At 72.2% G+C, this 56,410-nt stretch carries 48 protein-coding genes and 1 tRNA gene (1 of these 49 cut by a window edge); 35 read left to right on the top strand and 14 right to left on the bottom strand.

Annotation, left to right across the window (positions count from 1 at the left end; genetic code table 11):
• Together N1F89_RS07920 and N1F89_RS07915 are read right to left on the bottom strand one after the other, a co-directional pair.
• Window positions 1-457: the 5' portion of a DUF998 domain-containing protein gene (locus N1F89_RS07920; RefSeq protein WP_290083143.1), read on the bottom strand. It extends 182 nt beyond the left edge of the window; the window shows 457 of its 639 coding nt (coding positions 1-457); its start codon is at window positions 455-457; the stop codon falls past the left edge of the window.
• Between the two features lie 127 nt (window positions 458-584).
• Window positions 585-2,393 carry a DUF87 domain-containing protein gene (locus N1F89_RS07915; RefSeq protein WP_290083141.1) on the bottom strand — a complete coding sequence of 603 codons (1,809 nt, stop codon included), beginning with the start codon at window positions 2,391-2,393 and terminating at the stop codon, window positions 585-587.
• Between the two features lie 171 nt (window positions 2,394-2,564).
• On the opposite strand from N1F89_RS07915, the gene sugE reads away from it, so the two are divergent.
• From sugE to ilvN, 3 genes are all read left to right on the top strand, one after another.
• The gene (gene sugE / locus N1F89_RS07910) at window positions 2,565-2,885 is read left to right on the top strand and encodes a quaternary ammonium compound efflux SMR transporter SugE (protein ID WP_290083140.1); all 321 of its coding nucleotides are present in this window, start codon (window positions 2,565-2,567) and stop codon (window positions 2,883-2,885) included.
• Between the two features lie 322 nt (window positions 2,886-3,207).
• Entirely contained in the window at window positions 3,208-5,010 is a 1,803-nt protein-coding gene (locus N1F89_RS07905) for an acetolactate synthase 3 large subunit (RefSeq protein WP_290083138.1), read from the top strand.
• Window positions 5,011-5,158: 148 nt separating this feature from the next.
• The gene (ilvN, locus tag N1F89_RS07900) at window positions 5,159-5,731 is read left to right on the top strand and encodes an acetolactate synthase small subunit (protein WP_290083136.1); all 573 of its coding nucleotides are present in this window, start codon (window positions 5,159-5,161) and stop codon (window positions 5,729-5,731) included.
• A 16-nt stretch (window positions 5,732-5,747) separates the two neighbouring features.
• Here the strand turns inward: ilvN and N1F89_RS07895 are convergent, their stop codons facing one another.
• Complete coding sequence (locus tag N1F89_RS07895; protein WP_290083134.1) at window positions 5,748-7,634, bottom strand: glycoside hydrolase family 9 protein; 1,887 nt, start codon at window positions 7,632-7,634, stop codon at window positions 5,748-5,750.
• Between the two features lie 331 nt (window positions 7,635-7,965).
• Between N1F89_RS07895 and N1F89_RS07890 the strand changes: the two genes are divergently transcribed.
• On the top strand, window positions 7,966-8,457 hold the full coding sequence (locus N1F89_RS07890) for a hypothetical protein (protein WP_290083132.1): 492 nt from the start codon (window positions 7,966-7,968) through the stop codon (window positions 8,455-8,457).
• Between the two features lie 67 nt (window positions 8,458-8,524).
• Complete coding sequence (locus N1F89_RS07885) at window positions 8,525-9,652, top strand: ATP-dependent RecD-like DNA helicase (RefSeq protein WP_290083130.1); 1,128 nt, start codon at window positions 8,525-8,527, stop codon at window positions 9,650-9,652.
• Between the two features lie 16 nt (window positions 9,653-9,668).
• On the opposite strand, the gene N1F89_RS07880 is transcribed toward N1F89_RS07885, so the two are convergent.
• Complete coding sequence (locus tag N1F89_RS07880) at window positions 9,669-10,073, bottom strand: STAS/SEC14 domain-containing protein (protein ID WP_290083128.1); 405 nt, start codon at window positions 10,071-10,073, stop codon at window positions 9,669-9,671.
• A 118-nt stretch (window positions 10,074-10,191) separates the two neighbouring features.
• On the opposite strand from N1F89_RS07880, the gene N1F89_RS07875 reads away from it, so the two are divergent.
• The 5 genes from N1F89_RS07875 to N1F89_RS07855 all read left to right on the top strand — a co-directional run bounded on the left by N1F89_RS07875 (window position 10,192) and on the right by N1F89_RS07855 (window position 13,883).
• Window positions 10,192-10,977 (top strand): pyridoxine 5'-phosphate synthase, encoded by a 786-nt coding sequence (locus tag N1F89_RS07875; protein ID WP_290083127.1) that lies wholly within the window; start codon window positions 10,192-10,194, stop codon window positions 10,975-10,977.
• Window positions 10,978-11,037: 60 nt separating this feature from the next.
• Window positions 11,038-11,472 (top strand): MarR family winged helix-turn-helix transcriptional regulator, encoded by a 435-nt coding sequence (locus N1F89_RS07870; protein WP_290083125.1) that lies wholly within the window; start codon window positions 11,038-11,040, stop codon window positions 11,470-11,472.
• Window positions 11,473-11,746: 274 nt separating this feature from the next.
• A complete protein-coding gene (locus N1F89_RS07865; protein ID WP_290083122.1) occupies window positions 11,747-12,400 on the top strand; it encodes a TetR/AcrR family transcriptional regulator C-terminal domain-containing protein in 654 nt (217 codons plus the stop codon).
• A gap of 30 nt (window positions 12,401-12,430) precedes the next feature.
• Window positions 12,431-13,450 carry a ketol-acid reductoisomerase gene (ilvC, locus tag N1F89_RS07860; RefSeq protein ID WP_290083121.1) on the top strand — a complete coding sequence of 340 codons (1,020 nt, stop codon included), beginning with the start codon at window positions 12,431-12,433 and terminating at the stop codon, window positions 13,448-13,450.
• A gap of 145 nt (window positions 13,451-13,595) precedes the next feature.
• Window positions 13,596-13,883 carry a PilZ domain-containing protein gene (locus N1F89_RS07855; RefSeq protein WP_290083119.1) on the top strand — a complete coding sequence of 96 codons (288 nt, stop codon included), beginning with the start codon at window positions 13,596-13,598 and terminating at the stop codon, window positions 13,881-13,883.
• A 91-nt stretch (window positions 13,884-13,974) separates the two neighbouring features.
• Here N1F89_RS07855 and N1F89_RS07850 read toward each other — a convergent pair whose 3' ends face one another.
• A complete protein-coding gene (locus tag N1F89_RS07850; RefSeq protein WP_290083117.1) occupies window positions 13,975-14,421 on the bottom strand; it encodes a BA14K family protein in 447 nt (148 codons plus the stop codon).
• A 157-nt stretch (window positions 14,422-14,578) separates the two neighbouring features.
• Between N1F89_RS07850 and N1F89_RS07845 the strand changes: the two genes are divergently transcribed.
• From N1F89_RS07845 to N1F89_RS07760, 18 genes are all read left to right on the top strand, one after another.
• Window positions 14,579-15,694, top strand: a complete 1,116-nt coding sequence (locus tag N1F89_RS07845; protein WP_290083115.1) for an endonuclease/exonuclease/phosphatase family protein — start codon at window positions 14,579-14,581, stop codon at window positions 15,692-15,694.
• Window positions 15,691-16,440, top strand: a complete 750-nt coding sequence (locus N1F89_RS07840; RefSeq protein WP_290083113.1) for a hypothetical protein — start codon at window positions 15,691-15,693, stop codon at window positions 16,438-16,440. The genes N1F89_RS07845 and N1F89_RS07840 overlap by 4 nt, the downstream gene beginning before the upstream one ends.
• Window positions 16,441-16,535: 95 nt before the next feature.
• Window positions 16,536-17,456, top strand: a complete 921-nt coding sequence (locus tag N1F89_RS07835) for a PhzF family phenazine biosynthesis protein (RefSeq protein WP_290083111.1) — start codon at window positions 16,536-16,538, stop codon at window positions 17,454-17,456.
• 605 nt (window positions 17,457-18,061) lie between these two features.
• Window positions 18,062-18,137 (top strand) — tRNA-Lys (locus N1F89_RS07830).
• Window positions 18,138-18,377: 240 nt separating this feature from the next.
• Window positions 18,378-19,328, top strand: coding sequence for a LysR family transcriptional regulator (locus tag N1F89_RS07825; protein WP_290083108.1), 951 nt, complete (start codon window positions 18,378-18,380; stop codon window positions 19,326-19,328).
• 340 nt (window positions 19,329-19,668) lie between these two features.
• Entirely contained in the window at window positions 19,669-21,297 is a 1,629-nt protein-coding gene (locus N1F89_RS07820) for an ABC transporter substrate-binding protein (RefSeq protein ID WP_290083106.1), read from the top strand.
• Window positions 21,298-21,539: 242 nt separating this feature from the next.
• Window positions 21,540-22,124, top strand: a complete 585-nt coding sequence (locus tag N1F89_RS07815) for an amino acid synthesis family protein (RefSeq protein WP_290083103.1) — start codon at window positions 21,540-21,542, stop codon at window positions 22,122-22,124.
• 40 nt (window positions 22,125-22,164) lie between these two features.
• Window positions 22,165-23,631 carry an amidase gene (locus N1F89_RS07810; protein WP_290083101.1) on the top strand — a complete coding sequence of 489 codons (1,467 nt, stop codon included), beginning with the start codon at window positions 22,165-22,167 and terminating at the stop codon, window positions 23,629-23,631.
• A complete protein-coding gene (locus tag N1F89_RS07805) occupies window positions 23,615-25,633 on the top strand; it encodes a hydantoinase/oxoprolinase family protein (RefSeq protein ID WP_290083098.1) in 2,019 nt (672 codons plus the stop codon). Before N1F89_RS07810 ends, N1F89_RS07805 begins: the two co-directional genes overlap by 17 nt.
• A complete protein-coding gene (locus N1F89_RS07800; RefSeq protein ID WP_290083096.1) occupies window positions 25,630-27,264 on the top strand; it encodes a hydantoinase B/oxoprolinase family protein in 1,635 nt (544 codons plus the stop codon). Before N1F89_RS07805 ends, N1F89_RS07800 begins: the two co-directional genes overlap by 4 nt.
• 37 nt (window positions 27,265-27,301) lie before the next feature.
• Window positions 27,302-28,261 (top strand): ABC transporter permease, encoded by a 960-nt coding sequence (locus tag N1F89_RS07795; RefSeq protein WP_354670313.1) that lies wholly within the window; start codon window positions 27,302-27,304, stop codon window positions 28,259-28,261.
• A gap of 12 nt (window positions 28,262-28,273) precedes the next feature.
• Window positions 28,274-29,155 (top strand): ABC transporter permease, encoded by an 882-nt coding sequence (locus tag N1F89_RS07790; RefSeq protein WP_290083092.1) that lies wholly within the window; start codon window positions 28,274-28,276, stop codon window positions 29,153-29,155.
• A gap of 1 nt (window position 29,156) precedes the next feature.
• Window positions 29,157-30,140 carry an ABC transporter ATP-binding protein gene (locus N1F89_RS07785; RefSeq protein WP_290083091.1) on the top strand — a complete coding sequence of 328 codons (984 nt, stop codon included), beginning with the start codon at window positions 29,157-29,159 and terminating at the stop codon, window positions 30,138-30,140.
• The gene (locus tag N1F89_RS07780) at window positions 30,137-31,126 is read left to right on the top strand and encodes an oligopeptide/dipeptide ABC transporter ATP-binding protein (RefSeq protein ID WP_290083090.1); all 990 of its coding nucleotides are present in this window, start codon (window positions 30,137-30,139) and stop codon (window positions 31,124-31,126) included. Before N1F89_RS07785 ends, N1F89_RS07780 begins: the two co-directional genes overlap by 4 nt.
• A 118-nt stretch (window positions 31,127-31,244) precedes the next feature.
• Window positions 31,245-31,544 (top strand): hypothetical protein, encoded by a 300-nt coding sequence (locus N1F89_RS07775; RefSeq protein WP_290083089.1) that lies wholly within the window; start codon window positions 31,245-31,247, stop codon window positions 31,542-31,544.
• A 94-nt stretch (window positions 31,545-31,638) separates the two neighbouring features.
• On the top strand, window positions 31,639-32,142 hold the full coding sequence (locus N1F89_RS07770) for a cupredoxin family protein (RefSeq protein ID WP_290083087.1): 504 nt from the start codon (window positions 31,639-31,641) through the stop codon (window positions 32,140-32,142).
• A 180-nt stretch (window positions 32,143-32,322) separates the two neighbouring features.
• Entirely contained in the window at window positions 32,323-33,603 is a 1,281-nt protein-coding gene (gene soxC / locus N1F89_RS07765) for a sulfite dehydrogenase (RefSeq protein ID WP_290083085.1), read from the top strand.
• Window positions 33,581-34,258, top strand: coding sequence for a cytochrome c (locus N1F89_RS07760; RefSeq protein ID WP_290083084.1), 678 nt, complete (start codon window positions 33,581-33,583; stop codon window positions 34,256-34,258). Before soxC ends, N1F89_RS07760 begins: the two co-directional genes overlap by 23 nt.
• A gap of 140 nt (window positions 34,259-34,398) precedes the next feature.
• Here N1F89_RS07760 and N1F89_RS07755 read toward each other — a convergent pair whose 3' ends face one another.
• Entirely contained in the window at window positions 34,399-35,766 is a 1,368-nt protein-coding gene (locus N1F89_RS07755) for an aspartate aminotransferase family protein (protein ID WP_290083082.1), read from the bottom strand.
• A 451-nt stretch (window positions 35,767-36,217) separates the two neighbouring features.
• On the opposite strand from N1F89_RS07755, the gene N1F89_RS07750 reads away from it, so the two are divergent.
• From N1F89_RS07750 to N1F89_RS07740, 3 genes are all read left to right on the top strand, one after another.
• Complete coding sequence (locus N1F89_RS07750; protein ID WP_290083081.1) at window positions 36,218-37,687, top strand: FAD-binding oxidoreductase; 1,470 nt, start codon at window positions 36,218-36,220, stop codon at window positions 37,685-37,687.
• Entirely contained in the window at window positions 37,687-38,397 is a 711-nt protein-coding gene (locus N1F89_RS07745; RefSeq protein ID WP_290083079.1) for an FCD domain-containing protein, read from the top strand. Before N1F89_RS07750 ends, N1F89_RS07745 begins: the two co-directional genes overlap by 1 nt.
• A 99-nt stretch (window positions 38,398-38,496) precedes the next feature.
• On the top strand, window positions 38,497-40,044 hold the full coding sequence (locus tag N1F89_RS07740) for a malonyl-CoA synthase (RefSeq protein ID WP_290083078.1): 1,548 nt from the start codon (window positions 38,497-38,499) through the stop codon (window positions 40,042-40,044).
• Window positions 40,045-40,158: 114 nt separating this feature from the next.
• Here N1F89_RS07740 and N1F89_RS07735 read toward each other — a convergent pair whose 3' ends face one another.
• Window positions 40,159-40,929 (bottom strand): sulfite exporter TauE/SafE family protein, encoded by a 771-nt coding sequence (locus N1F89_RS07735; RefSeq protein ID WP_290083076.1) that lies wholly within the window; start codon window positions 40,927-40,929, stop codon window positions 40,159-40,161.
• A gap of 306 nt (window positions 40,930-41,235) precedes the next feature.
• Between N1F89_RS07735 and cueR the strand changes: the two genes are divergently transcribed.
• Window positions 41,236-41,640, top strand: a complete 405-nt coding sequence (gene cueR / locus N1F89_RS07730; RefSeq protein WP_290083074.1) for a Cu(I)-responsive transcriptional regulator — start codon at window positions 41,236-41,238, stop codon at window positions 41,638-41,640.
• 362 nt (window positions 41,641-42,002) lie between these two features.
• Here the strand turns inward: cueR and N1F89_RS07725 are convergent, their stop codons facing one another.
• Window positions 42,003-42,575, bottom strand: a complete 573-nt coding sequence (locus N1F89_RS07725) for an HPF/RaiA family ribosome-associated protein (RefSeq protein ID WP_290083073.1) — start codon at window positions 42,573-42,575, stop codon at window positions 42,003-42,005.
• 167 nt (window positions 42,576-42,742) lie between these two features.
• On the opposite strand from N1F89_RS07725, the gene N1F89_RS07720 reads away from it, so the two are divergent.
• Together N1F89_RS07720 and N1F89_RS07715 are read left to right on the top strand one after the other, a co-directional pair.
• Window positions 42,743-42,976, top strand: coding sequence for a hypothetical protein (locus N1F89_RS07720; RefSeq protein ID WP_290083072.1), 234 nt, complete (start codon window positions 42,743-42,745; stop codon window positions 42,974-42,976).
• 87 nt (window positions 42,977-43,063) lie between these two features.
• Window positions 43,064-43,264, top strand: coding sequence for a dodecin family protein (locus N1F89_RS07715; RefSeq protein ID WP_290083070.1), 201 nt, complete (start codon window positions 43,064-43,066; stop codon window positions 43,262-43,264).
• 227 nt (window positions 43,265-43,491) lie between these two features.
• On the opposite strand, the gene N1F89_RS07710 is transcribed toward N1F89_RS07715, so the two are convergent.
• The 3 genes from N1F89_RS07710 to N1F89_RS07700 form a co-directional block, all read right to left on the bottom strand.
• The gene (locus N1F89_RS07710) at window positions 43,492-44,616 is read right to left on the bottom strand and encodes a mechanosensitive ion channel family protein (RefSeq protein WP_290083069.1); all 1,125 of its coding nucleotides are present in this window, start codon (window positions 44,614-44,616) and stop codon (window positions 43,492-43,494) included.
• A 165-nt stretch (window positions 44,617-44,781) separates the two neighbouring features.
• A complete protein-coding gene (locus tag N1F89_RS07705; RefSeq protein ID WP_290083067.1) occupies window positions 44,782-49,443 on the bottom strand; it encodes a translocation/assembly module TamB domain-containing protein in 4,662 nt (1,553 codons plus the stop codon).
• Entirely contained in the window at window positions 49,443-51,365 is a 1,923-nt protein-coding gene (locus N1F89_RS07700; protein WP_354670312.1) for an autotransporter assembly complex family protein, read from the bottom strand. Before N1F89_RS07700 ends, N1F89_RS07705 begins: the two co-directional genes overlap by 1 nt.
• A gap of 209 nt (window positions 51,366-51,574) precedes the next feature.
• Here N1F89_RS07700 and N1F89_RS07695 point away from each other — a divergent pair, with 209 nt between their 5' ends.
• The gene (locus N1F89_RS07695; RefSeq protein ID WP_290083066.1) at window positions 51,575-52,624 is read left to right on the top strand and encodes a YihY/virulence factor BrkB family protein; all 1,050 of its coding nucleotides are present in this window, start codon (window positions 51,575-51,577) and stop codon (window positions 52,622-52,624) included.
• A 147-nt stretch (window positions 52,625-52,771) separates the two neighbouring features.
• Here the strand turns inward: N1F89_RS07695 and N1F89_RS07690 are convergent, their stop codons facing one another.
• From N1F89_RS07690 to N1F89_RS07680, 3 genes are all read right to left on the bottom strand, one after another.
• Entirely contained in the window at window positions 52,772-53,287 is a 516-nt protein-coding gene (locus N1F89_RS07690) for a hypothetical protein (protein ID WP_290083064.1), read from the bottom strand.
• Window positions 53,284-53,538, bottom strand: coding sequence for a hypothetical protein (locus N1F89_RS07685; RefSeq protein WP_290083062.1), 255 nt, complete (start codon window positions 53,536-53,538; stop codon window positions 53,284-53,286). The genes N1F89_RS07690 and N1F89_RS07685 overlap by 4 nt, the downstream gene beginning before the upstream one ends.
• 88 nt (window positions 53,539-53,626) lie before the next feature.
• Complete coding sequence (locus N1F89_RS07680; RefSeq protein WP_290083060.1) at window positions 53,627-56,092, bottom strand: vitamin K epoxide reductase family protein; 2,466 nt, start codon at window positions 56,090-56,092, stop codon at window positions 53,627-53,629.
• Window positions 56,093-56,410 lie beyond the last annotated feature (318 nt).

Here is a 56,410-nt window from a genome sequence, read left to right as displayed (position 1 = left end):
GCGCGCCCCATGCGGGTGCGGCGGCAAGCCGCCGGGCGAAGGCCAGGATGGCGAACAGGATGGCCAGCCCCATGGGCACGGCGATGACGATGTGCAGCGTGCCGCGCAGCGAGACGAGCGGCGCGCAGCCGGGATCGCACGGAAAGAACAGCGTCAGCAGCACGCCGAGCGCGCCGGCCAGCGCGAGAAGCGCCGGGCCTTCGCGGTCGCCGCGTGCGCCGGCGACGCTGACGTGCAGGCCGAGCGCGAAGGGAATGAGGAGGCCGTGATAGGCCAGAAGCAGGGCGTCGATGAACGGCTTGTTGGGCGCGCCGGTCTCGACCAGTTCGCTGATCGGCTGGCTGATCATCGAATAGCCGTGCCGCAGCGCCGAACCCGTCAGGTCCGCCGCCACGAACAGCGCGACGACGGCAAGCCCGCAGAGACCGGTGGCGACACGGACGCCGCGCCGCGCCATGCGCTGCTCCGTCCGTTCAGGCGACCGGACGCAAGCCTAGACCATGACGCCGAAGGGAGTGAAGCGGTTTGCTTGCGCGCCGGACCCCTGCGCCTGCGCGGCACACGCGTCGGGTGCGGCGTTGCGGCTACTCCCAGGGCGCGCGCAGCGGGCTGCGGCGCAGCCCCGTCAGCGGCCGCTCCTCCTGGTAGACGGGCACCGGTTCCGGCTCGCTCGTCCGGTCGAAAGCGCTGCCGCGGCCGCTGCCCAAGGGGGCGGTCTCGCGGCGGCCGACATTGCGCAGGCGGTTGACGATCGACACCAGGTCGACCTCGCCGTCGCCGACCGGCGCGCCGGCGCCGTCCTTGGCGCCGGGATTGCCGGCGCCCGGCAGAAGCTCGGCCGGCAGCTCCTCGAACTTCATGCGCATGGTGGTCGCCACCCCTTCGCCGAAGGCGATCGCCTCGCGCTGGCCCATCGCCGACAGGAAGGACAGCGTCGAGGCGGAGGTGTCGGCGATCGCCGAGCGGATGATCGCCTGGTCCTGCTCGTTGGCGAGCCGCATGGCGAAGACGGTCGAGCACTGCGACAGGATGGTCGGGTCGAGCTCGCCGGGCCGCTGCGTGACGACGCCGAGATAGCAGCCGTACTTGCGGCCCTCCTTGGCGATGCGCGACAGCGCGTGGCGCGTCGGCGCGAAACCGAGCCGGCTGTCGGCCGGCATGTAGCGGTGCGCCTCCTCGCACAGCATCAGGAGCCGGAGCCGGCCGTTGCTCCACATGGCGAGATCGAAGGCCAGCCGCGCCAGCACCGAGCACACCGAGTTGACCACCTCCGACGGCAGGCCCGCCATCTGGAAGCAGGTGACGGTGCGGCCTTCGTGCGGCACGCGGAAGATGCGGCCGATGGTCTCGTGGATGGTGTCCTCGATCAGCCGCGAGGCGAACATGAAGCGGTAGCGCGGGTCGCTGAGCGCGGATTCGATGCGCGTGCGCAGCGCGCGGTAGAGCGGCCGCTCGCCCTTGTTCTCCAAGAGGCCCATGCGCTCGTCGATCTCGCGCAGCACGTCGGCCATGCGGTAGGGCACCGGCGTGTCGGCGGTCACCGCGTTGCCGTCGCTGGCGCGGCGCAGCAGCGGGTTGTTGCCGCCGCTGCGATAGGCGTTCTTGGCGTGCGGGATCAGGTCGCGCAGCAGCTCGACCTCCTCCGGCACCGCCTCGCGGCCGCGGAACAGCACCTCGACCAGCTCCTCGAGGCGGAACAGCCAGAACGGCAGGTCGAGCGACGCGGTGTCGATCGCCACGGCGTCGTCGGGCAGCGTGCCGGCGAACTCGTTGTGCGGGTCGAGGATCAGCACACGCAGGTCGGGGCGGGTCGCGATCGCCTTGCGCACGAGCAGCGAGACGGCCGTCGACTTGCCGACGCCGGTGGTGCCGACCACCGCGAAGTGGCGCGTCAGGGTGGAATCGATGGCGATGCAGGCCTCGATCGACTCGTCCTGCGACAGCCGGCCGATCGACACGGACTTGCGGCCGGCCAGGTCGTAGACGGCCTGCAGGTCGCGGGCGCGGATGCGGTGCGAGGGCGCGCCGAGATAGGGGTAGGTGGTGATGCCGCGGTCGAACACCGGGCCGTCGGGGGTGTCGCGCACCTCGCCGATCAGCTCGACGCCGACGGAGATCGCGTTGCCGGCGCTCTCGCTCCAGCGCCGCTCCGGCTGCTCGATGGCATAGACCAGCCCGACGGTGCGCGTGGCGCCCAGGTTGATCGAGATCAGCTTGCCGACGACCCACACGGCGGCCGGCGACAGGTCGTCGCCCTGCGCCTCGGCAGCGATCACCGCGCGCGCGCCGTCGCACTGCACGACGTGTCCGAGCACGCGCGACTGCGGCTGGTGCCGGTCGCGCCGCTCCTGCGGCGTCGTCTCGCCTCGGGTCTCAGTGCGTTCGACAAACATGCAAAGGGCCGTCCTTCTGTCCCACCTCGGCCGAGGCTAGGGGGCGCGCGGTTAAGGCGGCGTGTGGCGGGATGGTTGACACCCGGTTAAGCCGACCGCATCACGACACCGCGCAGCCCGCGGCCGACGGGACGCGGGCTGCGCGGACACGCCAGCGGCAGGGAGCGTCACATGGCCTGGATCCAACTTCTGATCGCCGGCTTGCTCGAGGTCGTCTGGGCCTCGGCGATGAAGCAGTCGGCCGGCTTCACCCGGCCGCTGCCGACGGCGCTCATGCTGGTGGCGATGGTGGCCAGCTTCTGGCTCTTGGCGCTCGCCATGCGCGCGCTGCCGCTCGGCACCGCCTATGCGGTGTGGACGGGCATCGGCGCCGTCGGCGCCTTCATCGTCGGCATCGCCGTGCTCGGCGAGGCGGCGAGCCCGCTCAGGGTGGCGAGCGTGGCGCTGATCGTCGCCGGCATGATCGGCCTCAAGCTGTCCTCGCCCGCCTGAGGCGCCGCATCTAGCCGGTTGACAGGCGGCGCGCGCCGCCCGTATGGTCCGCGCCGATGGCTATGGATCACATCATCGTACTTGGAATGCGGATGGGCAGGGCGGCGTAGCCGCCGGGCGACAGCCACCCATGCGCGATGTCAGGGCTCCTTCGGGGGCCTTTTTTATTGGCCGAAAGGCCGCTAGAGCATGATCCCGAAAGCTGCCGACCGGTTTTCGGCAACAATCGTGCTCAGGGACAGGCAATGGCGCCGGCCCGGCACGCGGTGCGGCGCGCGAGACGAGCAGGATGCCCGGCAGGGCACGAGACGGGACAAGACCAATGAACAAGACAGCGTCCGAGCCGCGCGGAGCGGAACCCGCCAAAGGCGAGATGACCGGCGCGGAGATCGTCGTCCAGGCGCTCCGCGACAACGGCGTCGAGCACGTCTTCGGCTATCCGGGCGGCGCGGTGCTGCCGATCTATGACGAGCTGTTCCAGCAGGAGGATGTGCAGCACGTGCTGGTGCGCCACGAGCAGGGCGCCGGCCACGCGGCCGAGGGCTATGCCCGCTCGACCGGCAAGGCCGGCGTCATGCTGGTCACCTCCGGCCCCGGCGCGACCAATGCCGTGACGGCGCTGCAGGACGCGCTGATGGATTCCATTCCGCTGGTGTGCATCACCGGCCAGGTGCCGACGACGCTGATCGGCTCGGACGCCTTCCAGGAGTGCGACACGGTCGGCATCACGCGGCCGTGCACCAAGCACAACTGGCTGGTCAAGGACGTCGACCAGCTCGCCGCCGTCATGCACGAGGCCTTCCACATCGCCATGACGGGGCGGCCGGGCCCGGTCGTCGTCGACATTCCCAAGGACGTGCAGTTCGCCAAGGGCCGCTACACGCCGCCGCAGACGGCGCCGCGGCCGAGCTACCAGCCGCGCGTGCAGGGCGACCTGGAGCAGATGAAGGCGGCGGTCGCCATGCTGCGCGAGGCGAAGAAGCCGATCATCTACACCGGCGGCGGCGTCATCAATTCCGGCCCGGAGGCGAGCCACCTGCTGCGCGAGCTGGTCGAGCTGACCGGCTTTCCGGTCACCTCGACGCTGATGGGGCTCGGCGCCTATCCCGCCTCGGGCGAGCGCTGGCTCGGCATGCTGGGCATGCACGGCACCTACGAGGCCAACATGGCGATGCACGACTGCGACGTCATGCTGTGCATCGGCGCGCGCTTCGACGACCGCATCACCGGCCGCATCGACGCCTTCTCGCCCAACTCGCGCAAGATCCACGTCGACATCGACCCCTCGTCGATCAACAAGAACGTCCGCGTCGACGTCCCCATCATCGGCGACGTCGGCCGGGTGCTGGAGGACATGGTGCGGCTGTGGCGGGCGACCGCGCACAGCGACAAGAGCGCGCTCGAGCCCTGGTGGCAGCAGATCGACGCCTGGCGGGCGCGCGACTCGCTCGCCTACAAGCCGAACGACGACGTCATCATGCCGCAATACGCCGTGCAGCGGCTCTACGCGCTGACGCGGGACCGCGACCCCTACATCACCACCGAGGTCGGCCAGCATCAGATGTGGGCGGCGCAGCATTTCGGCTTCGAGCGGCCCAACCGCTGGATGACCTCGGGCGGGCTCGGCACCATGGGCTACGGCCTGCCGGCGGCCTTCGGCGTGCAGATCGCGCATCCCGACGCGCTGGTCATCGACATCGCCGGCGACGCCTCGGTGCTGATGACCATGCAGGAGATGTCGTCGGCCATCCAGTACAACGCGCCGATCAAGATCTTCATCCTCAACAACCAGTACATGGGCATGGTGCGGCAGTGGCAGCAGCTCCTGCACGGCAACCGGCTGTCGCACTCCTACATGGAATCGCTGCCCGATTTCGTGCTGCTCGCCCAGGCCTACGGCGCGCACGGCATCCGCTGCGAGAAGCCGGGCGACCTCGACGCGGCGATCACCGAGATGATCAGCATCGACAAGCCGGTGATCTTCGACTGCCGGGTGGCCGCGCTCGCCAACTGCTTCCCGATGATCCCGTCGGGCAAGGCGCACAACGAGATGCTGCTGCCCGACGAGGCGACCGACGAGGCGGTGGCCAATGCCATCGACGCCAGGGGCCGCGAGCTGGTCTGAGCGCAGCCGCCGCGCCGGCACGTCCGCACGGGCGCGCCGGCGCGGCCCGACCGCCCGGTTGCCGGCCGCGCCGATCGGGACTAAACCAGCGGCAAGCCCAATGACGCCAGCGTCTTGGCGGCGTCCGTTGCAACAGAGATTCATCCGCATGAACGCGCAGCTCCAGCCGACCGGCTCGGCCTACTTCATCACCCGCGAAACCGAGAGCCACGAGCGGCGCACGCTCGCCATCCTGGTCGACAACGAGCCGGGCACGCTGGCACGCGTGATCGGGCTGTTCTCCGGCCGCGGCTACAACATCGACAGCCTGACAGTGTCGGAGACCGAGCACGAGCGACACCTGTCGCGCATCACCATCGTCACGCGCGGCACGCCGCACGTTCTCGAGCAGATCAAGCACCAGCTCGAGCGCATCGTGCCGGTGCACCGGGTGGTCGATCTGACCACGGTGGCGGTGGAGCGCGGCCACGACCGGCCGCTCGAGCGCGAGCTGGCGCTGGTCAAGGTGAGCGGGGCGGGCGACGCGCGCGTCGAGGCGCTGCGCCTGGCCGACGCCTTCCGCGCCCAGGTGATCGACGCCAACACCGAGCACTTCATCTTCGAGATCACCGGACGGGTGTCGAAGATCGAGCAGTTCATCGCCATCATGACGCCGCTCGGCCTGGTCGAGGTGTGCCGCACCGGCGTGGCGGCGATGAACCGCGGCGCGGAGGGCATGTAGCCGGCCGCGCCGGCCGCTACTGCTCCGCCAGCCAGGCGGCGAACTGGCCGAGCGCGGCGTTCCAGTTGACCGTCATCTCGTTGGTCGAGAAGCTCTCGATGTGGTCGATGTAGCAGAGCTGCGGCGCGCAGCCGGCCAGCGCCGCATCGGCCACCGCGTCGCCGAGCCAGGAGTTGGGGCCGCCGGCGAGCGTGCCGCGCGGCGGATGCGGCAGCGCCGGGTCGAGCTGGGCGGCGAACCAGCGCGAGTGCTGGTTCTCGGCATGGCGGGCACCGAATCCGGTGACGTAGGACAGGCCGAGGGCGTTGCGGCCGAACAGGTAGTCGGCCGCCTCCAGCGCGGCGCGGCGGAAGCGCGCGTCGCCGCTCAGGTCGTGCGCGCGGGCGAGCACGATGGCGTTCTGCGCGACCAGGTGGCTGGAGCCCCAGGCATAGCGGCCGCTTTCCGGCGCATAGGGCTGGCCGAACGGCTCGCCCTGCTGCAGCGCCAGGTAGCGCTCAGCGGCGTCGACCAGCGAGGCGCGGGCCGCCGCGCGCGCCGCCGGCTCGAGCGTGCTCGGCACGGTGGCGAGCGTCAGCCGGCCGAGCGCGGCGACGTTGGCCCAGTCGAAGCCGTCGCGCCGGAAGGCCGTGCCGCGCCAGTGCGGCGAGGCTTCCAGGTCGGCCAGATAGGCTGGCTCGCCGGTGGTGACGAAGAGCTCCGCCGCCGCCCAGTAGAACTCGTCCGACAGCCGCTCGTCGAAATAGGCGCCGCCGCCGGCCGAGGCATCGCGCGAGGGCAGCAGATCGGGCTCGGCCCGCGCGGCGGCATAGGCGCGCACGGCGGCGGCGCGCAGCCGCTCGGCGAAGGCGGCGTCGTGCGGCCGGTAGAGCCGCGCGCCCTGCGCGGCCGCGGCGGCCAGGTTGAGCGTGGCGGCCGTCGACGGCCGGTGCAGATAGCGCGGCCGCGGGTCCTCGTGCGGCAGCGTCGGCAGGGCGGTCCAGGCGTCGTCGTGCACCTTGTGATGCGCCATGCCGGCCCGCGGCTCGCCCTCCGGCACCTGCATGGAGAGCAGGAATTCGAGCTGCCAGCGCGCCTCGTCGAGGATGTCGGGCACGCCGTTGCCGGCCTCCGGCACGGCCAGCCCGCCGTCGCCGAGCGCCTCGGCGCCGGCGCCGTCGACATGCAGCGTGCGCTCGTAGGCCGACAGGAGCTGGGCGACGGCGATGCCGCCGTTGACGACATACTTGCCCTGGTCGCCGGCGTCGTACCAGCCGCCGGCCACGTCGAGCGTGTAGTCGCAGGTCCAGGCCTCGCCGTACTGCTCGGCCGCCGTCTCCGGCGGCAGGCAGGGCACGGCCCGGTCGCCCTTGTTGGTTGCGCCGTCGCCGGGCGCGGCGGCGTGGCCGGCCGGCCGGGCATAGGCAGTGCCGGCCACCGCGCCGTCGATCGCGACGCCCGAGCGCATCGGATAGAAGAAGGAGAGCGCCGCGCGCGCCGCCGCGTCGTAGAGGCCGGGGCGGATGGCGAAGGGCGGACTGCGGGCGCCGTCCGCGGCGAGCCGGAAGCCGTCGCCCGTCGCCTCGACGGCGCCGAAGTCGATGACGTGGACGTTGCGCCCGGCCGAGGCATCGTCGCCGCGCGGCGTGGTCATGCCTTCGGCGACCGTGCCGCCGGCCGCGTCGAGCAGGCGCCAGGCGAGCGGCTGGCGGCGCGGCGTGGCGAGGGTGGCGCGCTTCGGCCCGTCCGGCAGATAGCCGAGCTGGTTGACGTGCAGCGGCGTCGCCGGCTGCGGCCGCGCCGGGGCCGCGTCGCCGCCGCCGAGCGCGGCGACCGCGAGCCACAGCGCGCCGCCGCCGAGCGCGGCGTAGATCAGCCGGCGTGGCGAGCGTCGCCGGCGTCCGCGTCGCGGGGCCGTCGTCATGGCGCGGCGGGTCCCCATCGCCCGGCTGCGGGCGGCGGGCCGGACGGCGCCGGGCGGCCTTCGGACGGCATCGTGGTCCACCCCATGGATTTTCCTAGAACCGGTCTGCTCCTCACGGCCTCGCAGATCCGCTCCAAGTCATGGTCTCAACGCGTTGCCGAGCGGCGAACGGTGTCCGCTTCGCCTGGCAACGCCATGGCGCTCCGGTGCGGCGGCGGACGACGCGGTCCGACCGCAAGCATGGCATAACCCGGCGGCGCCTTCCGGGCCGTTAACGCGCGGTGCGCGAAAGGCGTGGCGCGCTCTGCGGCGTGCGGCTATTATGGGTTGCATGAGCGCGATCGTCACACCCGTGCGTGTCGTCGTCGCCGCCGTCGCGCTGGTGGCGGTGCTGTTCGCCGTCGGCTGGGCGACGCGCGAGGACCCGGCCGAGCAGCCCTATCTGCAGATCCTCGGCGGCGGCTTCATCTTCAACTACCGCATCGCCGAGATCCGCTACGGCTTCACCGCGCGCGTCGCGCGGCCGCTGGAATCGGGCGCGGTGATCGAGGCGGCCTTCGAGAACCCGGCCGGCGGGCCGCCGCTCGTCGTGCGCGAGCGCGTCAGCACCATGACCGATCGCTACGCGCTGCGCTCGCCGCCGGTGCGCGGGGTCGAGGCCGACCGGCCCTACCGGGTGGCGATCCGCGTGCTCGACCGGCGCGAGGACACCGTGCTGTGGAGCTTCGACAAGACCTACACCAGCCGCATCGCCGACACGGTGGTGCCCGACAGCGCGCTGACCGTGGGCCCCGGCTACCACCGCAACCCCGAGCGCATGTGACGTCGCGCGGCCCGTGGCCCCGTCGTTTCGCCTTGCGCGCGCGGCGAGAATCCGGTCTGAGACGGCCATGCAGTTCTCGCCGCAGCAGGATGCCGCGCTCCAGGCGGTGTCGCGCTGGCTCAAGGAGGGCCGGCCGCAGATCTTCCGCCTGTTCGGCTATGCCGGCACGGGCAAGACGACGCTGGCGCGCCATTTCGCCGAGCATGTCGACGGCGACGTGCAGTTCGCCGCCTTCACCGGCAAGGCGGCGCAGGTGCTGCGCGCGCGCGGCGCGGCCAACGCGCGCACCATCCACTCGCTGATCTACCGGCCGCGCGGCGAGGAGACGGTGGAGGACGAGACGACCGGCCGCACGCTCGTCTCGCCGGCCTTCTCGCTCAACCGGCAGAGCCCGGTGTCGCGCGCCAAGCTGATCATCATCGACGAGTGCTCGATGGTCGACGAGGCGCTCGGCCGCGACCTCCTGTCCTTCGGCACGCCGGTGCTGGTGCTCGGCGATCCCGCGCAGCTGCCGCCGATCTCCGGCGGCGGCTTCTTCACCGAGCACGAGCCGGACTTCCTCCTGACCGAGATCCACCGCCAGGCGCGCGACAACCCGATCGTGCGGCTGGCGCTCGACGTGCGCGAGGGCCGCGAGTTCATGCATGGCGACTACGGCACGGCGCAGGTGATCGGCCGCGCCGACGTCGACAGCGAGCGCGTGCTGGCGGCCGACCAGGTGCTGGTCGGCACCAACCGCACGCGGCGGCGCTACAACCAGCGGCTGCGCGAGCTCAAGGACTTCGACGGCCTGCTGCCGCAGGCCGGCGACAAGATGGTGTGCCTGCGCAACGACCCGGCCAAGGGCCTGCTCAACGGCTCGCTGTGGAAGGTGATGACCGCCTCGCGCGAGACCTCGAAGCCGGGCATCAACCTGCTGGTGTCGCCCGAGGAGGACGACCCCGACCGCGGCGTCGCCAAGATCCGGCTGCTCAAGGCCGCCTTCGAGGCGCCGGGCGAGGAGATCGCCTGGCAGCTCAGGAAGCGCTTCGACGATTTCGACTACGGCTATGCGCTGACCGTGCACAAGGCGCAGGGCTCGCAGTGGGACGACGTGGTGCTGTTCGACGAAAGCCGCGCCTTCCGCGACACGCGCCAGCAGTGGCTCTACACGGCCATCACGCGGGCGGCGGAGCGGCTGACCATCGTGCGCTGAGCCGGCCGCGGCCGGCTCATGCCACCGGGCGCGGCCGGGCGTCGATCCAGGCCCAGGCCTCGTCCGCCTCGTCGGCCGCGAAATGCTTCATCTCGACCGACACGAAGGGCCGGAAGACGGCGATCGCGCCGGCCATCCAGCCCGGGCCGCCGACGACGGCGTATTTGCGGATGTGCTTCAGCGCGTTGGTCTTGCCGAGCATGGTGGCATCGGTGAGGATGGCGTTCCAGTCGAAGCCCTCGTAGTCGTGGATCAGCACGATCAGGTCGATCTTGTCGTGCTGGCGATAGGCCGCCTCGAGCAGGCCGTAGGCGTTCTCCACGTCGGGCGCGGCGATGTGGCCTGTGATCTCGAAGGCATAGGCGTCGGCGCGGTCGGTCTCGATGCGGCGGACCACCGGCGGCGGGCTGTACTCGCTCATGACCTCTTCCCGTGGATTTTCAGCATCTTGTTCAACGAAACAACACCTACAGGCCCTAGGCGTTCCCGGTGCGGCCATTATAGGGTCGCGCCTGCGCTCTGCCAGACAGGTTCCCGCCATGCCCGCCAAGCTCTCGGTCAATCTCAACGCCATCGCCATGCTGCGCAACCGGCGCGACCTGCCGTGGCCGAGCGTCACGCGGCTCGGCCGCATCGCGCTCGAGGCCGGCGCGCACGGCCTGACGGTGCATCCGCGGCCCGACCAGCGCCACATCCGCTTTTCCGACCTGCCGGAGCTGCGCGCGCTGATCGACGACCTGTTCCCGCAGGCCGAGTTCAACATCGAGGGCTATCCGTCGGACGACTTCCTGCGGCTGGTCGAGGAGACCGAGCCGGAGCAGGTGACGCTGGTGCCCGACGACCCGGCGCAGGCGACCTCCGACCACGGCTGGGCCTTCGTCGAGGCGGCGGCGCTGCTGACGCCGGTCGTCGCGCGGCTCAAGCGCGGCGGCTGCCGCGTCTCGCTGTTCGCGAACCCCGATGCGGACCGGGCGGCGCTGGAGGCGGCGAAGGCGACCGGCGCCGACCGGATCGAGCTCTACACCGGGCCCTATGGCGCCTGCCACGACGACTCCGGAAAGGCCGCCAAGGCCCTGGAAACGCTCGGCAAGACGGCCGACATGGCAGCCGCGCTCGGGCTCGGGGTCAACGCCGGGCACGATCTGACGGTCGACAACCTGCCGGCGCTCGCCGCGCGCATCCCGGCGCTTGCCGAGGTGTCGATCGGGCACGGGCTGACCGCCGACGCGCTGGAGCACGGCATGGCGGCGACCGTCGGCCGCTTTCTCGCCGCGCTCGGGCGGGAGGCGACGCCGGACCGCCCCTTTGCACGGAGCCCGGCATAGCCTAGGCTGCGTTGCGGCGCAGCACCACGCGCCGACCCCGCAACCCGTCCGCGTCCAGCCATGGCCTTCCTCGACGATCCCGGAACCGACAACGCCCCGATCGAAGCCTGGTCGCGGCTGCTGCGCGTCTCGCGGCTCCTGTCGGAAACGGCGGAGGAGCGGCTGTCGGCGCACGGCCTGCCGCCGCTCGCCTGGTACGACGTCCTGCACGAGCTCGCCGCCGCCGAGGGCGGCATCGGTCAGGACGCGCTGGCGCGGCGCATGGTCATGGCGGGCGACGATCTCGCCCGCCTGCTCGGCGCGCTCGAGGCGAAGGACCTGGTGCAGCGCGGCGGCGCCGGCGGCCAGGTGATCCACGTCACCGATGCCGGCCGGCGCATGCACCGGCGCATGTGGGGCGTCTACGGCCCGTCGGTCAGCCGGCTGATCGCCGACCGGCTGGCGCCGGAGGAGGTCGCCGCCCTGTCGGCCGCGCTCGACCGGCTGCGCGGCTGAGGCAGCATTCGTCCGCCACGGGCATGCGCCGGGCGACCGTGGTCCGCTCGTGCCGTCGCGGCCCGTCGCGCGGCAGGGCGGGGCGCCGGATCCCGTGTCTTCTGCCTCTTGAACCGAACCGTAACGTACGGTACGGCTGTGCCGCTCGAGCGTGTCCGGGCGGAGCACGGGCCGGTTCGCCGGCCGCAACCGCGGCGGGACGGTGCCTCGGGGCCGCGCCGCGGTTCACGGGCGCGGCAGACCGGCTGCGGGCCGGCAACGGGGACTTGCGCCGATGGTGATCGAGGTGGGCGACGGTGAGGGGCTGAGCGCGCGCCAGCGCCAGGTGCTCGACGCCGCGCTCGCGCTGCTCGTGGCCGAAGGCGACCGGCTGACCATGACCGGCGTGGCGCGGTGCGCCAACTGCTCGAAGGAAACGCTCTACAAGTGGTTCGGCGGCCGCGACGGGCTGCTCACCGCGATCGTGCAGTGGCAGGCCTCCGGCGTGCGCATCGCGCCCGTCGGCACCGGCACCATCGACCGGCCGGCGCTGGCGGCCCGGCTCGAGCGCTTCGCCGCCGACTGGCTCGCCGTCATCACCTCGCCGACCTCCGTCGCGCTCAACCGGCTGGCGGTCGGCCATGCCGGCACCGGCGAGGCCGATCTCGGCCGCACGGTGCTCGCCAACGGTCGCTTCGCGCTCGCCCGCCGGCTGAAGCCGGTGCTGGAGGCGGCGCGGGCGGCCGGCCTCGTCGCCTTCGACGACGCGGAGGAGGCGTTCCGCACCTTCTTCGGCCTGGTCGTGCGCGACGTCCAGATCCGCCTGCTGCTCGGCGACCGCGCGCGCCCCGAGGGGGCCGCGATCGCCGCCGACGCGGCGCGCGCCACCACGCAGTTTCTCGCCCTCTACGGGGTGCGAAGCCGGCCCGCCCGGGCCGGACAGACCTGATCCTGAAACGCTGAAAGGAAGGAAACGACGATGCGTGTCTACTACGATCGCGATGCCGATCTCAATCTCATCAAGGGCAAGAAGGTCGCCGTCATCGGCTACGGCAGCCAGGGCCGGGCGCACGCGCTCAACCTGAAGGAGTCCGGCGTCAAGGAGGTGGCCGTGGCGCTGCGCGCCGGCTCGTCGAGCGCGCGCAAGGCGGAGGCCGACGGCCTCAAGGTGATGACCGTCGCCGAGGCGGCCGGCTGGGCCGACCTGATGATGATGGCCACACCCGACGAGCTGCAGGCCGGCATCTACAGCGCCGAGATCGCGCCCAACATCCGCGACGGCGCGGCGATCGCCTTCGCGCACGGCCTCAATGTGCATTTCGGCCTGATCGAGCCGAAGGGCTCGATCGACGTGCTGATGGTGGCGCCCAAGGGGCCCGGTCACACCGTGCGCGGCGAGTATCAGAAGGGCGGCGGCGTGCCGTGCCTGGTCGCCGTCCATCAGGACGCCTCCGGCAACGCCCTCGATCTCGGCCTGTCCTATGCCTGCGCCATCGGCGGCGGCCGCTCCGGCATCATCGAGACCTCGTTCCGCGAGGAGTGCGAGACCGACCTGTTCGGCGAGCAGGTGGTGCTGTGCGGCGGCATGGTCGAGCTGATCCGCGCCGGGTTCGAGACGCTGGTCGAGGCCGGCTACGCGCCCGAGATGGCCTATTTCGAGTGCCTGCACGAGGTCAAGCTGATCGTCGACCTGATGTATGAGGGCGGCATCGCCAACATGAACTACTCGATCTCCAACACCGCCGAGTGGGGCGAGTACGTGTCGGGGCCGCGCATCATCACCGACGAGACGCGGGCCGAGATGCGGCGCGTGCTGAAGGACATCCAGACCGGCCGCTTCACCTCCGAGTGGATGCAGGAGTGGCATTCCGGCGCGGCCCGCTTCAAGGCGACGCGGCGGCTCAACGACGGCCACCAGATCGAGGCGGTCGGCGAGAAGCTGCGCGGCATGATGCCGTGGATCTCGGCCAACAAGCTGGTCGACAAGGACAAGAACTGAGGCTGGCGCCGCGGCCCCTGGCGGGTCGCGGCCGGCCTTTGCCCGCCGCGCCGGATCGCCTCCGGCGCGGCGTCCCGTTTCGGGACAGAACGGTCTGGCACGGCGTTTGCTCCTTCTGCCGGCATGGCAGAGAAGGAGATCGGCCATGATCCCGATAACCGACAAGTCGATCGGCCTCGACGGCCGTGTCTTCGCCGAGCGGCGCGGCACGCTGCGCCGCCGGGTTCTCAAGGGTGCGCGTCTCGTCTTCGGCAACCGGCAGTGCACGCTGGTCGGCACCGCGCGCGACATGTCGAGCGCCGGCGCGCGCATCCGCTTCGGCGACATCTGCGCCGTGGCCGAACGGTTCGTTCTGGAAATCGACGGCGAGGCGCCGCGCCAGGCCGAGGTGCGCTGGCGCTCGCTCACCGAGGTCGGCGTCGCCTTCGTCTGAGCGGCGCGGCACGGGTCCCGTGGGGACGGGGCGGCTGGGGCGGCCGGCGGCGCAGGGCCGCCGGCCGGTTCCCGGTCACGCCGGCCGCGGCTCAGTAGTAGGGCGAGCGGCAGGCCTTGCGCGGGCCGTGATAGGGCTGGAACGTGTTGTCCCAGGCCCGGTAGGTCTTGTAGCGGCGGTCGCACCAGCGCACATGAGCGGCCGGCAGGCCCGGGCGGGCATAGCCCGGCCGCACGTAGCGGGGCCGCACGTAGCGCGGGCGGACATAGGTGTCCGGCACGCCGAAATACAGGAAGATGCCGCTGCGGCCGCGCGGCCGCCAGTGGTGCCGCGAGCCGTGCCGGCCGCCGCGGCGCCAGTGGCGGCGGTCGCGGTGGCGCACCTCGACGACGTCGGAGGCGGCCTGGCCGCTCGCCGCGCGGGCATCGACGGTCGCGGCGGCCATCGCCGGGGCCGGGCCGGCCGAAGCCGGCAGGCTTGCCGCCGCCGAAAGCGCCAGCGCGCCGGAGACGGCCAGGATCAGGGTTCTCAGTCTCATCGCATGACTCCTCGTTGCCCGGGTGCGCGACGGCAGCGCGCGTCCCGAGCCTGTCGTGTCCCAAACGCCCTGGCGGCACCCTGCCTGCGGCGACCTGAACCGCCGATGAACGCGCGCAATGGTTGCCAAGCCCGGCTTTGTCGCATAGTGGCCGGCCATGTCCGTGCGCGTGGCCACCTTCAACGTCGAGAACCTGATGAACCGGTTCGACTTTTCCGGCTACCGCAACGAGCTGCGGCAGGACCGGGCGCTGGCCCTGTTCGAGGTCGCCGACGAGGAGGAGTACCGCGCGCTCGAGCGGGCCCGCACCATCGCCCACACCGACGACACCCGCCAGCTCACCGCGCTCGCCATCACCGCCACGCGGTCCGACATCCTGTGCCTGCAGGAGGTCGACAACCTGGCCGCGCTCAAGGCGTTCGAATACGGCTACCTGTTCAAGATGGTCGGCGAGGGCTACCGCGAGAAGTACTCCGCCGCCGGCAATGACGGGCGCGGCATCGACGTGGCGGTGATGCTGCGCGAGCGGACGCGGCACGGCCAGCCGATCGACTTCGTGCGCATGACCAGCCACGCGCACGTCACCTTCGCCGATTTCGGCCTGCACAACGCGGCGCTCGACGCGCTCGGCATCGCGCCGCACGAACGCATCTTCCGGCGCGACTGCCTGGAGATCGACGTCACCGTCGGCGGTCGGCCGCTGACGCTGTTCCTGGTGCATTTCAAGTCGATGGGCCCGCCGCGCGACGGGCTGTCGGGGCGCGCGGCCTCGATGCCGGTGCGCCATGCCGAGGCGGCGGCCGTGCGGCGCATCGTCGAGCAGCGCTTCGGCGGTGCCGGGCGCGCGGCGCGCAAGCGCTGGATGATCGTCGGCGACCTCAACGACTACCGCGAGCGGGTGATCGTCGGCGGCGACGCGCATGAGGGCTACACCTTCGACCCGGTGACGGAGCGCGGCTCGTCGATCGACGTGCTGACGGCCGGCGGCTTCTGCGAGAACGTCGTCGAGCGGCGCCCGGCGCTCGACCGCTGGACGCTCTACCACACGCGCGGGCCGGCCGAGCGGCATCTGTGCCAGCTCGACTATCTGCTGCTGTCGCCGGCGCTCGCCCGCCACAACGCGCGTGCCGTGCCCGACATCGTGCGCGGCGGCCAGCCCTGGCGCACGGTGTTTCCGCCCGGCCAGGAGGTCGAGCGCTTCCCGCGCGTCGGCTGGGACCGGCCGAAGGCCTCCGACCACTGCCCGGTGGCCGTCAGCCTCGACATCGCATGACGGCCGCGCCGGCCGGCTTCGCCGTGGCGCCGGGCGCGGTGGCGCCGGTCGACGAGGCGGAGCTGCGCTTCGACCCCGCGCCGCATCCCTTCGAGAGCGCCAACGGGCCGGCCATCACAGCTGCCTGGGCGCGCGCCAAGGCGGCCAATCCGGCGCTCTACGACGGCCGGGTGATGCTGTTCTCGCGGCTCGGCTATGCCGGCGGCCGGCTGGCCGGGCGCTGCCACGCGGTGCGCTTCGCCACCTTCCTGCACTGGCGCGCGCGGCACGGCCATGCGCCGACGCTGCACGCCTATGCCCACGCGGTGATCGCCGGCAGCGACGGCGCGCTGGTCGCCGTGCGCATGGCCGCCCATACCGCCAATGCCGGGCGCGTCTACTTCGCCGCCGGCTCCTTCGAGCCGGCCGACTTGAGCGACGGCCGGCTCGACATCGACGCCAACATGGCGCGCGAGGTGGCCGAGGAGACCGGCCTCGACCTCGGCCGGGCGCGCCGCGAGCCGGCGCTCGGCCTGCACCGCGCGCCGAACGGCACGGTGCTGTTCCGCCGCTACCGCTTCGACGAGCCGGCCGCGCGGCTGGCCGCGCGCATCCGCGCCCATGTCGCGGCCGTCGGCGAGCCGGAGATCGACGGCCCGGTGGTGATCGCCGCGCCGCAGGCCGCGCCGGCGGCGCTGGCGCCGCAGATGCCGGCGCTGCTCGCCTGGCACTTCGCGACGCCTGCGGCAGGGCCGGCCGACCGATGAGGCCAGCCCGCGCGCGGCCTTTCGCCGCCGCCGCCGCGCCCCTATAACCGATGACCGCTGCCGACACACCGCACACGGCATCAGGGAGGGCGACGATGGGCCGAAGGCGCTACCGCATCTACGACGTGTTCGCCGAGACGGCGCTGGCCGGCAATCCGCTCGCCGTGGTCGACGACGCGGACGGCCTCGACGACGCGACGATGCAGGCGATCGCCCGCGAGTTCAACCTGTCGGAGACCGTGTTCCTCTGCCGCCCCGGCAACCCGGTGCACGCGGCGGCCGTGCGCATCTTCACGCCGGCGCACGAGCTGCCCTTCGCCGGCCACCCGACGGTCGGCAGCGCGGTGGCGCTGGCCGAGGACCGGGCCGCGCAGGGCGACGGCGGCGAGACGGCGCTGCTGGTGCTCGAGGAGGGGGTGGGCGCGGTGCGCTGCGCGGTGACGCTGACGGCCGGCGGCCCCGGCTTCGCCGAGTTCGACCTGCCGCGGCTGCCCGCCGCCGTCCCCTTCGAGGCCTCGAACGAGGCGGTCGCCGCCGCGCTCGGCCTCGATCACCACGCGATCGGCTTCGAGAACCACGCCGTCAGCGCCTGGAGCGCGGGCGTGCCCTATGTCTGCGTGCCGGTGGCCGACCTGGAGGCGGCCGGCCGCGCCCGCATCGACGCCCGGCTGTGGGACGCCATCGCGCCGCGCGAGGGGGCGGTGACGGCCGACCCCTATGTCTACTGCCGCGAGACGGTGAACCACGACTGCGCCTTCCATGCGCGCATGTTCGCGCCCGACGCCGGCATCGCCGAGGACCCGGCGACCGGCTCGGCGGCGGCCGCCTTCGTCGGCGCGGTGCTGCGCTTCGACGCGCCGGTCGACGGCGCCCACCGACTGTGGATCGAGCAGGGCATCGAGATGGGCCGGCCCTCGCGCATCCGCGTCGAGATCGACGTGGCCGGCGGCAAGCTGGCCGGCGGGCGCATCGGAGGCCAGGCCGTGCGCATCGCCGAGGGCACGCTGTTCGTGTGAGGGCCGGGGCCGCTCTGCCCTTCACGGTCCGCAGATCGGCTCCAGATTATTGCCTTGCCGCGTTTGCCGACGGCGAACCCTCTCCACGTCGCCTGGAAGCGCTCTGGGGCAGGAGAGCAGCGGGCCCCGCGACCGCCTCGGGCGGGCAGCAGCAGTCCGCCCGGCGGGCTTGCGGGCCCGACCGCGGCCGGTCGCGGGTGGCGATGCGCCGGCCGCGCGCCCGGAGCCCCATGGTGGACCTGCCGTCTCTTCCCGATGCGCCGGCCCTTGCACGATCACGCACCGCCACCATCCTGTTAGAGCCGATCTGCTATGCACGGAATCGCAGATCGGCTCCGAGTATTGTCTTGCCGCGTTTGCGAACGGCGAACCCTCTCCACGTCGCCTGGAAGCGCTCTGGCACGCGGGCGGCAGGGGCGGGGACGGCGCCGTCCCGCCGGCGCGCCACGGGGGGCGGGAAGGGCGCTTCGGCCCGCTTGCGCGGCAGGCCGCCCGGCGTGACGGCAAGGCCTTGCATGGCCGCGCGAAACGGGTTAATGAGCCGCCACGCAACGCGCCCCGCCCGTCACGGCGGCCGGGGTCGCCGCGCCGCCGCAAGGCCGGTCGGGTGATTAGCTCAGTTGGTAGAGCAGCTGACTCTTAATCAGCGGGTCGTAGGTTCGATCCCTACATCACCCACCAATTTCAAACATTTGGCGCAATCGATAGCGATCGGCTTTTGAGGGGTCGCTACTGCTTTGTGCGAGCGCTGCTTGCCACCACATCCGCCCGCCGGCGCGTGCGGGCTTGCATCGGCGTGCGCTCTGGGCTTGGCTTGTCGGCATCCGCGCCGGACGAGCTTGCGGTGCGGGCGCGCGGCGGCCGGCGGCGGCCGCGGCGGCGGGCGAGAGGCAGCGTGCGGGCGGAGGCGTTTTCAGGGCGATGCAGTGGAGCCTCCGTCACCTGCGCTATCTGCTGGCCGCCGCCGAGCAGGGCAGCATCGCGCGCGCCGCCGGCCAGCTCGGCGTCTCGCAAGCGGCCGTCGGCGCGGCGATCAACAATCTCGAGGATGCCTTCCGCGTGCGCGTCTTCGTGCGCCAGCCCGGCCGCGGCCTGTCGCTGACGCCGCTCGGCCGGGACCTGGTCCTGCGCGCCAAGGCGCTGGTCCACGAGGCCGAGACCTTCGAGGCGCATGCCGCGCAGCTCAGCCAGCACCTGTCCGGCCCGATCAACGTCGCCTGCTTCTTTCCGGCCGCCTCCTTCGTCATGCCGCGGCTGATCGCCACCATGGCGGCGCAGTATCCGGCGATCTCCATCTCGCTGTTCGAGGGCGACGTCTACGAGGTGTTCCAGAAGCTCAGCGACGGCTCGGCCGACATCGGCCTGACCTACGACCTGCTGGTCAACGAGCGCGTCGTCTTCGAGCCGCTCCTGTCGGTGCCGCTCTACGTGCTGCTGCCGGCCGACAGCCCGCTCGCCCAGGCCGGCGACGTCAGCCTGTTCGACCTCGCCCGGCAACCCTACATCATGCTCGACCTGCCGGGCTCGCGCGAATGGTTCCTGCAGGTGTTCCGCCGCTACGGGCTGGAGCCGCGCATCCGCTTCCGCACGCGCTCGACCGACATGGTGCGCAGCCTGGTGGCCAACGGCCAGGGCTTCTCGCTGCTCGGCTTCCGGGCGCCGGCGGAGCGTTCGCACGAGGGCGTCGAGCTGCGCTACCTGCCGATCCGCGAGGACCTGCCGACGGCGCGCTTCGGGCTGGCCTATGCCGACCAGTCACGCAAGACGCGCGCCGTGGAGGCCTTCGCCGGGCTGGCGCGCGCGCTGCTCGGCGTGCTGCGCCGCGAGCTCGAGCAGGCCGCCGGCCAGCCGCCGCCGGCAGGCCGCTCCTAGAGCCTTTCTGCGTTTCACGCAGACCGGTGGCAGCGCGTTGCTTCGACGCGCTTGCGGACGGCGAACCGGTTTCCACGTCGCCTGGAAACGCGCCAGGCCGGCCGCAGCGCGGCCTCGCCGGCGCATGCGCCGACCATTTTATCGACCTTTTTCAAGGGTTTCGTGCGTCAGCTGGCGGCCGTGCGCCCGGCCGCGCGGCGTTGCGGCCGTCTCATCAGATTTTCTGATGAAGTTCCTCGCGACGGCCTTCTTTGTGCCGCCGGACGATTGCCCCGGAGCCGCGTTCAGGTAGCGTCGGTGCAACAACAACGGAAAACCGGAGCAAATGGGAGACCGCACGATGAGAACGCTCACGACGACATTGACCGCGACGCGCCGCGCGCTCCTGCTCGGCAGCGCGCTCACCCTGGCCGCCGTGCTGGCGCCGGGTGCCGGGCTGCTGGCGCAGGAGGAGACGCCGAAGAGGGGCGGCACGCTGGTCGTCGGCCACGATTCCTTCCGCCATCTCAACTCGGCCATCCAGACCGGCAACTCGACCGGCGTGCCGGCCGCGCAGATCTTCGCCGGCCTGGTGCGCATCGATGCGGATTTCGAGCCGCAGCCCTATCTCGCCGAGAGCTGGGAGATCGCCGAGGACGGCCTGTCGGCGACCTTCCGGCTGGTCGAGGGGGCGACCTTCCACGACGGCGAGCCGATCACCGCCGGGGACGTCCGCTTCTCGATCGAGACGGTGAAGGCCAACTCCGCCGTCGGGCCGACCATGTACCGCGCGGTCAGCGCCATCGAGACGCCGGACCCGCGCACCGTCGTCATCCGCATGTCCGACCCCATCCCCTTCCTGTTGCAGGCGCTGGCGCCGGCGCTCACGCCGATCATTCCCGAGCACGTGTTCGGCGGCGAGGGCGACATCAAGACCCATCCGGCCAACGCCGCGCCGGTCGGCTCGGGGCCGTTCAAGTTCGTCGAGTGGCAGCGCGGCCAGCACGTCGTGCTGGAGCGCAACGACGACTACTTCCGCGACGGGCTGCCCTATCTCGACCGCATCATCTTCCTGACCTTCGACGATCCGACCAAGCGCCGGCTGGCGATCACCAACGGGACGACGCACTACACGGCGTTCTCCGGCATCAAGTTCGCCGACATCAAGAAGCTCGCGGAGGACCCCGACCTGGTGGTCACCTCGCGCGGCTACGAGGCGCTGGGGCCGACCAACTTCCTCGAGTTCAACCTGCGCAAGGCGCCGCTCGACGATCCCCGGGTGCGCCAGGCGATCGCCCATGCGATCGACCGCGAGTTCATCACCGAGGAGCTGCATCACGGCGTCTCGCGGCCGCTGCGCGGGCCCTTCCACCACGGCAACCCGTTCGCCGCGCCCGACAGCCTGGTGACCTACGAGCACGACCTCGACAAGGCGCGCGCGCTGCTCGACGAGGCGGGGCTGGCGCCCGACGAGGACGGCATCCGCGCCAGCTTCACGCTCGACGTGCCGACCTTCCACCCCGACAGCATGCGCACGGTGGCCGAGTATCTGCGCCCGCAGCTTCGCAAGATCGGCCTCGACGTCGCGGTGCGCATCAGCCCGGACTACGCCACTTGGGCGAGCCGGGTGGGAAGCTGGGAGCACGACATGACGATGAGCGGGACCTGGAACAATCCCGACCCGGTCATCGGCGTCAACCGCAGCTTCCTGTGCGACTCGCCGCGCAAGGGCGTCGTGTTCTCCAACACCGGCGGCTACTGCAACGAGGAGGTCGACAAGCTGCTCGATGCCGCCGCCGTGGAGACCGACATGGCCGAGCGCCAGGCGATCTATGCCGAGGTGCAGAAGATCGTCACCGGCGATCTGCCGCTCGTGTGGACCAACGAGGAGCCCTACACGACGATCTACACCAAGGCCGTCAAGAACCCGCCGAACAGCGTGTGGGGCGCGATGAGCCCGATGGACGAGGTGTGGCTCGCCGAGGACTGAAGCGTTTCCAGGCGAAGCGGACACCGGTTCGCCGTCCGCAAACGCGTCGAAACAGTACCTGGAGCCGATCTGCACGTCGGTGACAAGCAGATCGGCTCCAGCCCCCGGCCGGCGGGGTCCGGTTCCCGGACCGGCGGTCGACACCGCAGCAGAAAGAAAGGCACGGCCGCGCAGCGGACCGAAGCGGCCGGCGCCCCGCGAGGCGCCGGAGCGGAAGGTTCGTGCCGGCGCGAGAGGCATCGATGGACGAGATCGCCCCCAGGATCCAGCGCACGATCGTCGAGACCGTTCACCACGAGGGCGGTCCGCCCGCGCGGCCGCCGCTGCGCCGCGCCGCCGTCCTGACGGTGATCCGCAACCCCTTCGCCGGGCGCTACGTCGCCGACATCGAGGGCTTCATGGAGACGCTGAAGCCGCTCGGCCGGTCGATGGCCGAAACCCTGCTTGCTGCGCTCGGCGTGGCGCCGCAGGCGGTCGAGGGCTTCGGCAAGGGTGCCATCGTCGGCGCCGACGGCGAGCTCGAGCACGGCGCGCTGTGGCATGCGCCCGGCGGCTACGCCATGCGCGCGGTGCTGGACGGGGCGAAGGCGATCGTGCCGTCGACCAAGAAGGTCGCCGCGCCCGGCGCGACGCTCGACGTGCCGATCACCCATGTCAACGCCTCCTACGTGCGCAGCCATTTCGACACGATGGAGATCGCCCAGCCGGGCGCGCCGCGCCGCGACGAGCTGCTCGTCGCGCTCGTCATGACGACCGGGGGCAGGGTGCATGCCCGGGTCGGCGGCCTGAAGGCCAGCGAAATCAGCGGCGCGGACGGCTTGCGCTAGCCGGTCCGCCCGAATCGTCCCCCGGCGTCCAGAGGAACCCATGCCCGAAGAGACCATCGTGCAGCTCAGTGCGACCGAGATGGCCGCGAAAATCCGCGACGGCACGCTGTCGCCCGTCGAGGTGATGCAGTGCCATCTCGCGCGGGTGGAGCGGCTCAATCCGGCCATCAACGCGATCGTCGCCGTCAACGAGAGCGCGATGGAGGAGGCATGCGCGGCCGAGCGCGCGGTGCGCGAGGGCGCCGCGCTCGGGCCGCTGCACGGCCTGCCGGTCACCGTCAAGGACTGCATCGACGTCGCCGGGCTGCCCTCGACGCGCGGCTCCAGGGTGTTCGCCGACCATGTGCCCGATACCGACGCCAGCACCGTGGCGCGGCTCAAGCAGGCCGGGGCGATCGTGCTCGGCAAGACCAACGCGGCCGAGTTCGGGCTGTGGTGGGAGACCGACAACCTGGTCTACGGGCGCACCGTCAATCCGTGGAACCCGGACTGCATCGTCGGCGGCTCCAGCGGCGGCGACGCGGCGGCGGTCGCCGCCGGGCTGACGCCGCTCGGGCTCGGCAGCGATCTCGCCGGATCGGTGCGCGTACCGTCGCATTTTTGCGGCACGGCCGGGCTGAAGGCCACGCATGGCGTCATCTCCACGCATGGCCACTGGCCGCTGCACGCGCCGCGCTACTGGCATGTCGGGCCGCTGGCCCGCCAGGTCGACGACCTGGCGCTCGCCTTCGAGGTGCTCGCCGCCAGCGATCCGAACGATCCCTACACGCTGGCCATGCCGCCGGCCGGCCCGGCGACGCCGGTTTCGGGCCTGCGCGTCGGCTGGATCGGCGACGGCGGCGCCGCACCGGTCGCCGGCGAGGTCCGGGCCGCCGTCGGCCAGGCCGCGCAGGCCTTCGCGGCGATGGGCTGCGGCGTGGAGGAGGTCGCCATCCCCGGCCTGACGGCGCAGAACTGGAACGAGCTGTCGCGCGTGCTGATGGGCATCGAGGGCTCGGTGGTCGTCGGCCGGCTGGTGGCCGGCCAGGAGGACGTGCTGCACCCCTTCATCCGGCGCCGGCTCGCCGTCTCCGAGGTGCCGCTGGTCGACTACATCGACGCGCTCGAGGTGGCCGAGGCGCTGCGCCGCCAGATGGCGGCGTTCTTCCTGCGCTTCGACGTGCTGCTTACCCCGGTCTGCGCCACCGTCGCCTTCGAGCACGGCCGCAGCGAGGTGTCGATCGACGGCGCGGCGATGGACGCGCGGCACGTGCTGCGCGCCACCGTGCCGTGGAACATCACCGGCCATCCGGCGCTGGCTGTGCCCTATGCGACGGGTGCGGGCGGCATGCCGATCGGCGTCCAGCTCATCGGCCGCAAGCTCGACGAGCGGCTGCTGCTTGCCGCCGGTGCGGCGCTGCAGGCGCAGTGCCCGGCGGCCGGCATGCATCCATCCTGCGCCTGGGCCGTGCCCGGCGCGGGCGTGCGCGATCAGGCGGAGCGGGGGAACCATGCGGATAGGCGTTGAGGTCGGCGGGACCTTCACCGACCTGGTGCAGTACGACGGCACCGGGGTCTCGATCTCCAAGGTGCCGAGCGTGCCGCAGCGCCCGGACGAGGGCGTGTTCGCGGCCCTTCAGGCGGCCGGCGCCGAGGTCGGCGCCCTCGAGGAGCTGACGCATGGCTCGACCGTGGCGGTCAACGCCATCCTGGAGCGCAAGGGCGCGCGCCTCGGCTTCATCGTCACGCGCGGCTTCCGCGACATCCTGCTGCTGCAGCGGCACGACCGGCTGCGCATCTTCGACCTGTTCTACCGCAAGCCCGAACCGGTCGTCTCGCGCGTCGACACGCTGGAGGTCGACGAGCGCATCCTGGCCGACGGCGCGGTCGAGCGCGCCCTGGTGCTCGACGAGACGCGCGCCGCGCTCGCCGCCTTCGTCGAGAACGGCGGATACGACGCCGTCGCCATCTGCCTGCTCAACGCCTATCGCAACCCGACGCACGAATTCATGCTGCGCGACGCGCTGCGGGCGCTCAGGCCGGACCTCTACGTGACCTGCTCGGCCGAGGTGGGGCGCGAGTTCCGCGAGTACGAGCGCGCCTCGACGACGACGCTCGCCGCCTATGTGCAGCCGACCGTCGACCGCTATCTCGGCCGGCTGGAAAAGCGCCTGGCGGCCGACGGCTTCGACGGCCGGCTCAGCATCATGCAGTCGAACGGTGGCCGGCTGCCGGTCGACGGCATCCGCGACAACGCGCTGGTCACGCTGTTCTCAGGCCCGTCGGCCGGCGTCGTCGGCGCCATCCGCCAGGTGGCGTCCGAGCGCCACAACAACCTGATCACGCTCGACGTCGGCGGCACCAGCGCCGATGTCTGCCTGGTCACCGACGGTCGTCCCGACATGATCAACGAGACGTCGATCGACGGCCTGCCGGTGCATGTGCCGGTCATCGACATCGTCACCGTGGGCGCCGGCGGCGGCAGCATCCTGTGGGCCGACGAGGGCGGCATGCTGCGCGTCGGGCCGGACAGCGCCGGCGCCGATCCCGGCCCGGTGTGCTACGGCCGCGGCGGCGAACGGCCGACGCTGACCGACGCGCAGCTCATGCGCGGCGCGCTGCCGCAGGACGCGCTGCTGGCCGGTCGCATGCCGCTCGCCGTGGCGGCGGCGCGCGGCCGCGTCGAGGCGCTGGCCGGGCGCTTCGCGATGAGCGCGGAGGCGCTCGGCGAGAGCGCCGTGCGCATCGCCAACGCCAACATGATCTCGGCCATCAAGGCGGTGTCGACCGAACGCGGCAAGGACCCGCGCGACTATGCGCTGGTCGCCTTCGGCGGCGCCGGCCCGCTGCATGCGACGGAGCTCGCCGACGAGCTCGGCATCGGCACGGTCATCGTGCCGCCCTATCCGGGCGTGCTGTCGGCCTACGGCCTGCTCGCGTCCGATGTCCATGTCAGCGACGCGCGCACGCTGATCACGCCGGTCGACGCGGAGGCGGGCGGCACGGTGCGCGCGGTGCTGGCGGAGCTGACGGAGCAGGCCGCCGGGCGCCTCGCCGCGCTCGGAATTGCCGGCGACATCGAGCGCGCCTTCTCGCTCGACATGCGCTTCGTCGGCCAGGCCTTCGAGATCCGCGTGCCGCTCGACCCGGCGCAACTGCCGGACCTGAGCGCGGCGGCGCTGCGCGCGCTGTTCCACGACGCGCACCACCGGCTCTACCAGCACGGCCGCGAGGACCGCGGCAAGGCGATCGAGATCGTCGCCTACCGGCTGGAGACGCGCCGGCCGCAGACGCACGCGCCGCATCTCAGCCTGCCGGCCGGCAGCGACGCCGCGCCGCGCGCCGGCCGCGTCTTCAGTGCCGATGCCTGGCACGACTGCACCATCGTGCCGCGCGAGAGCCTGGCCGGGCAACCGGGCCTGCGCGGCGTGTGCATCGTCGAGGACCCGACGTCGACGACGCTCGTCGGGGCCGGCTGGCAGGTGAGCGTCGACGACCGCGACAACATGATCCTGAGAAAAGACGCATGAGCAGCATCGATCCCGTCTGTATCGCCATCATCGGCCAGTCGCTGATGGCCGCCGCCCGCGAGATGGGCACCAAGCTGTGCCGCTCGGCCTATTCGAGCATCGTGCGCGAGGTGAAGGACGCGTCGGCCGGCATTCTCGACGCGCGCGGCCGGGCGGTGGCGCAGAGCGACCACCTGACGCCGATGCTGGTCGGCGCCCTGTCGCACACGCTGCAGGCCTGCATCGACCGCTATCCGGTCGAGGAGCTCGGCGAAGGCGACTTCTACATCAACAACCACCCCTATGCCGGCGGCCACCACGCGAACGACATCTTCATCTTCATGCCGATCTTCGTCGACGGCACGCTGGTCGGCTTCAGCGCCTCGGTCGCCCATCACGTCGACATCGGCGGCGGGGCGGTCGGTATCAACCATTCCGCGACCGACTACTATCAGGAGGGGCTGGTGATCCCGCCGTCGCGCTACAGCATCGCGCGCGACTGGGACGGCGGGCCGCTCGAGGACCTGATCCGGGCGAATGTGCGGGTGCCCGAGCAGACGCTCGGCGACCTCAACGCGCAGTTCGCGGCCAATCGCGTCGGCATCCTGCGGGTGCGCGAACTGTGCGAGAAATACGGCGCGGACGGCGTGGCGGCGGCGATGGACGCCTTCATCGACTACTCCGAGCGGCGCATGCGCGCGGCGATCGCCGCCATTCCCGACGGCGTCTATCGCGGCGAGGACAAGGTCGACGACGACGGCCGCGGCGACGCGCCGCTGGTCGTCAAGGTGGCGCTGACGGTGTCCGGCTCGTCGCTCGCGGTCGACTACGCCGGCACCTGCCCGCAGGTGGTGAGCAATCTCAACGCGCCGCTGTGCTCGACGCTATCGGCGACGCTGGCCTGCCTGAAGACCGTGCTGACCGGCTCCGACATTCCCTTCAACCAGGGCGCGATGAACCCGGTGACGGTGACGGCGCCGCTCGGCAGCCTGCTCAACCCACGGCCGCCGGCGCCGGTGCGTGCGCGCATGGAGGCGGTCTACCGCGCCTATGACGCGATCCTGAAGGCGCTCGCGCCGGTCATCCCCGAGCGCGTCGGCGCCTGCGGCTTCGACACCTCGTTCTCCTTCGCGCTCGCCTGCCAGCGCGACGGCCGCTACCAGGTCCATCAGGAGGTCTATTACGGCGGCTATGGCGGCTCGATGCACGGCGACGGCTGCGATTCGGTCGCCTCGCCGCTGTCGAACTGCACCAACGTGCCGGTCGAGGCGCTCGACGTGATGTACGACTTCTTCCGCGTCACGGAGTACACGCTGCGCCCGGATTCGGGCGGCGACGGAGAATACCGCGGCGGGCTCGGCTTCCGCCGCGTCTACGAGATCCGGGCCGACGACGTGCGCCTGTCGATCTATGCCGACCGCTTCCGCTACGCCGCGCCGGGCATGGCCGGCGGCGGCGACGCGGCCACCGCGTCGTGCCGCGTGTTGCGCGACGGCGAGGAGATCGCGCTGGCGTCGAAGGACGCCGTGGTGCTGCGCACCGGCGACGTGGTGGTTGTCGAAACCGGCGGTGGCGGCGGCTATGGTGAGCCGTCGCGGCGCAGTCCGGCGGCCCGGGCGAACGACCGGGCGCTCGGCTACGTGACGGCGTAGCGGCGGAAAGGGACGAGGTGGCCGCGTGATGCATGCGATGAGCGTCCTGGGCGGACGGCTGGCCTCGGCAGCCACGCTGCTGCTGTGCGTGATCGTGCTCAACTTCCTGATGATCCACGTCGCGCCGGGCGACCCGGCGGCGGTGATCGCCGGCGAGATGGGCGGCGTCAGCGAGGAGATCCTGGCCGAGATCCGCCGCGGCTACGGCCTCGACCAGCCGCTGCACGTGCAGCTCCTGCGCTATCTGGGCAAGGTCGCAACCGGCGACCTCGGCTATTCCTACTATTACAACGTGCCGGTGATCGATCTCATCCTCGAGCGGCTCGGCCCGACCCTGCTGCTGCTGTTCACCGGGCTGACCTTCGCCATCGTCGTCGGCGTCCTGCTCGGCGTGATGTCGGCGCTCAAGCCCGACGGCCTGCTCAGCCACGCGATCACCGTCATCTCGCTGGTCGGCTATTCGGCGCCGGTGTTCTGGACCGGCATGATGCTGATCATCGTGTTCGGCGCCGTGCTGCCGATCTTTCCGATCTCCAACATGCGCGACATCACCGTGTTCGGCGGGCCGCTGGTGCGCGCGCTCGACGTCGCGCACCATCTGGTGCTGCCCGCCTTCACGCTGGGCGTCATCTACATGGCGCAGTATTCGCGGCTGTGCCGGGCCAGCATGCTGGAGGTGCTGAAGTCGGACTATGTGCGCACCGCCCGCGCCAAGGGGCTGAGCGACCGGGTCATCATCGGCAAGCATGCGCTGCGCAACGCCATCCTGCCGGTCATCACCATCGCCGGCCTGCAGCTCGGCCAGATCCTGTCCGGCTCGGTGCTGGTCGAGACGGTGTTCAACTGGCCGGGGCTCGGCACGCTGGCCTACGAATCGGTGCTGCGCCGCGACTACCCGACGCTGCTCGGCATCCTGTCGTTCTCGGCGGTCATGGTGATCCTCATCAACATGCTGACCGACATCGTCTATCGCCTCGTCGATCCCCGCATCCGGTAGCGGATAAGCCCGATGACAGCCGACCGTCCGCAAGCCGCCGCAAAGAAGCCGTCCTCGCCGCTGCGCGAGGCGCGCGCCGCCTTCGCCCGCAACAAGGCCGGCGTCCTCGGCCTGGTGCTCCTGACCCTGGTGGTCGCGCTCGCCGCGATCGGCCCGTTCGTCTATCCGGTCGACCCGTTCGAGATCGTCAGCGCACCGCTCACCCCGCCGCTGCACGACGCCGCGGTGCCGCTCGGCAGCGACTATCTCGGCCGCGACCTGCTCGCCGGCATCGTCCACGGCGCCCGGGTGACGCTGTTCGTCGGCGGCGCGGCGGCGGCGATGACGGTGACCATCGGCATCGTCATCGGCGCCAGCGCCGGCTACTGGGGCGGCCGCATCGACGGCCTGCTGATGCGCCTGACGGAGTTCTTCCAGGTGCTGCCGCCGCTGCTGTTCGCCATGGCGCTGGTGACGCTGTTCACGCCGTCGATCCCGATCATCGCGTTTGCCATCGGCCTGGTGAGCTGGCCGGCCATGGCCCGGCTGACGCGCGCGGAGTTCCTCAAGATCAAGCCGCTCGGCTACGTCGCGGCGACGCGTTCGGGCGGCGGCGGCGACGGCTATCTGATCTGGCGGGTCATCCTGCCGAACGCCGCGCCGCCGCTCATCGTCTCGGCCGCGCTCGTCGTCGGCATGGCGATCCTGTTCGAGGCCGGCCTCAGCTTCCTCGGCCTCGGCGACCCCAACGTGATGAGCTGGGGGCTGATCATCGGCGCCAACCGCGAATACATCATCGACGGCTGGTGGACGGTCACCTTTCCCGGCTTCGCGGTGTTCGTCACCGTGCTTGGCCTGAGCCTGATCGGCGACGGCCTCAACGACGCCTTCAACCCCAATCTGAGGGAGCGCTAGGATGGCGAGCCCGGCCCTGCGGGTCCACGACCTGACCGTCGAGCTCGGCGGCGTCGGCAGGATCCTCGACGGCGTCAGCTTCGAGCTGCCACGCGGCCAGACGCTCGGCATCGTTGGCGAATCGGGCTGCGGCAAGAGCATGACGGCGCTGGCGGTCATGCAGCTCATGCCGTCGCCGGCGCTGCGCATCACGGCCGGCGAGATCGAGGTCGCCGGCGAGAGCATGCTGCGCGCCAGCGAGCGGCGGCGGCGCGCCATGCGCGGCAGCGAGCTGGCGATGATCTTCCAGGACCCGATGACGTCGCTCAATCCGCTCTACACGGTCGGCGACCAGATCGTCGAAAGCATCCGCAAGAACGAGGCCATGCCCAGGCGCCGGGCGATGGCGCGGGCCGGCGAACTGCTCGGCGCGGTCGGCATCCCCGATCCCGAGCGGCATCTGCGCGAATACCCGCACCAGCTTTCCGGCGGCAAGCGCCAGCGCGTGATGATCGCCATGGCGCTGGCCGGCGATCCCGGCCTGCTGATCGCCGACGAGCCGACGACCGCCCTCGACGTCACCGTGCAGGCGCAGATCTTCGACGTGCTGCGCGCCATGCAGGCGCGGCTCGGCACCGCGATCATGATGATCACGCACGACATGGGCGCGGTGGCCGAGATGGCCGACCGGGTGGTGGTCATGTATGCCGGCCGCGTCGTCGAGGAGGGGCCGGTCGGCGACATCCTGACGGCGCCGCGCCACCCCTACACGCGCGGGCTGATCGCCTGCATCCCGCACATGGCCGACCGCACCTTCGACGAATGGCCGGAGCTGCCGGCGATTGCCGGAACGGTGCCGGAGCTGGCCGACCGCAGGCACGGCTGCGCCTTCGCGCCGCGCTGTCCGCTCGCCGACCGGCACTGCGCGGAGGCCGCGCCGCCGCTCGCCGGCGCGCCGGGCTGGCGCAGCGCCTGCTGGAAAGACCCGATCGGGGCCCGCCAATGACCGCCACGCCCGAGACGCCCGCCGCGATCCGCACCGAGGAGCTGGAGGTCCGCTTCCCGCTGCGCCGCCGCTCGCCGTTCGCCAAGCCCGCCGTCGTGCACGCCGTCGACGGCGTGTCGATCACCGTCAGGCGCGGCACCACCTTCGGCATCGTCGGCGAGAGCGGCTCCGGCAAGACGACCACCGCGCTCGCCATCATGCGGCTGCAGGAGGCGACCGGCGGGCGCATCTGGATCGACGGCGAGGACATCACCGAGCGCGACGGGCCGGCGCTGCGCGAGCTGCGCAAGCGCATCCAGATCATCTTCCAGGACCCGTATTCCTCGCTCAACCCGCGCCGCCGGGTCGGCGCGGCGGTGCGCGAGCCGCTCGACCTGATCGGCATCGGCGACGCCGCCTGGCGCGACCGGCACGTGGCCGAGCTGTTCGAGCGCGTCGGCCTGCAGCCGGAGCACATGTCGCTGTTCCCGCACCAGTTCTCCGGCGGCCAGCGGCAGCGCATCGGCATCGCCCGGGCGCTCGCCACGCGGCCGGCCATCGTGGTGTGCGACGAGCCGGTCTCCGCGCTCGACGTCGCCATCCAGGCGCAGATCCTCAACCTGATGCGCGAGCTCAAGCAGGAGTTCGGGCTGACCTATCTGTTCATCTCGCACAATCTCGGCATCGTGCAGCGCATCTGCGACGAGGTGGCGGTCATGTATCTCGGCCGCGTCGTGGAGCAGGCCGACCGGCACACCCTGTTCGCCCGTCCGCAGCACCCCTACACCAAGGCGCTGATCGCCGCCGTGCCGCGGGTCGAGCCGGCCGGCGGCACCCGCTCGCCGGTCCGCAGCTCGGCCGGCGAGCCGCCGAGCCCGGTCGACCTGCCGCCGGGCTGCCGCTTCGCCTCGCGCTGCCCGCTCGCCCAGCCGCGCTGCCATGCCGAGGCGCCGGTGCTGCGCGCGCACGCGCCCGGCCACCAGGTCGCCTGCCACCTGGTCGACTGACGGCGGTCGCGGCGGCGCGGCGTTTCAAATTCCCACCAAATTCCTGTGTTCTGCGCAGCGTCCCGCAAGAGGTGCCGAAGGGGGACACGTGCATCTTCGCCGAAGCCGGCTGGCGCCGGTGGCTCTGCTGCTGCTGGCGCTGCTCGCCGCCGTATCGACCGTCCCGGCCGCGGCGCCCGGTGATGCCGCCGCTTCGCCGGCGGCCGGGCCGGCGTCGCACCTCGGGCACCGCGGGACGGCAGGCGGCGCGGCGCACTGCCCGCTGGTCCAGCCGTGCGGACACGCGCTGGCGCCGATGCCGCGGAGCGGCGGCCCGGCCGGCCCCGCCGGCCGCGCCGCGCGACCCGCGTCGGCGCGCGCGCAGGACCTTCGCCCGGCATCGCTCGCCCCCGACCCGCCGGTGCCGCGAACCGGCTGATCGCGCATCGCGTGCCGCCGGCGCAATCCCGCCAAACGGCTTCCGCCGCCGTCGGCACGGCCGAGACCCAACGAGATCAAGAGACGAGAGACACATGTTCGACAGAAAACCCCGCACAGTCCTCACCGCCGCCTGCCTCGCCGCGCTCGCCGGCCCGCCCTTGAGCCTCACGGCGGCCGATGCGTCTCCCGGCCACGGCCAGACGGCGTTCGGCGAACCGGGCGAGGCTTCGGCAGTCGACCGCACCGTGCGGCTTGCCGTCGACGGCATGAGCTACGGCGCCGACCGGCTCGAGGTGAAAGCCGGCGAGACCGTGCGCTTCGTCATCGAGAACGGCAGCGCCATCGTGCACGACTTCACCATCGGCGATGCGGCCACCCAGGCCGCGCACCGTCGGGAGATGACGGCCATGATGGGCGAGCCGGACGGCGGCATGGCGCATGACGACGCCAACGCCGTGCTGCTCGAGCCGGGCGCGACCGGCGAGATCATCTGGACGTTCTCCGAGCCGGGCAGCTTCGAGTTCGCCTGCAACGTGCCCGGCCACTACCAGGCCGGCATGAAGGGCACGCTCGCGGTCGTGCGCGACGGCTCGTAGCCGCCGCTTCGGCATCCCGCGCGTCCGGCTCCCGCCCGGGGCCGGACGCATCCGGGGCCCGACGCAGGCCGCCGGCCGGCCGTTCTCCCCGCCTTGGGAACTTCTGCATCGTGCCGCCGTTGGTGTTGCGGTGGCTGCCGCGCGCGCGGCCGCCATCCACAGCCAGACAAGGAGGAGGCGATGACGAAATCTGACGACCACGCCCCGGTCGATCGGAGCCGGCGGCGGCTGCTTGCCGCGGCCGGTCTCGGCGGCGCGGCGCTCGCCGGTCCGGCGGTGCTTACGCGCCCGGCGCTCGCCCAGGCCGCCGGGCCGCTGGTGCCCGAATCCATGCTGCAGCAGGGCGAGCCGATCCTGTCGCCGCCCTATGGCGTGCCGTCGCGCTTCGAGGAGGACGTGGTGCGGCGCGCCACCGACCTGACGCCGACGGCGCTGTCGTCGTGGAGCTTCACGCCGCTGCAGGACCTGCACGGCATCATCACGCCGAACGGCCTGTTCTACGAGCGCCACCACAACGGCGTGCCGGCGATCGATCCCGACGCGCACAGGCTGATGCTGCACGGCCTGGTCGAGCGGCCGCTGGTCTTCACCATGAACGACCTGATGCGCTTTCCCGCCGTCTCGGTGATCCATTTCCTCGAGTGCTCGGGCAACTCGCTCAGCGAGTACGCCAGCCCCGCCGCCAGCGTGCAGACCTCGCACGGGCTGGTCTCCTGCGTCGAGTGGACCGGCGTCAGGCTGTCGACGCTGCTCGACGAGGCGGGTGTGCGGCCGGAGGGCAAATGGGTCCTCGCCGAGGGCGCCGACGGCGCCGGCATGACGCGCTCCGTGCCGATCGAGAAGGCGCTCGACGACGCGCTGATCGCCTTCGGCCAGAACGGCGAGATGCTGCGGCCCGAGCAGGGCTACCCAGTGCGGCTGATGCTGCCCGGCTACGAGGGCAACATGAGCATCAAGTGGCTGCGCCGGCTGAAGGTGGCCGAGCGGCCGTTCATGACGCGCGAGGAAACCTCGAAGTACACCGACCTGATGCCGGACGGCACGTCGCGCCAGTTCACCTTCACCATGCAGGCCAAGTCGGTGATCACCCGGCCGGCGGCCGGCGGCACGATCGCCGGCGGTCCCGGGCCGCTCGAGATCTCGGGCGTCGCCTGGTCGGGGGCGGGGCGGGTGCGCCGCGTCGACGTCACCGTCGACGGCGGCCGCTCCTGGCAGCAGGCGCAGCTCGACGGCGAGCCGCTGCCCAAGGCGATGACGCGCTTCCGGCTGCCGTGGCGCTGGGACGGCGCGCCGACGGTGATCGCCAGCCGGGTGACCGACGAGACCGGCTATGTGCAGCCGACGCGCGAGGCGCTGCTGGAGGCGCGCGGCACCAACTACGTCTACCACTACAACGCCATCGCGCCTTGGAAGATCGGCGCGAACGGGGAGGTGACCAATGCCTATGCCGCGCAAAGCTAGCCGGGCCGTGGCCTTCGCCGCGCTCGCCGGCCTCGCCGCGCCGGTCGCCGTCATGGCCCAGTCGGATGCGCCCGCGCCGGCCGGGCCGGCGGCGCGGACGGCGCCCATCGGGCTCGGCGAGCGGCCGTCGGAGGAGCTGCTGCGTGCCTGGAACATCGACATCTCGCCCGACGGCGAGAACCTGCCGCAAGGCAGCGGCTCGGTGTCGGAGGGCGAGACGATCTTCGCCCAGTCCTGCGCCGTGTGCCATGGCGCCGACGGCACCGGCGGCCCGATGGACCGGCTCGCCGGCGGCAAGGGCACGCTCGACACCGACGATCCGGTGAAGACGGTCGGCAGCTACTGGCCCTACGCCACGACGCTCTACGACTACGTCCACCGGGCGATGCCGTTCGACAACCCGCAGTCGCTGACGGCCGACGAGGTCTATGCGGTGACGGCCTACGTGCTGCACCTCAACGAGCTGGTGCCGCAGGACGCGGTGATGGACGCGCAGTCGCTGCCGCAGGTCGAGATGCCCAATCGCGACGCCTTCGAGCAGATGGACACCGTCACGCTGCCCGAGGCCGAGGCATGCATGAGCGACTGCCAGCCCTTCGACGTCGACATGCAGGCGGCGACGCCGTCCGAGATCGAGGAAGAGCAGGTGCAGTAAAGCGCTTTTGGGCGCAGTCTAAACCGGTTCGCCGTTCGCAACCGCGTCAGCTCGATACCCTGGAGCCGATCGGCGATTGCGTGAGCAGATCGGCTCTCGCCGCTGCGGCGGGGCGGCCGCGACCGCCCCGCCGCCGCCGGTCAGGCGGCCAGCCGGTCGAAGGCGCGGGTGAAGCGGGCGAACATCTCGTCGATCTCGGTCTCGGTGATGATCAGCGGCGGGCAGAACGCCGCCGTCTCGCCGATGGCGCGGATGATCAGGCCTTCCTCCTGGGCGAGCTCGGCCAGCCGGCGCGTGGCGGCCGCCGCATTGGCGAAGCCGGCGGCGGTGGCGGCCTCGGCCGACAGCTCGATGCCGCCGATCAGGCCGCGGCCGCGCGTCTCGGCGACCATGTCGCGGCCGGCGAAGCCGTCGAGATGCTCGAAGAAGCGCGGGCTGAGCCGCGCCGCGTTGCCCACCAGGTCGCGCTCGGCCAGGATGTCGAGGTTCTCCAGCGCCACCGCCACGGCGACGGGATGGCCCGAGCCGGTGAAGCCGTGGCCGAAGGCGCCGTGCGCGTGCGAGCCGTCGGCGACCGCCTCGTAGACCGGGCCGCTGACGACCAGCGCGCCGAGCGGCGCGTAGGACGAGGTGATCTGCTTCGACAGCACCATGATGTCGGGGTCGATGCCGAAGGTGTCGCAGCCGAACATCGCGCCGGTGCGGCCGAAGCCGTTGATGACCTCGTCGGCGACGAGCAGGATGTCGTGCTTCCTGAGCACCGCCTGAATGCGCTCCCAGTAGGTCGCCGGCGGCACGACGACGCCGCCGGCGCCCATCAGCGGCTCGCCGAAGAAGGCGGCGATCGTGTCGGGGCCCTCGGCCAGGATCAGTGCCTCCAGCTCGTCGGCCAGGCGCGCGGCGAAGGCCTCCTCGCTCTCGCCGGGCCTGGCCTCGTGCAGGTGGTGCGGGCACGACACGTGCAGGAAGCCCGGCAGCGGCAGGTCGAAGCCGTTGTGGTTGATCGGCAGGCCGGTCAGGCTGCCGGCGGCGATGGTGACGCCGTGATAGGCGCGCCGGCGCGAGATGATCTTCTTCTTCTGCGGCCGGCCGAGCGCGTTGTTGTAGTACCAGATCATCTTGATCGCGGTGTCGTTGGCCTCCGAGCCGGAATTGGTGAAGAAGGCCTTCTCCAGCCGCTCGGGCGTCATGGCGACCAGCCGCTCGGCCAGGTCGATGACCGCCGGATGCGCCTTGTGCGCGAAGCTGTGATAATAGGGCAGCTGACGCATCTGCTCGGCGGCGCGGTCGATCAGGCGCTGCTCGCCGAAGCCGACGGCGACGCTCCACAGCCCGGCCAGCCCCTCGATATAGTCCTTGCCCGTGTCGTCGGTGACGTAGATGCCGCGGCCGCGCTCGATGATCATCGGCCCGACCTCCTCGTGGCGGCGCAGATCGGTCGCCGGATGCAGGTGGTAGGCGACGTCGCGGGCGGCGGCGGAGTTGGGCTTGGGGGCGGGTGCGTCCATCGGTGTGTCCAGTGCTGTGGTTGCGGCGGTCGGTTCGGCGCTCGGCGTCCGGTGAAGCGCGGCGTGTCGCGCCGGACGAAAGCGGCCAGGCCGATGCTGTAGTCTTCCGTGTCGAAACAGGCAAATGCCTCTTTGCTGCGACGTCGCACGACACGGCCGTGTCGGGCCGTTGCGTTTCCAGGCGACGTGGAAACCGGTTCGCCGTCCGGAACCGCGACAGGACAAGGAGTTGCAGCCGATCTGCGATTCCGTGAAGCGCAGAACGGCGCCATGCGGTGCCGGACGGTCGGCGGCAGGGTTAGCAAACCGCATCTTGCCTGACAACCTGACAAGCTGATAACAGGGCGGCCGGTGGCGAGGCGCGGGCCGCGGGCGGGTCGCGTTGCTGCGCACGGCGGCGCGGCGGCCGCGCATCGCGGCGGCGAACCGGCAGGAAGGGATGCGGCACGGCATGAGCGGGCAGGACAGGCTGATCGGGCGCATCGCGCGGATCGTCGGCGACGGCGGGCTGCTCGCCGACGCCGACGCGATGGCGCCCTATCTGGTCGACTGGCGCGGCGCCTTCCGCGGCCGCGCCCGCGCCGTCGTGCGGCCGGCCGACACGGACGCCGTGGCGGGCGTGGTGGCGCTGTGCCGCGAGGCGGGCGTGGCGCTCGTCCCGCAGGGCGGCAACACCGGCCTCGTCGGTGGCGCCACGCCGCACGAGAGCGGCGGCGAGATCGTCGTCAGCCTGGAGCGCATGAACCGCGTGCGCCGCCTCGACGCGGCCGACTTCACCATGACGGTGGAGGCCGGCTGCATCCTGGCCGACGTGCAGGCGGCGGCCGCGGCGGTCGGCCGCTTCTTCCCGCTCAGCCTGGGCGCCGAGGGCACGTGCCGCATCGGCGGCAACATCGCCACCAATGCCGGCGGCAACGCCACGCTGCGCTTCGGCAACGCGCGCGAGCTGGTGCTCGGGCTCGAGGTCGTGCTGCCGGACGGCCGCGTGTGGAACGGCCTCAGCGGCCTGCGCAAGAACAACACCGGCTACGACCTGAAGCAGCTCCACATCGGCGGCGAGGGCACGCTCGGCATCATCACCGCGGCGACCCTGCGGCTCTTCCCGCGGCGCCGCCAGGTGGAGACCGCCCTGGTCGCGTTCGACAGCCTCGACAAGGCGGTGGCGCTGTTTTCCGCGGCGCGCGAGCGGCTCGACGAGTTCCTGTCCGCCTTCGAGCTGATCCCGCGCATCGGCCTCGACATGGCGCTCGAGCACGTGCCGCAGACGCAGGATCCGCTGGCGGCGGCGCATCCCTGGTATGCGCTGGTCGAGGTCAGCTCCGGGCAGACGGCGATCGGTCTGGCCGACCTGCTGGAGGGTTGGCTCGGCGAGGCGCTGGAGGACGGCACGGTGGCCGACGGCGTGGTGGCGCGCTCGCAGCGGATGGCCGCCGGCCTGTGGCACATCCGCGAGGCCTGCGTGGAGGCGCAGCGGCTCGCCGGGCCGAGCGTCAAGCACGACGTCTCGGTGCCGGTCAGCCGCGTCGCCGCCTTCATCGCGGAGGCGGGCGCGGCGGTCGCCCGGCAGGCGCCGGAGGCGCGCGTCGTCGCCTTCGGCCATGTCGGCGACGGCAACATTCATTTCAATGTGTGCAGCGGTCCCGGCCAGGACCGCGCGCGCTTCCTCGAAGCGGCGCCGGCGCTGACGGCGCTGATCTACGACATCGTCGCCCGGCACTGCGGCAGCTTCAGCGCCGAGCACGGCATCGGCAGGCTCCGCCGCGAGCCGCTCGCCACCTATCTGCCGCCGGTCGCGCGCGACCAGATGGCGGCGATCAAGGCCGCGCTCGATCCCGGCAGCCTGATGAATCCCGGCACGATCTTCCATGGTGCCGGCGATGGCCGGGCGGGGTCCGGCCGTGCCACGACGGGAGAGCCGTGATGCGCCAGGCCGCGCCGCTCGCCCCCCGGCAGCCGCTCGCCGACGAGCTGGCCGGCCGGCTGCGCGAGAGCATCGTGACGGGCGCGCTGAAGCCCGGCGACCGGCTGCCGACGGAGAATGCCCTGGCGCGCTCCTACGGCGTCAGCCGCGCGGTGGTCCGCGAGGCGATCTCGAAATTGAAGTATGACGGGCTGGTCGACAGCCGCCAGGGCCTCGGCGCCTTCGTCGGCGCGACCGGGCAGGGCACCACCTTCCGCATCGCCGGCGGCGCGCTGGCGCGCGACGACCTGGCGCTGATCTTCGAGCTGCGCACCACCGTTGAGGCGGAGGCCGCCGCGCTGGCGGCAGAGCGGCACGGCGCCGCCGAGCTCGCCGCCATCGGCGCCGCGCTCGCCGGTATCCAGCAGGCGCTCGACGCCGGCGAGGACGGCGCGGAAGCCGACGCCGGCTTCCACATGGCGATCGCCCGCGCCGCGAAGAACCATTATTTCGACGAGTTCATGACCTTCCTGTCGGCGCGCATCCGCACCTCGATCGCCGTGGCGCGCGACAACACCGCGCGTCACGCCGGCTGGGGCGCGCGGGTGCAGGCCGAGCACGCCGCCGTCAGCGAGGCGATCGCCCGCCGCGACGCGGCCGCCGCCCGCGCGGCGATGCGCAGCCATCTGGTCAACGCCGCCGTGCGCCTCGGTCTCGGCCCGGCGGCCTGAGACGCCGGCCCGGCGGCCGCACAAAGCAACCCCGCATGAGGACGCGACACGCCCGATGATTTCCACGACGAGCATGCCGGCCGGCAACAGGAGACGACCATGAGCGAGACCAACCACCTTTCCGCCGCCCTCGGCCTCGGCCGCGCCGACCGTGCCGAACGGCCGTTCGCCAGCCTGGCCGACGGGCGCCGCTACAGCTATGGCGACGTCGACGCCGTCTCGGCGCGCTTCGCCGAGGCGCTGCGCGGGCTCGGCGTCAAGCCGGGCGACCGCGTCGCCGTGCAGGTGGAAAAGAGCATCGAGGCGGTGATGCTGATCCTCGGCACGATCCGTGCCGGCGCCGCCATCCTGCCGCTCAACACCGGCTACACGACCGCCGAGATCGAGTATTTCGTCGGCAATGCCGAGCCGGCGCTGCTGGTGTGCGACCCGGCGCGCGATGCGGCGCTGCGCCCGGTCGCCGAGGCCGCCGGCGCACGGCTCGAGACGCTCGGCGTGTGGCGCGACGACGGCGCCGCGCACGGCAGCCTGCTGGCGCTGCTGCCGGAAACGGCGGCGGGCTTCGCCGAGACGCCGCGCGGGCCCGACGATCTCGCCGCCATCCTCTACACCTCCGGCACCACCGGGCGCTCCAAGGGCGCCATGATGAGCCACGAGAACCTCGCCTCCAACGCGCTGACGCTGAAGGACTACTGGCGCTTCACCGCCGACGACGTGCTGATCCACGCGCTGCCCATCTTCCACACGCACGGCCTGTTCGTGGCGACCAACGTGGTGCTGGCGGCCGGCGCCTCGATGCTGTTCCGCGAGCGCTTCGAGCCGCAATCCGTGCTCGACGACATGGCGGCCGGCGCGACGGCGCTGATGGGCGTGCCGACCTTCTACACCCGGCTTCTCGAGGAGCCGGGGCTGACCCGGCAGGCGGCGGCCGGCATGCGCGTCTTCATCTCGGGCTCGGCGCCGCTGCTCGCCGAGACGCACGACCGCTGGCACGCGCGCACCGGCCACGCCATTCTCGAGCGCTACGGCATGACCGAGACCGGCATGAACACCTCCAACCCCTATGACGGCGAGCGCCGCGCCGGCACGGTCGGCTTTCCGCTGCCCGGCGTCGAGGTGATCGTCACCGACCCGGCGAGCGGCGCGCGGTTGCCCGACGGCCAGATCGGCATGCTGGAGGTGCGCGGGCCGAACGTCTTTTCCGGCTACTGGCGGATGCCGGAGAAGACGGCGGAGGAACTGCGCGCCAACGGCTTCTTCATCACCGGCGATCTCGGCACGATCGACGCGCGCGGCTACGTGTCGATCGTCGGGCGCTCCAAGGACCTGGTGATCTCGGGCGGCTACAACGTCTACCCCAAGGAGGTGGAGGGCGTGATCGACGCGCTGCCGGGGGTGGCCGAGAGCGCGGTGATCGGCCTGCCGCATCCCGACTTCGGCGAGGGCGTGACGGCGGTCGTGGTGCGCGCCGACCCGGCGCTGACGGAGCAGGCCGTCGTCGCCGGCCTGGCCGAGGCGCTCGCCCGCTTCAAGCAGCCCAAGCGCGTCTTCTTCGTCGACGCGCTGCCGCGCAACACCATGGGCAAGGTGCAGAAGGCGGCGCTGCGCGAGCGCTATGCCGACACCTACACAAGCAGGGCGGGCTGACGCGTTTCCAGGCGGCGTGGCGACTGGCTCGCCATTCGCAAGCGCGCCGGACCGGCAACTGCGAGCCGGGCTGCGCTTCCGCGAGAGGCGGAACGGCGGCGGGGCGGCGCGCCGTCAGGCGAGCGCGCGCGCCAAAAGCACCAGCGCGGAGCCGGTGCAGATGACCAGGATCGCCGGGCGCAGCAGCCCGGCGTCGACGATGCGGCGCGCCGGGTAGGACATCAGGTAGCCGAGCAGCACGGCCGGCGCGAGCTGTAGCGCGACCAGGATGTCGGCGCGGGCGCCGCCCACCACCGCCCACAGCGCGACGACCGACAGGCTGCTGCCGACCAGGAAATAGGCGCCCAGCGTGCCGCGCACCTGCGCGCCGCGGCCGTGCTGGAAGACGATCGCCATCGGCGGTGCGCCGACGCCGGTGACGGTGCCCATGTAGCCCGACGCCGCGCCGGCGACGACCATGCCGGTGCGGGTGCGCCGCGCCCGCCAGCCGGCGACGCTGAGCGCGATGGCGGCGAGCAGGATGGCGGCGAACAGGGCGAGAAACCAGTCCGCCGGCAGCACCGCGACCGTCAGCACGCCGGCCGCGGTCGCCGGCAGCCGGCCGGCGAGCGCCGCGGCGAGTGCCGGCCGGTCGACGGCGGCGCGGTCGCGCCACGCCACCATCACCGACAGGCCGATGGCGAGCAGCAGGATCGGCCCCGGCACCAGCGCCGGGTCGACGATGGCCATCACCGGCGCGGCGACCAGGCCGAGGCCGATGCCGGTCGAGGCCTGGGCGAAGGCGCCGGCGAGGACGGCGAGGTAGACGGCGGCGATGCCGAGGCCGGAAACGGCGTCTGTGGCGAAGAGATCGATGGCGGGGCTCCCCGTGGCGGGCCGCGCCACTCCTGCGCCGGCCGCGCGCGGCCGTCAACCGCGGCCGCGCCCGGCCCGCGGCAGGCGCGGCGCGACGGGCCGCTGGCCCACAACTTCCCGGTGTCGTGGCCCGGCCGACGCGTCGGACCGCGCGAACAGCCGCCGGCCGCGGGGCCGCGCGCGGCGGCTGCCGCGATGCCCGGGCGCGCCGCCGGCTCGCAGGGGGGTGCCGCCACGGGCCGCGCTTGACCTTCCATTTGCTGGAATCCCTATATCGGGGGCGCGTCGGCGGCCCTGCGGCGGCCGGTGCGCGATCGCAGCACGAGGAAGACCGTCATGAACATCGGACGCGCCGCCGAGGAAGCGAACCTCCCGCCCAAGACGATCCGCTACTATGAGGAGATCGACCTCATTCGCCCCTCGCGCGCCCCGAACGGCTATCGCGACTATTCGGAGGCCGACCTGCACAGGCTGCGCTTCCTGCAGCGCGCCCGCAGCCTCGGCTTCACCATCGAGGAGTGCCGGCTGCTGCTGTCGCTCTACGACGATCACAACCGGGCGAGCAGCGACGTCAAGGCGATCGCGCTCGGCAAGATCGGCGCCATCGACCGCAAGATCACCGAGCTCGCGGCGCTCCGCGCGACGCTCACCCGGCTGGTCGAGACCTGCCACGGCGACGACCGGCCGGACTGCCCGATCATCGACGATCTGGCCGGGCAGGGCGCGCGCGTCGAGCCGTGAGTTGCCTGCCGCCGACCACCCCACGAAAAACCGAGATGAGGCGACGATGATGATGGACGGTTACGGAATGGGCTGGGGCATGGGCTTCGGCTGGATCTGGATGCTGCTGATCGTGGTGCTGGTGGTGCTGGCGATCGCCGCGCTGGCCAAGTACCTGATGAAGTAGCGGCGCCGCATCGGGCCCTCGCGTTTCCAGGCGAAGTGGAAACCGGTTCGCCGTCCGCAAACGCGGCAAGACTTCGCAAACGCGGCAAGACAATGACTTCGCGCCGATCTGCGGTTCCGTGACAAGCAGATCGGCTGTGAAGCGTCCCGCCAACGGCGGCGCCTCGGCGCCGCCGTCGCGCCGCGGGCCCCGCGCGTCAGCCCGCCGCCACCCAGACCTTGCTGGCGATCGGCCCGGTGTCGCCGATCTCCTCCACGTAGTGCACCGTGTCGCCGCGGCCGAGCGCGTCGAAATCGCCCTCCAGCACGCTGTTGCGGTGGAAGTAGAGCAGGCTGCCCTCCTTGGTCAGCAGGAAGCCGTGGTCGCGCTCGGCGGCCATCTCGGCGACCTCGCCGCGGAAGCGCTGCGCGGAATCGTGCTGCGGCGCCTTGGTGCGCCCTTCGCGCCGGGTCTTCAGGTCGCGCAGCTGGCGCTCGGCCGCGTCGAAGGCGTCGTTGATGGCGTTGCGCAGGTCCGGGTTCTGGTAGCGCTGCTGCAGCCGGTGCGGCTCGTAGGCGACGATCAGCGGCTTGCCGCCGGGAATGCTCACCTCGATGCGCACCACGGGCGGCGTGCTGCGCGGCGTCTTGGCGCGCTGGTCGACATGCACCCGGCAGGCGATGATGCGGTCGTAGATGTCCTCCAGCTTTTCGGCACGCGCGCGGATCTCCGCCTCGGCCCAGTCCGACTTCTCCAGATTGTGAAAGGCGATCTCGAGCGGCACCTGCATCCGTGTTCTCCTTGCAAACTGTCTCGCCCCCGTTGGCGAAACGCGTCGCGCCGCGCTTCGTTTCCGGAGCGTCTCGGGCGTCGCACGCCGCCATTTCGCGCGCCTTGATCGGGAACAAAACCGCGCGGGGCTCCGTTCGCCAAGCAAAGCCAACCGGGGAGACGATCATGGCCAGATGCGAAGTCTGCGGCAACAGCTACGACAAGGCCTTCGAGGTCACGATGGCCGGCGAGACCCACGTCTTCGACAGCTTCGAATGCGCCATCCACGCGCTTGCGCCGCGCTGCGCGCATTGCGGCTGCCGGGTGATCGGCCACGGCGTCGAGGTGGACGGCACCGTCTACTGCTGCGCCCACTGCGCCGGCGAATCCGGCGAGAGCGGCGTGGCCGACCGCGCCTGACGGCGCGCGCGAGGCGAGGCGGGCGGCACGCCGCCGTCCGCGTTGCGGGCGGGGGACGAAACGGCGATCCGAGCAAAGGAGACAGCCATGTCGATCGCACGCATCACCGAAATCAACGCCGCCGGCTCGAGCATCGAGGACGCCATCAAGAACGGCGTCGAGCGGGCGAACAAGACGCTGGACAACATCGAGCAGGTGTGGGTCGCCGGCATCAAGGCGCGGGTCGAGGACGGCCGTGTGGCCGAATACCGCGTCGACATGAAGGTGACCTTCATCCTGAAGGACTGAGGCCTGCGGTGCCCGGCGGCGGTCGGCGCACCGCCGCCGGCACTTTTTTTCACGGCGGCGCGTTTTTTTTCGAAGAGCGCGGGAACCCGCCGGCCGGATGCGCATTACCCCTGCACGCGGCACGCACTCCCCCCACGCCCCCCAACCCCAGAACTGCGTGTCGTAAGCCGGCCCTAGGGCCGGCTTTTCTTTTGTCCGGCCGCGACGCGCGGCCGGCCGGCGTGCCGTCAGGGCGTCGGTCCCGGCGCGTCGTCCACCGGCTCCGGCCCGGTGGCCAGGCGGCCGGCCACGTCGGCGCGCAGCCGGGGCAGGGCCTCGGGGTGGTTTTCCTGCAGATAGGCGACGAGGCGTTCGCGCAGCAGGCAGCGCAGGTCCCACGCCTTGCCGGAATCGGCCGCGCTGGCGATGACGCGCACCGTCATCGTCGTCTCGCCGAGATCGGTCACCTGCACCGCCATCACGTCGCCGTCCCACAGCTCCGTCTCGGCGAGCACCTCGGCCACCCTGGCGCGCAGCGCCTCGACCGGCACGGTGTAGTCGACATAGAGCTTCACCGCCCCGATCAGCGAGGCGGTCTCGCGGGTCCAGTTCTGGAACGGCTGCTCGATGAAGTAGCTGAGCGGCAGGATCATGCGCCGCCAGTCCCAGATGCGCACCACGACGTAGGTCGACGTGATCTCCTCCACCTTGCCCCACTCGCCCTCGACGATCACCGCGTCGTCGAGGCGGATCGGCTGGGTGAGCGCGAGCTGGACGCCGGCGAACAGGTTCTTCAGCAGCGGCTGCAGCGCCAGGCCGACGACGAGACCGGCCGCGCCGGCCGAGGCGAGCAGGCTGACGCCGTACTGCCGCACGCTCTCGAAGGTCATCATCACCGCGCCGATGGCGATGACGACGATCAGCGTGTCGGCGACGCGGCGCAGGATGCGCGTCTGGGTGACGTGCTTGCGGGCGAGCAGGTTGTCGTGCGAATCGAGCTTGAAGCGCCGCAGGTGCACGGTCGTCCAGATGTGCAGCGCGGTGCGCGCCACCCAGGCCACCAGCACGATGAAGAAGACGAGCAGGGCGTGCCGCAGCATGGCGCTGCCGGCTTCCGAGGGGGCCGCGAGGGGCGAGGCGAACGCCACGGCGACGATGACGGCGGCAAGCCGCGTCGGCCCGGACGTGCGCGCGACGATCGAGCGCCACACCAGGTCCTGCCGGGCGACCAGGCGCCGGGTGATGCGATAGACGAGCCAGTGCACGAGCAGGGCGGCGGCGATCGCCGCGGCCAGGATGGCCAACGTCCAGCCGAGCTGCGGCGCGCGCTCCGCCAGCCGCTCGAATGCCGAGGCGATGTCGATGCCGTCCATGCCCTGCGCCTCCCCCCGACCGCCGGCTGTCCGGCCGGCGAGGGCCGGATCGCCGAGCGTTCCTGGAGCCGGTCTGCCTTTGACGGGACCGCAGATCGGCTGCAAGTTCTTGTTTTCACGCGTTTCCGGACGGCGAACCGGTGTCCACTTCGCCTGGAAACGCTTTTAGTAATCCTTCTCGAAGAACACGCCGAGGCTGGAATCGCCGTCGGTGCCGACCGTGCCGCGCGCCTTCAGGTCCTCGGTGATGTCGAGATTGATGGTGGCGCGGGTGTCGCCGCGGGCGCCGGCCTCGACCCCGAGATAGATGTTTTCCTGGATGTAGCGGCCGGCGCGCACGGCGGCGTTGCCCTCGCTGTCGGTCACCACGTCGAGATCGTCGAGCCCGGTGGCGGCGCGCAGCTGGCCGAGCAGCGAGGTCTCGGCGCCGCCGGCCAGCTCCGCTGCGGCTGCCGCGAGCTGGGCGAGCTGCAGCGGCGACAGCTCGCCGACGCTGCGGTCGAAGATGACGCGCGCCAGCACCTCCTCCTGCGGCAGCTCGGGCTGCGAGGAGAACTCGATCGCCAGATCGGAGACGCGGCCGGTGACCGTGATGAAGGCGGTGATGTCGGCGCCCTCGATGCGGGCGACGAAGTTGAGGAACGGGTCGAGATCGCCGACCAGCGTCACCCGGCCCTCGTCGAAGACGATGCGCTGGCCGAGGATCGACAGCCGGCCGCGGATCAGGTCGAAGCCGCCGACCGGGCGGATCGCGGTGACCGGGCCGGTCAGCTCGACCGACCCGCCGAGCTCGGCGTCGAGGCCGCGGCCGCGCACGAAGATGCGGCGCGGCGCCGACAGGCGGATGTCGAGGCGCAGCACGCTCGGCCGGTCCGAGGGCATGGCCGTGCCGTCGTCGGCGCGGGCGCGGGCGAGCGTGCGCGCGACCTCCGGCGGCGGGGCGATGTGCGTGACATCGATGTCGGCCACGCCGCCGCCGAGGCTTTCCGGCACGACGATCTCGGCGCTCGCCACCGACAGGTCGCCGGCCAGCAGTGGATCGAAGGCGAGTGGCCCGGTCAGCGTCAGCCGGCCGCTGACGGTGGCCGTCACCAGGTCGCCGTCGGAATAGCGCGCGGAATCGAGCCGGATGGCGAGATCGGCCGGGAAGCCGGCCGCCGCGCTGGTCGAGATCGTCCCCGAGGCGCTCACCGTGCCGCCGGCGGCGAGCGCGGCCGAGGCGTCGCCGAGCACCACCTGCTCGCCCTCGATGCGGCCCGACAGGGCGATCGATTCAAGCCGCAGGTTCGACATCGGGTCGACCGCCTCGGCGCCGCTGACGGCGAAGGAACCGCGCACGACCGGATCGGCCAGGCTGCCGGTCAGCGAGACGTCGAGCGTCAGCGTGCCGGTCACCTGGGCCCCGCGCTCGGCCAGGAAGCGGTCGGCGAGCGCCAGCGGCACGCTGCCGGCGAGGTTGACGCCGAGGCCGGAGCCGGTCAGCGGCACGCGGCCGCGGCCGTCGAGCGACAGGCCCTGCGGCCCGTCGACCGACAGCGCGTCGAGCGTCACCGTGCCGGAGCGGTAGCGGCCGTTCGCCGCCACGTCGAGCGCCGCGATGCCGGCCTGGCGCAGCGGCACGGCGCCGACGCCGCTGCCCGCCAGGTCGAAGCTCACGTCGGGATCGGCGAGCGTGCCGGCGACGCGGGCGCTGCCGGTGACGCGGCCGGCCAGATCCTGGCCGCCGGCGAGCCGGTCGAGCGTGGCGAGCGGGAAGGCGGCAAGGTCGACGGTCAGGTCGAGCGGCCCGTCGCCGAGCGGCGCGCTGCCGCGCACCGTGGCGCGCACGCCGTCGGGGCTGGTGAGGCTGGCGTCGAGCGTCAGCCGCTCGCCGCGCGTCGCGCCCTCGGCGGTGACGGACAGGGCGGCGATGCCGGCCTCGCGCAGCGCCGCGGCGGTCAGCCCGCTGCCGGTCACGTCGAAGTCCACCTCGGGGCTTTCGCGCGGACCGCGGACTAAGGCGCTGCCGCTCACCGTGCCGCCGAGCCCGAGGTCGGGCCGCACCGCATTGGCGACCGACAGCGGCAGGCGGGCGATGTCGAGCGACAGGTCGATCTCGTCGGCGATCGTGCCGGCGGCCGTCAGCGTGCCGCCGCCGATGTCGAGGCGCAGCGTGTCGAAGGAGACGGTCTGGCCGGCGACGGCGAGCGTCGCCGGCTCGGCCAGCCGCGCCGTCACGCCCTGGCCGGCGAGGCGGGCCTCGTCGAGCGCCAGGCGGTAGCCCGTCTCGGTCGGCGTCAGCCGGCCGGCGGTGGCGAGGTCGGTGCCGTTGTCGAGCGCCGCCTCGGCGGAGAACGCGGTGGCCTCGCCCTGGCGGTCGGCGCGGGCGGCGAGCCGCGCGATGTCGATGCCGGCGGCCGTCACGTCGCGCGCGGCAAGCGTGCCGCGCACGCGCGGCACCGCGAACAGCGCCTCGACCGTCGCCTCGACGTCGGCGCTGCCGATCGTCAGGTCGCCGACGGCGAGGTCGCGCAGCGCGGCCTCGAGCGCGGCATCCTGGCGCTCGTCGGCGACCGACAGCTGAAGCGTGCCGTCGAGGGCGCCGCGCGCTTCGGCCAGCGCCAGCGCGGCGGCGGTCGAGATGTCCGGCGCGTCGATGTCGAGGCGGCCTTCGAACAGGCCGTCGGCGCGCTGCATCAGATTGCCGGTGGCGCGCGCGCCGCCGGCGGAGAAGGCGAGGTCGGTCAGCCGGCGCGCGCCTTCGGGCGTCGTCACCAACCCGGCCTCGAGGGTGGCGCGCACGCCGTCGAGGAAGGCGTCGCCGGCCACCCGGCCGTCGAGCACGCCGGCCTGCAGCGTGCCCTCGAAGCCGAGCGCGGCGCCGGTCAGCCGCTTGCCGGCGAGCTCGCCCTCCGGCACCTCAGCCGAGAAGGTCAGCGCGATCAGCCCGTCCGCGCCGTTGGCCGTGCCCGTCGCCGTCAGCCGCCCGGACGCCTGCTCGGAGACCAGAGCGAGATCGGCCAGCGCGAGATCGAAGCGGAAGTCGGCCGCGTCGCTGGCAAAGGTGCCGTCGGCGGTGAGCTCGACCTGATCGTTGGCGACGCTGAGCCGCTCGGCGGTCAGGCCGTCGGCGTCGCGGGCCAGCCGGCCGGTGATGCGGGTGACGCCGCCGAGCAGGCTGTCGGCGGCCTCGTTGGCGATCCGCAGGTCGCGCGCCGTGCCGTCGAGGGTCAGGCCGAAGGCGCCGGACAGCGGCCGCACCGTGCCCGCCGCCTCGAGGGTGAGCGCGCCGGCCAGCGCGCGGTCGGCGAGCCCGGAGAACGGCGCGATGCTCTCGGCCTCGACCGCGATGTCGCCGTCGAAGGCGTAGTCCGACACGCTGCCGTCGAGCCGCACGGCGAGGCCGTTGCCGGTCAGCGTCGCCTCGTCGAGGCGCAGCGGCGTGCCCGCCTGCCAGGCGCCCGACACGTCGAGCGCCAGCCGGTCGCCGAGCGCCTCGGCGACGTCGGCCCGCTCGGCGACGATGCCGGTCACCGCGCCGTCGGCGGCGAAGGTGATGCGGCGGGTCTGCGGGTCGGACAGGTTCTGCGCCAGGCCGTCGAGGTCGAGCGCGACGCGCTCGGCCGCGAAGCTGCCGGTCGTCAGCCGATCGACCGCGAGCCGGCCGGTCCAGCGCTCGGCGCCGGCGCCGCCGAAATCGACGGCGAGCGTGGCGCGGCCGACGGTGGTCTCGCCGCCGGCGACCGGCAGCAGCACCGGCGCGCCGCCCGGCTCGGCCACCGTTGCCTCGAGCGCCAGGCGCTGAAGGAAGCCGTCGGCGCCGGTCTCGGCTTCGGCGTCGAGGGTGAGCGCCGCGCTCTCGAGCGCTAGCGCGTCGAGCCGCAAGCCGCCGCCGTCCTTGGCGAGGCCGGAGGCGGTGAGCGCGGTCTCGGCGCCGAAGAAGTCGCGGTAGGCGGCCGGCACGAGCCGGGCGATCGGCCCCGACAGCTCGACGGCGAAGCCGATGCCGCCGGCGCGGCCGCGCAGCCGCGCGATGCCCTCGAGCACCCGTTCGCCCTGCGTGTCGAGCGCCAGCGCGAGGTCGAGATCGTCGAGCGGGCCTTCGCCCGACAGCGCGAGCGACAGCGGCGGCCGGCCCTCGATGTCGAGCAGATTGGCGACGACGCCGTCGGCCGGCTCGCTCAGGGCGAGGTCGACGGCCAGCGCCTCGGTCGCGTTGTCGTAGCTGGCGGCGAGCGTGAACTGGCCGCCGGGCCCGTCGAGCCGCTCGACGGCGAGCTCGGTGTCGAGCGCGCCGCCGTCGAGCAGCAGGCTGCCCTCCACGGTCAGCTCGGAGGCGAGCCCGAAGACGTCCTCGCCGAACACCAGACGGGCGATCTCCAGCCGGTCGAGGTCGACCGCGATGGGCAGCTCGGGCACCTGGAACGGGCTCGCCTCGGGCGCCGGCAGGCCTTCCTCGGGCAGCGGCCGGCGGCTGACGGCGATGCGCTCGGCGGCCAGCCGCTCGATCTCCAGGCGCTGGCGCAGCAGCAGTGCCGAGCGGCTCCAGTCGATCGCCGCGTTCTCGATGGTCAGCCACACGCCCTCGCGGTCGGCGACGGTGATCGAGCCGATGGTCGCCTGCGACGACAGCACGCCCTGGATGCCGGAGATGCGGATCTGCCGGTTGGGCGTGGAAAGCTGGTTCTCCAGGAAGGAGACGAACAGCGAGCGCTCCTCCTCGGGGTCCTGCTCCTGGGCGTGCGCGGCGGTCAGCGCCGGGCCGAAGCCGGCCGGGGCGAGGGCGCCGAGCAGCAGCGCGAGGAGCGCGAGCGCCGGGAAAAGTCCTGTCGGGCGTGGCCGTCGCATCAGAATGCCTGTCCAATTCCCGCGTAGAAGGCCACCGACGGATCGCCCGGCCGGCGGTCGAGCGGCACGGCGACGTCGAGGCGGATCGGTCCCAGTCCGGTGAGATAGCGCACGCCGCCGCCGACGCCGACCCTGAGGTCCTGGCTGAAGTCGGGGATCGGGTCGTCGCCGACATAGCCCGCGTCGGCGAAGCCGACGACGCCGATCGTGTCGGTCACCCGCACGCGCAGCTCCGCCGAGCCCTCGATCAGCGAGTGGCCGCCGACCACGCCGCCGGGCACCGGCACGCCGATGTTGCGATAGGCGTAGCCGCGCACCGAGCCGCCGCCGCCGGCGAAGAACAGCTTGTCGGGCGGCGTCTCGGCCGTCGGCGCGCCGTAGAGCGTGCCGAATTTCAGCCGCCCCGCCGCCACCACGCGGTCGTCCTCGCCGAAGCCGTAATAGGTGCGGCCCTCGATCGTGCCGCGCAGGATGGCGTTGCCGTAGTTGAACTCGTAGAACGGCTCGGCCACCGCCTCGACGAAGAAGCCCTGCGTGGCGTCGGCCGGATCGTCGCGGCTGTCGAAGGTCAGCGCGCCCGACAGGCCGGCGGTGGTGAACTCGCGGGTGCCGAGATCGTCCTCGAAGCGGGCGTAGCCGCCGGTCGCCATCAGCCGGCCGGACAGCGCGTCGTTGAAGTCGTGCTTGAAGCCCGCCTCGCCGGTGACGCCGGTGCGGGTGTAGGATTCCAGCACCTCGCGCTCGCCGAACACCGACGCGACGAAGTCGGTGTCGGGGGTGTAGATGCCCGGCTTGGTGAAGATCGCGCCGAGCCGGTAGGTGAAGGCGGTCGGATCGAAGGTCTTGCCGATGCCGCCGACGCGGCCCTCCACGCGCAGCCGTTCGGCGCGGCCGAACAGGTTGCGGTGCAGCCAGTAGGCCTCCAGGCCGAGACCGTCGACGGTCGAGAAGGTGCCGCCGACGCCGAAACGGCGCGGCAGCCGCTCCTGCACCACGACGGTGATCGGCAGCGTGCCGTCGGCGCCGATCTCGTCGGCCTCGACCAGGCGGGCGGCCCGGAAGACGTCGAGGCGGGCAAGCCGGTTGGCCGCCTTCTGCATGCTGTCGGGGTCGTATTCGACGCCGGGCTGCAGCCCGGTCATGTAGGCGACGAAGCCGGGGTCCATGCGCTCGGTGCCGCGCACCGAGACGGGACCGTAGACCGCGCGCCGGCCGGGCGCCACCGTCACCACCGCGTCGACGGTGTCGTCGCGGTGATCGGCGGTCACGTCGCGGCCGGCGACCTCGGCCTTGGCGTGGCCCTGCTGGCGCCAGCCCTCGACGGCCAGGCGGCCGGCCCGCACGATGGCGCCGGAGCGCGCCTCCGCGCCGCTGCGGAAGCCTTCGGCGGCGGGATCGTCGACCACGTCGTCGGGGTCGACCGCCGGCGGCGGCGCGTTGACGACGCGCGCCGTCTGGAAGCGGAACAGCGGCCCGGCGGTGACGACGACGCGCACCAGGGCGGGATCGGCGAGCACGGCGTCGGGCGCCAGCTCGGTCGCCTGGCGGCCGTCGATGGTGATCGAGATCGTGCCGGCGTAGCGCGCCTCGGAATAGAGCGCATCGAGCAGCCTGCGGTAGTCGCCGCGCGCCTTGGCGATCAGCCCGGCGGCGCCGGAGGCCGGCTCGTCGCGGTCGGCCCACAGGCTGGAGGCGGCCTTGAGCGCGTCCTCCACCTCCTGCGGGCCGGTGACGGCGAAATCGAGCGTGTAGGGCTGCGGCGTGCCGATCACGTCGTCGGCCGGCTCGTCGCGCCCGAAGAAGGTGAAGCCGAAGAGCTCGAAGGCGGCAGCCGGCGGCGGCGCGCCGGCCACGCCGAGGCCGACGAGGCATGCCAGGGCGGCCCGGCCCAGCGGTGATCGTCCAGCGGTGCTACGCGTCACACATGTCTCCCGCCGGGCCGCCGGCGGCCCGGGCCTCACCCGATCGAGCCCTGGCGGGGAACCGACCGCACCCGCAACCGGTTGAGCGCGTGGCGGCGGCGCCCCAGGCCGGCGGGCAAGCTTTCCGCCGGCCGGCAGGACAGCTACGGTTACAGCACAAAAGCCTTAACAGTCCAACCGGACCGGGGCGAAAGGCGGAAAAAGGGAGAATGGCGGGCGACATGGCGGTCACCAAGCGGCGCATGCAGCAGGAGGGGCGCGGCCGCGATGCGGCGCATCCCGGCAGGATCCCCATGCGCGGCTGGAAGGACATCTTCTGGCGCGTCTTCAACGAGATCATGGCCGACCGCGTGATGCTGGTCGCCGCCGGCGTCACCTTCTACCTGCTTCTGGCGCTGTTTCCCGCGCTCGCCGCCTTCGTCTCGCTGTACGGCTTCTTCGCCGATCCCGCGACGATCGCCGAGCACATCGCCTATCTCGCCGCGCTGCTGCCGGCCGGCGGCCTCGACCTCATCAGCCAGCAGCTCGACGAGCTGATCGAGCAGGACAGCGATTCGCTGTCCTTCGGCTTCCTGATCGGCTTCGCCATCGCCTTCTGGAGCGCCAACAACGGCGTCAAGGCGCTGTTCGAGGCGCTCAACATCGCCTACGAGGAGGCCGAGAAGCGCGGCATCGTGGCGCTCAACCTGCTGTCCTTCGGCTTCACGCTGATCGGCATGCTGGTCGGCATCGTGCTGGTCGCGCTGGTCGGCGTGCTGCCGGCGGTCGCCGCCTTCCTCAATCTGGAGGGCATCACCGACATCCTGGTGCGCGTGTTCCGCTGGCCGCTCACCTTCCTGTTCATCGCCGCCGTCGTGACGCTGATCTACCGCTACGCGCCGAGCCGCGAGCGGGCCAAGTGGCGCTGGATCACCTGGGGCGGCCTGCTGGCGACCGCGGTGTGGATCCTCGCCTCGCTCGGCTTCTCCTTCTATCTGCAGAACATCGCCGACTACAACGCGACCTACGGCTCGCTCGGCGCCGTCGTCGGCTTCATGGTGTGGATCTGGATCTCGGTGCTGATCCTGCTCGTCGGGGCCGAGCTCAACGCCGAGATGGAGCACCAGACGGGGCACGATTCCACCGCCGGCGCGCCGAAGCCGATCGGCGAGCGCGGCGCGGTCGTCGCCGACACGCTCGGCGAATCGCGCGTCGAGGCGGAGCGGGGCGAGGCGCCTGCCGACCCCGCCCGGGACGGGCCGCAGCGCGGCGACGCCTAGCGCGTTTCCAGGCGACGTGGAAACCGCTTCGCCGTCCGCAGACGCGTCAAGACAACATGCAGGAGCCGATCTGCGCTTCCGTGACGCGCGTGCTGTCGGCCAGGCGGGTTCGCCCGGTCGACGCGCACCGTCGGCGGCGCGCCGCCGCTACTCGGGGCAGCGCGTCAGCGCCGCGTCGCGCCAGGCGCCGTCGTCGCGGTAGCGCATCGTCAGGCTGTCGCCTTCGACGACCCAGCGGAAGATGCGCGGCACGCGCTCGCCGTTGATGGCGCACTGCGCCTGCACGGTGGCCTCGCCCTCGGCCGAGGTCTCGACCTCGCGCACGGCGCAGGCGGTGCCGTTCCACAGGATCTGGGTGTCGGTGACGACCAGCCCCCGGCCGTCGTCGCCGGCCGACGGCGCGCAGGTGCCGTTGCCGACCCAGGTGCCGCGCAATTGCACCCAGGCCTGGTCGGCGCTGAGCAGCTCCGGCGGCGTCTCGACGGCGGTCTCGTCATGGGCGCGCTGCTTGATGATGACCGGCGCGGTGTCGAAGTCCTGCAGCTTCTCGCGGCCTTCCGGCGCGTCGGCGTCCGCCGCCGCGCCGTCGTCCTGCGCCGCGGCGGGGGCGGCCACCAGAGCCGCGAGGACCGCCGCGAGCACGGGCCATGGCGTTCTCGTCATGGCTTGCCGCTCCGGTTTCCCTTGCCCAGATCGGTGCGTGCGCGCACGTCCTTGTCGGTCTTCTCGAAGCTTTCCATCACCTCGTCGGGCTCGGTCTTGACGTCCGGCACCACCTGGCGCTGGTTGCGCACGTTCTCCTGATCGTCGCCCTGCAGGCTGTTGCGGCCCATCTTGCGGGCGGCGAAGTCGGCTTCCGTCGCCTTGCCGGGCCTGGTCTTCTTCGGCGCGGGGTGACCCTTGTCGTCGGCCATCATCGTCTCCTTGCGGTTCGGGCCGCCGCGGCGGCCTTGCTTGCTCGGGGTCAACGCGGCGGCGGCGCCTCGGTTTCGCGTCCGCCGTTCACACCGCGTAGCGCTCGAGGCCGCCCCATTTCGCCCGCACCGGCCCGCGCCGCAGGCTGAGGCCGATCAGCAGCACGCCGGCGACCAGCGAGGCGCCCGTCGCCAACAGCGTGGTGTCGAGCACGAAGGGGGTGATCGTCAGCGCCAGGCCGAAGCCGACATTGAGCAGGCGCAGCGGTCGCGCCACCTCGGCGAAGGCGATCACGGTGACGGTGACGACCAGCGCGCCGATCAGGTGGTCGGCATCGGCCATCGCGCCGTCGGTGCCGAGCGTCAGCCGGGTGAACATCAGCCAGACGCCGATCGCCAGGCACAGTCCCAGGTTCCACGGCACGCTGAGACCGCCGGCCACCATCTCGCGGACGATCGCGCCGGGATGGCGCTCGAAGCTTTCCGGGTCGCGCAGGCCGCTTTCGGTGTCGGTGTCGCCGGTGAAGAAGATGCGCAGCAGCGGCGCCCCGGCGCGCCGGCGGCGGGCCAGGAACTGGATCGTCGCGACCAGCTCGTCGAGCGAGTAGGGGATCTGCACCAGCATCGCCGCCGCGCCGATCAGGCACAGCGTGCACCAGGTGCCGATGACGATCGGCTGGATGATGATGAAGGTGATCGAGACGATGCCGAGCGGCACGATCATGACGCCGAAGGCGAGCACCAGCCACGGCATGGTGCGCCAGCGCGCACGGCTGCCGAGCGCGCCGGTGAGGATCTCGAGGATGTAGGTCGCCGCGCCGAGGCCGGCGTCGGGCACCGGCCAGGCCTCCGACACGCGCGAGGTGATGACGTCCTCGGTGCCGTTCTTGCCCGCCACCGTGCCGGGGAAGAAGGGCTCCCACACGCCGTCGATGTGGCCGAGCTGATAGGCGGCCAGATAGCGCGAGAAATAGAGCCCGACGAAGGCGAGCAGGATGATCGGCAGGCGCTGCAGCCAGGCCGAGGGGTTGTAGGACCAGCCGACCGGCACGCTCGGCCCCGTCTCGGCGGCCACCGCCGCCACCCCGGGGATCGGCGGCAGCATCATGGCGAACGCGATGACGAAGGTGCCGACGAGCGTCGAGTTCAGATAGCCGGAGGCCGAGCCGGTCCAGAAGACGAGCGGCGCGGCGAGCAGCCACAGGCCGACGGCGGCCGCCGCGAAGCGCGCGGCGGCGAGCCGCCACGACAGCGACAGCATGCCGAGCACCAGCAGCGCGGCGCCGGAGGCGTAGTCGCTGGCGGCCAGCGGCGTGCCGCCATAGCCGAGCGTGGCCGGCGAGGTGAGCAGCCAGGTGCCGAGCCCGGCGACCGCGAAATGCGCCCACAGGTTGCGTTTGTGCTCGCTGTGGTAGTGGCTCTCGTGGCGCCGGCGCACCGCCTCGGGATTGACCGCGTGCTCGGCCGCGCGGTTCATCCAGTCGGGCGGGGTGATCCCGTTCCTCTGATACCAGGCGAGCGGATCGCGCTTCAGCGCGGCGATCATCGCCGGCAGGGTGTCGAGGATCGCATGGCGCGGCTCCCAGCCGAGCAGGCGGCGCGCCCGCGAGACGTCGAGCGCGTAGTGGTCGTCGGCCATGTCGATCATGAAGGGACGGATGAAGGGCTTCTCGCCCTGGTCGAAGTCGTCGGGCACGATCGGCTCCGACTTCTCCTCCACCCAGGCGCCGGCCTTGGCGACCGGCTTGGGCACCGAGATCGTGTACCACGCGTCGCGGCCGTGGATCAGCTCGCCGATGCGGTCCTGCAGCGTGGCGTAGGACACCGCCTCGGGCTCGCCGGCCAGGATGACGCAGTCGTCCGGCAGCTCGTCGCGCCGGTCGACGGCGCGGCGGAACAGGTCCATCAGGTCGTCCTGGTGGATGAAGGACTGGCCCGAGCGCAGGTCGCCCGAGTAGAGCCGGCTCTTGATGTCGCGCTCGTAGATGCGGGCGATCTGGTGCGACAGGGTGGGAACGGCCGCCGCCTCGCTGTAGAGGCCCGCCAGATGCAGGAGCAGGTAGGGGATGTGGCCGTGCTCGGCGCGGATCGCCGCCTCGGCCGCCGCCTTCGACTGCGGGTAGGCCCATTGCGGCTCGACCGGCGTCGTCTCGTCGATGCGCGTGCCGGGTGTGCCGGCGCGGTGCACCAGCATGGTGCCGGAATAGATGAAGCGGCCGACCTCGAAGTCCTGCAGCGCGCGCAGCAGCCGGCGCGTGCCTTCGATGTTGACCGCCTCGTAGAGCGGGCTCTCCTCGCCGGTGAAGTCGAAATAGGCGGCCAGATGGACGACCGCGGCGATCGACTTGCCGTAGCCCTGGGCGAACTTCGTCAGGGCGAGCGCGACGGAATCGTCGGAGGTGATGTCGATCTCGATCAGCGGGTGCGGCGAGGTCTTGCCGGGCATGTCGAGCCCGACGACGTGATAGGCGTCCGACAGCGCATCGGCGAGATGGCCGCCGATGTTGCCCGCCGCGCCGGTGATGAGGACGATCGGCTTTTGCGGTCTGGCCATGGAGTTCCGTTCGCTGGTCCGCGTGTGGTCGGCCGCGGGGCCGTCCGGCGCGCCCGGCGGGACCGCCGGTCCCGGCCGCCGAAGCCGATGCGCGTGATGCCGCTCGCCCCGCACCTTGTTGTCGTTCCTGCGCGCAACGCGGCCGGTCGCGGCTTGGTTCCGGCCGGCCGTGGAACCATGCGCGCGGCCGCACGTTCGGCTTGCTGCCCGTTTCGTGGTAGAAGGAACCCATGGCCCGCACCCCCGACAAGCCGGCAGCCCGCCGCCGCGCCCGGCCGACCGCGGCCAACAAGCCCGCGCCGGCGGCCGCTGCCGAGG

The sequence above is a fragment of the Aquibium sp. A9E412 genome, from assembly GCF_030398335.1.
Taxonomy (GTDB): Bacteria; Pseudomonadota; Alphaproteobacteria; order Rhizobiales; family Rhizobiaceae; genus A9E412.
This window is presented reverse-complemented; position numbering and strand designations above follow the sequence as displayed.

Excerpts from the sequence above, each read along its gene's own strand:
- N1F89_RS07820 (WP_290083106.1), top strand. The coding sequence starts at position 19,669 with ATGAGAACGCTCACGACGACATTGACCGCGACGCGCCGCGCGCTCCTG.
- N1F89_RS07915 (WP_290083141.1), bottom strand. The coding sequence starts at position 2,393 with ATGTTTGTCGAACGCACTGAGACCCGAGGCGAGACGACGCCGCAGGAG.
- N1F89_RS07850 (WP_290083117.1), bottom strand. The coding sequence starts at position 14,421 with ATGAGACTGAGAACCCTGATCCTGGCCGTCTCCGGCGCGCTGGCGCTT.
- N1F89_RS07815 (WP_290083103.1), top strand. The coding sequence starts at position 21,540 with ATGGACGAGATCGCCCCCAGGATCCAGCGCACGATCGTCGAGACCGTT.
- N1F89_RS07875 (WP_290083127.1), top strand. The coding sequence starts at position 10,192 with ATGCCCGCCAAGCTCTCGGTCAATCTCAACGCCATCGCCATGCTGCGC.
- N1F89_RS07865 (WP_290083122.1), top strand. The coding sequence starts at position 11,747 with ATGGTGATCGAGGTGGGCGACGGTGAGGGGCTGAGCGCGCGCCAGCGC.
- N1F89_RS07805 (WP_290083098.1), top strand. The coding sequence starts at position 23,615 with ATGCGGATAGGCGTTGAGGTCGGCGGGACCTTCACCGACCTGGTGCAG.
- N1F89_RS07880 (WP_290083128.1), bottom strand. The coding sequence starts at position 10,073 with ATGAGCGAGTACAGCCCGCCGCCGGTGGTCCGCCGCATCGAGACCGAC.
- N1F89_RS07890 (WP_290083132.1), top strand. The coding sequence starts at position 7,966 with ATGAGCGCGATCGTCACACCCGTGCGTGTCGTCGTCGCCGCCGTCGCG.
- N1F89_RS07695 (WP_290083066.1), top strand. The coding sequence starts at position 51,575 with ATGGCGGGCGACATGGCGGTCACCAAGCGGCGCATGCAGCAGGAGGGG.
- N1F89_RS07685 (WP_290083062.1), bottom strand. The coding sequence starts at position 53,538 with ATGGCCGACGACAAGGGTCACCCCGCGCCGAAGAAGACCAGGCCCGGC.
- N1F89_RS07855 (WP_290083119.1), top strand. The coding sequence starts at position 13,596 with ATGATCCCGATAACCGACAAGTCGATCGGCCTCGACGGCCGTGTCTTC.
- soxC (WP_290083085.1), top strand. The coding sequence starts at position 32,323 with ATGACGAAATCTGACGACCACGCCCCGGTCGATCGGAGCCGGCGGCGG.
- N1F89_RS07740 (WP_290083078.1), top strand. The coding sequence starts at position 38,497 with ATGAGCGAGACCAACCACCTTTCCGCCGCCCTCGGCCTCGGCCGCGCC.
- N1F89_RS07790 (WP_290083092.1), top strand. The coding sequence starts at position 28,274 with ATGACAGCCGACCGTCCGCAAGCCGCCGCAAAGAAGCCGTCCTCGCCG.
- N1F89_RS07770 (WP_290083087.1), top strand. The coding sequence starts at position 31,639 with ATGTTCGACAGAAAACCCCGCACAGTCCTCACCGCCGCCTGCCTCGCC.
- N1F89_RS07840 (WP_290083113.1), top strand. The coding sequence starts at position 15,691 with ATGACGGCCGCGCCGGCCGGCTTCGCCGTGGCGCCGGGCGCGGTGGCG.
- N1F89_RS07895 (WP_290083134.1), bottom strand. The coding sequence starts at position 7,634 with ATGACGACGGCCCCGCGACGCGGACGCCGGCGACGCTCGCCACGCCGG.
- N1F89_RS07755 (WP_290083082.1), bottom strand. The coding sequence starts at position 35,766 with ATGGACGCACCCGCCCCCAAGCCCAACTCCGCCGCCGCCCGCGACGTC.
- ilvC (WP_290083121.1), top strand. The coding sequence starts at position 12,431 with ATGCGTGTCTACTACGATCGCGATGCCGATCTCAATCTCATCAAGGGC.
- N1F89_RS07710 (WP_290083069.1), bottom strand. The coding sequence starts at position 44,616 with ATGGACGGCATCGACATCGCCTCGGCATTCGAGCGGCTGGCGGAGCGC.
- N1F89_RS07715 (WP_290083070.1), top strand. The coding sequence starts at position 43,064 with ATGTCGATCGCACGCATCACCGAAATCAACGCCGCCGGCTCGAGCATC.
- N1F89_RS07870 (WP_290083125.1), top strand. The coding sequence starts at position 11,038 with ATGGCCTTCCTCGACGATCCCGGAACCGACAACGCCCCGATCGAAGCC.
- N1F89_RS07845 (WP_290083115.1), top strand. The coding sequence starts at position 14,579 with ATGTCCGTGCGCGTGGCCACCTTCAACGTCGAGAACCTGATGAACCGG.
- N1F89_RS07745 (WP_290083079.1), top strand. The coding sequence starts at position 37,687 with ATGCGCCAGGCCGCGCCGCTCGCCCCCCGGCAGCCGCTCGCCGACGAG.
- N1F89_RS07795 (WP_354670313.1), top strand. The coding sequence starts at position 27,302 with ATGAGCGTCCTGGGCGGACGGCTGGCCTCGGCAGCCACGCTGCTGCTG.
- N1F89_RS07800 (WP_290083096.1), top strand. The coding sequence starts at position 25,630 with ATGAGCAGCATCGATCCCGTCTGTATCGCCATCATCGGCCAGTCGCTG.
- N1F89_RS07720 (WP_290083072.1), top strand. The coding sequence starts at position 42,743 with ATGGCCAGATGCGAAGTCTGCGGCAACAGCTACGACAAGGCCTTCGAG.
- sugE (WP_290083140.1), top strand. The coding sequence starts at position 2,565 with ATGGCCTGGATCCAACTTCTGATCGCCGGCTTGCTCGAGGTCGTCTGG.
- N1F89_RS07810 (WP_290083101.1), top strand. The coding sequence starts at position 22,165 with ATGCCCGAAGAGACCATCGTGCAGCTCAGTGCGACCGAGATGGCCGCG.
- N1F89_RS07680 (WP_290083060.1), bottom strand. The coding sequence starts at position 56,092 with ATGGCCAGACCGCAAAAGCCGATCGTCCTCATCACCGGCGCGGCGGGC.
- N1F89_RS07785 (WP_290083091.1), top strand. The coding sequence starts at position 29,157 with ATGGCGAGCCCGGCCCTGCGGGTCCACGACCTGACCGTCGAGCTCGGC.
- cueR (WP_290083074.1), top strand. The coding sequence starts at position 41,236 with ATGAACATCGGACGCGCCGCCGAGGAAGCGAACCTCCCGCCCAAGACG.
- ilvN (WP_290083136.1), top strand. The coding sequence starts at position 5,159 with ATGAACGCGCAGCTCCAGCCGACCGGCTCGGCCTACTTCATCACCCGC.
- N1F89_RS07725 (WP_290083073.1), bottom strand. The coding sequence starts at position 42,575 with ATGCAGGTGCCGCTCGAGATCGCCTTTCACAATCTGGAGAAGTCGGAC.
- N1F89_RS07760 (WP_290083084.1), top strand. The coding sequence starts at position 33,581 with ATGCCTATGCCGCGCAAAGCTAGCCGGGCCGTGGCCTTCGCCGCGCTC.
- N1F89_RS07835 (WP_290083111.1), top strand. The coding sequence starts at position 16,536 with ATGGGCCGAAGGCGCTACCGCATCTACGACGTGTTCGCCGAGACGGCG.
- N1F89_RS07780 (WP_290083090.1), top strand. The coding sequence starts at position 30,137 with ATGACCGCCACGCCCGAGACGCCCGCCGCGATCCGCACCGAGGAGCTG.
- N1F89_RS07905 (WP_290083138.1), top strand. The coding sequence starts at position 3,208 with ATGAACAAGACAGCGTCCGAGCCGCGCGGAGCGGAACCCGCCAAAGGC.
- N1F89_RS07690 (WP_290083064.1), bottom strand. The coding sequence starts at position 53,287 with ATGACGAGAACGCCATGGCCCGTGCTCGCGGCGGTCCTCGCGGCTCTG.
- N1F89_RS07885 (WP_290083130.1), top strand. The coding sequence starts at position 8,525 with ATGCAGTTCTCGCCGCAGCAGGATGCCGCGCTCCAGGCGGTGTCGCGC.
- N1F89_RS07750 (WP_290083081.1), top strand. The coding sequence starts at position 36,218 with ATGAGCGGGCAGGACAGGCTGATCGGGCGCATCGCGCGGATCGTCGGC.
- N1F89_RS07825 (WP_290083108.1), top strand. The coding sequence starts at position 18,378 with ATGCAGTGGAGCCTCCGTCACCTGCGCTATCTGCTGGCCGCCGCCGAG.
- N1F89_RS07705 (WP_290083067.1), bottom strand. The coding sequence starts at position 49,443 with ATGCGACGGCCACGCCCGACAGGACTTTTCCCGGCGCTCGCGCTCCTC.